The 56,384-nt window shown below is 63.1% G+C and carries 52 protein-coding genes (1 of these 52 running past the window's edge); 22 read left to right on the forward strand and 30 right to left on the reverse strand.

Going from position 1 to position 56,384, the window contains the following annotated elements; all coding sequences use genetic code 11:
• Positions 1-180 precede the first annotated feature (180 nt).
• Positions 181-1,110, reverse strand: a complete 930-nt coding sequence (locus tag U5A67_RS05835) for a hypothetical protein (protein WP_321818248.1) — start codon at positions 1,108-1,110, stop codon at positions 181-183.
• A 141-nt stretch (positions 1,111-1,251) separates the two neighbouring features.
• On the opposite strand from U5A67_RS05835, the gene U5A67_RS05840 reads away from it, so the two are divergent.
• From U5A67_RS05840 to U5A67_RS05855, 4 genes are all read left to right on the forward strand, one after another.
• Complete coding sequence (locus tag U5A67_RS05840; protein WP_321818251.1) at positions 1,252-2,109, forward strand: M15 family metallopeptidase; 858 nt, start codon at positions 1,252-1,254, stop codon at positions 2,107-2,109.
• A 308-nt stretch (positions 2,110-2,417) separates the two neighbouring features.
• Positions 2,418-6,287 carry a type VI secretion system membrane subunit TssM gene (tssM, locus tag U5A67_RS05845; protein WP_321818247.1) on the forward strand — a complete coding sequence of 1,290 codons (3,870 nt, stop codon included), beginning with the start codon at positions 2,418-2,420 and terminating at the stop codon, positions 6,285-6,287.
• Complete coding sequence (tagF, locus tag U5A67_RS05850; RefSeq protein WP_205982591.1) at positions 6,284-7,294, forward strand: type VI secretion system-associated protein TagF; 1,011 nt, start codon at positions 6,284-6,286, stop codon at positions 7,292-7,294. Before tssM ends, tagF begins: the two co-directional genes overlap by 4 nt.
• The gene (locus U5A67_RS05855) at positions 7,278-8,237 is read left to right on the forward strand and encodes an OmpA family protein (protein WP_321818246.1); all 960 of its coding nucleotides are present in this window, start codon (positions 7,278-7,280) and stop codon (positions 8,235-8,237) included. Before tagF ends, U5A67_RS05855 begins: the two co-directional genes overlap by 17 nt.
• Positions 8,238-8,299: 62 nt before the next feature.
• On the opposite strand, the gene tssA is transcribed toward U5A67_RS05855, so the two are convergent.
• From tssA to U5A67_RS05900, 9 genes are all read right to left on the reverse strand, one after another.
• Entirely contained in the window at positions 8,300-9,430 is a 1,131-nt protein-coding gene (tssA, locus tag U5A67_RS05860) for a type VI secretion system protein TssA (RefSeq protein ID WP_321818245.1), read from the reverse strand.
• A 2-nt stretch (positions 9,431-9,432) separates the two neighbouring features.
• On the reverse strand, positions 9,433-12,099 hold the full coding sequence (tssH, locus tag U5A67_RS05865) for a type VI secretion system ATPase TssH (RefSeq protein ID WP_321818244.1): 2,667 nt from the start codon (positions 12,097-12,099) through the stop codon (positions 9,433-9,435).
• A 37-nt stretch (positions 12,100-12,136) separates the two neighbouring features.
• Positions 12,137-13,222 carry a type VI secretion system baseplate subunit TssG gene (gene tssG, locus U5A67_RS05870; protein WP_321818243.1) on the reverse strand — a complete coding sequence of 362 codons (1,086 nt, stop codon included), beginning with the start codon at positions 13,220-13,222 and terminating at the stop codon, positions 12,137-12,139.
• Positions 13,186-15,024 carry a type VI secretion system baseplate subunit TssF gene (tssF, locus tag U5A67_RS05875; protein WP_205982596.1) on the reverse strand — a complete coding sequence of 613 codons (1,839 nt, stop codon included), beginning with the start codon at positions 15,022-15,024 and terminating at the stop codon, positions 13,186-13,188. The genes tssG and tssF overlap by 37 nt, the downstream gene beginning before the upstream one ends.
• 94 nt (positions 15,025-15,118) lie before the next feature.
• Entirely contained in the window at positions 15,119-15,598 is a 480-nt protein-coding gene (gene tssE, locus U5A67_RS05880) for a type VI secretion system baseplate subunit TssE (RefSeq protein WP_205982597.1), read from the reverse strand.
• 96 nt (positions 15,599-15,694) lie between these two features.
• Positions 15,695-16,198, reverse strand: coding sequence for an Hcp family type VI secretion system effector (locus U5A67_RS05885; protein ID WP_027815282.1), 504 nt, complete (start codon positions 16,196-16,198; stop codon positions 15,695-15,697).
• A 228-nt stretch (positions 16,199-16,426) separates the two neighbouring features.
• On the reverse strand, positions 16,427-17,926 hold the full coding sequence (tssC, locus tag U5A67_RS05890; RefSeq protein WP_205982598.1) for a type VI secretion system contractile sheath large subunit: 1,500 nt from the start codon (positions 17,924-17,926) through the stop codon (positions 16,427-16,429).
• 13 nt (positions 17,927-17,939) lie between these two features.
• Positions 17,940-18,485, reverse strand: coding sequence for a type VI secretion system contractile sheath small subunit (gene tssB, locus U5A67_RS05895; protein ID WP_205982599.1), 546 nt, complete (start codon positions 18,483-18,485; stop codon positions 17,940-17,942).
• 63 nt (positions 18,486-18,548) lie between these two features.
• Positions 18,549-19,253, reverse strand: a complete 705-nt coding sequence (locus tag U5A67_RS05900; RefSeq protein WP_205982600.1) for a tetratricopeptide repeat protein — start codon at positions 19,251-19,253, stop codon at positions 18,549-18,551.
• A 370-nt stretch (positions 19,254-19,623) separates the two neighbouring features.
• Here U5A67_RS05900 and tssJ point away from each other — a divergent pair, with 370 nt between their 5' ends.
• The 3 genes from tssJ to icmH all read left to right on the forward strand — a co-directional run bounded on the left by tssJ (position 19,624) and on the right by icmH (position 22,568).
• Positions 19,624-20,250, forward strand: a complete 627-nt coding sequence (tssJ, locus tag U5A67_RS05905) for a type VI secretion system lipoprotein TssJ (protein WP_205982601.1) — start codon at positions 19,624-19,626, stop codon at positions 20,248-20,250.
• Positions 20,251-20,439: 189 nt separating this feature from the next.
• Positions 20,440-21,786 (forward strand): type VI secretion system baseplate subunit TssK, encoded by a 1,347-nt coding sequence (tssK, locus tag U5A67_RS05910; RefSeq protein WP_205982602.1) that lies wholly within the window; start codon positions 20,440-20,442, stop codon positions 21,784-21,786.
• Positions 21,783-22,568 (forward strand): type IVB secretion system protein IcmH/DotU, encoded by a 786-nt coding sequence (gene icmH, locus U5A67_RS05915; RefSeq protein WP_205982603.1) that lies wholly within the window; start codon positions 21,783-21,785, stop codon positions 22,566-22,568. Before tssK ends, icmH begins: the two co-directional genes overlap by 4 nt.
• 86 nt (positions 22,569-22,654) lie before the next feature.
• On the opposite strand, the gene U5A67_RS05920 is transcribed toward icmH, so the two are convergent.
• Entirely contained in the window at positions 22,655-23,704 is a 1,050-nt protein-coding gene (locus tag U5A67_RS05920; RefSeq protein WP_241023340.1) for a diguanylate cyclase, read from the reverse strand.
• A 401-nt stretch (positions 23,705-24,105) separates the two neighbouring features.
• Here U5A67_RS05920 and U5A67_RS05925 point away from each other — a divergent pair, with 401 nt between their 5' ends.
• Positions 24,106-24,660 carry a DUF4142 domain-containing protein gene (locus U5A67_RS05925; RefSeq protein WP_205982604.1) on the forward strand — a complete coding sequence of 185 codons (555 nt, stop codon included), beginning with the start codon at positions 24,106-24,108 and terminating at the stop codon, positions 24,658-24,660.
• A gap of 92 nt (positions 24,661-24,752) precedes the next feature.
• Here the strand turns inward: U5A67_RS05925 and U5A67_RS05930 are convergent, their stop codons facing one another.
• Complete coding sequence (locus U5A67_RS05930; protein WP_205982605.1) at positions 24,753-25,352, reverse strand: TMEM175 family protein; 600 nt, start codon at positions 25,350-25,352, stop codon at positions 24,753-24,755.
• A 112-nt stretch (positions 25,353-25,464) separates the two neighbouring features.
• On the opposite strand from U5A67_RS05930, the gene U5A67_RS05935 reads away from it, so the two are divergent.
• The gene (locus U5A67_RS05935) at positions 25,465-26,163 is read left to right on the forward strand and encodes a cytochrome b/b6 domain-containing protein (RefSeq protein ID WP_321818242.1); all 699 of its coding nucleotides are present in this window, start codon (positions 25,465-25,467) and stop codon (positions 26,161-26,163) included.
• Positions 26,164-26,189: 26 nt separating this feature from the next.
• On the opposite strand, the gene U5A67_RS05940 is transcribed toward U5A67_RS05935, so the two are convergent.
• The gene (locus tag U5A67_RS05940; RefSeq protein ID WP_415767790.1) at positions 26,190-27,266 is read right to left on the reverse strand and encodes a hypothetical protein; all 1,077 of its coding nucleotides are present in this window, start codon (positions 27,264-27,266) and stop codon (positions 26,190-26,192) included.
• Between the two features lie 165 nt (positions 27,267-27,431).
• Here U5A67_RS05940 and U5A67_RS05945 point away from each other — a divergent pair, with 165 nt between their 5' ends.
• Positions 27,432-27,692 carry an H-NS family nucleoid-associated regulatory protein gene (locus tag U5A67_RS05945; protein WP_321818241.1) on the forward strand — a complete coding sequence of 87 codons (261 nt, stop codon included), beginning with the start codon at positions 27,432-27,434 and terminating at the stop codon, positions 27,690-27,692.
• Between the two features lie 126 nt (positions 27,693-27,818).
• Here the strand turns inward: U5A67_RS05945 and kdgD are convergent, their stop codons facing one another.
• The 6 genes from kdgD to U5A67_RS05975 form a co-directional block, all read right to left on the reverse strand.
• Positions 27,819-28,736 carry a 5-dehydro-4-deoxyglucarate dehydratase gene (gene kdgD, locus U5A67_RS05950; RefSeq protein WP_321818240.1) on the reverse strand — a complete coding sequence of 306 codons (918 nt, stop codon included), beginning with the start codon at positions 28,734-28,736 and terminating at the stop codon, positions 27,819-27,821.
• Positions 28,737-28,791: 55 nt separating this feature from the next.
• The gene (gene gudD, locus U5A67_RS05955; RefSeq protein ID WP_205982608.1) at positions 28,792-30,141 is read right to left on the reverse strand and encodes a glucarate dehydratase; all 1,350 of its coding nucleotides are present in this window, start codon (positions 30,139-30,141) and stop codon (positions 28,792-28,794) included.
• Between the two features lie 75 nt (positions 30,142-30,216).
• Positions 30,217-31,293 (reverse strand): lactonase family protein, encoded by a 1,077-nt coding sequence (locus tag U5A67_RS05960; protein ID WP_321818239.1) that lies wholly within the window; start codon positions 31,291-31,293, stop codon positions 30,217-30,219.
• 34 nt (positions 31,294-31,327) lie between these two features.
• Entirely contained in the window at positions 31,328-32,668 is a 1,341-nt protein-coding gene (locus U5A67_RS05965; protein WP_321818238.1) for an MFS transporter, read from the reverse strand.
• A 198-nt stretch (positions 32,669-32,866) separates the two neighbouring features.
• Positions 32,867-34,216, reverse strand: a complete 1,350-nt coding sequence (locus U5A67_RS05970; protein WP_321818237.1) for an MFS transporter — start codon at positions 34,214-34,216, stop codon at positions 32,867-32,869.
• 124 nt (positions 34,217-34,340) lie between these two features.
• Positions 34,341-35,279, reverse strand: coding sequence for a 2-hydroxyacid dehydrogenase (locus U5A67_RS05975; protein WP_321818236.1), 939 nt, complete (start codon positions 35,277-35,279; stop codon positions 34,341-34,343).
• A gap of 163 nt (positions 35,280-35,442) precedes the next feature.
• Here U5A67_RS05975 and U5A67_RS05980 point away from each other — a divergent pair, with 163 nt between their 5' ends.
• On the forward strand, positions 35,443-36,357 hold the full coding sequence (locus tag U5A67_RS05980; protein ID WP_321818235.1) for a LysR family transcriptional regulator: 915 nt from the start codon (positions 35,443-35,445) through the stop codon (positions 36,355-36,357).
• Between the two features lie 161 nt (positions 36,358-36,518).
• Entirely contained in the window at positions 36,519-38,102 is a 1,584-nt protein-coding gene (locus U5A67_RS05985) for an aldehyde dehydrogenase (NADP(+)) (RefSeq protein ID WP_321818234.1), read from the forward strand.
• A 71-nt stretch (positions 38,103-38,173) separates the two neighbouring features.
• Here the strand turns inward: U5A67_RS05985 and U5A67_RS05990 are convergent, their stop codons facing one another.
• A complete protein-coding gene (locus tag U5A67_RS05990; protein ID WP_321818233.1) occupies positions 38,174-38,923 on the reverse strand; it encodes a FadR/GntR family transcriptional regulator in 750 nt (249 codons plus the stop codon).
• 524 nt (positions 38,924-39,447) lie between these two features.
• Here U5A67_RS05990 and U5A67_RS05995 point away from each other — a divergent pair.
• The 8 genes from U5A67_RS05995 to U5A67_RS06030 all read left to right on the forward strand — a co-directional run bounded on the left by U5A67_RS05995 (position 39,448) and on the right by U5A67_RS06030 (position 45,688).
• Positions 39,448-40,119, forward strand: coding sequence for a c-type cytochrome (locus tag U5A67_RS05995; protein WP_321818250.1), 672 nt, complete (start codon positions 39,448-39,450; stop codon positions 40,117-40,119).
• Positions 40,120-40,183: 64 nt separating this feature from the next.
• Positions 40,184-41,464 (forward strand): c-type cytochrome, encoded by a 1,281-nt coding sequence (locus U5A67_RS06000; protein WP_415767791.1) that lies wholly within the window; start codon positions 40,184-40,186, stop codon positions 41,462-41,464.
• Between the two features lie 22 nt (positions 41,465-41,486).
• A complete protein-coding gene (locus tag U5A67_RS06005; RefSeq protein WP_199126471.1) occupies positions 41,487-41,669 on the forward strand; it encodes a hypothetical protein in 183 nt (60 codons plus the stop codon).
• 29 nt (positions 41,670-41,698) lie between these two features.
• Positions 41,699-42,277, forward strand: a complete 579-nt coding sequence (locus U5A67_RS06010; RefSeq protein WP_321818232.1) for a cytochrome C oxidase subunit II — start codon at positions 41,699-41,701, stop codon at positions 42,275-42,277.
• Positions 42,267-43,892, forward strand: coding sequence for a b(o/a)3-type cytochrome-c oxidase subunit 1 (locus U5A67_RS06015; protein ID WP_321818231.1), 1,626 nt, complete (start codon positions 42,267-42,269; stop codon positions 43,890-43,892). The genes U5A67_RS06010 and U5A67_RS06015 overlap by 11 nt, the downstream gene beginning before the upstream one ends.
• Positions 43,889-44,677 (forward strand): c-type cytochrome, encoded by a 789-nt coding sequence (locus U5A67_RS06020; RefSeq protein WP_321818230.1) that lies wholly within the window; start codon positions 43,889-43,891, stop codon positions 44,675-44,677. Before U5A67_RS06015 ends, U5A67_RS06020 begins: the two co-directional genes overlap by 4 nt.
• A gap of 132 nt (positions 44,678-44,809) precedes the next feature.
• Positions 44,810-45,241: an OsmC family protein gene (locus tag U5A67_RS06025; RefSeq protein WP_321818229.1), complete on the forward strand. Its 432-nt coding sequence runs from the start codon at positions 44,810-44,812 to the stop codon at positions 45,239-45,241.
• Between the two features lie 108 nt (positions 45,242-45,349).
• Positions 45,350-45,688, forward strand: coding sequence for a cupin domain-containing protein (locus tag U5A67_RS06030; protein WP_321818228.1), 339 nt, complete (start codon positions 45,350-45,352; stop codon positions 45,686-45,688).
• Positions 45,689-45,701: 13 nt separating this feature from the next.
• Here the strand turns inward: U5A67_RS06030 and U5A67_RS06035 are convergent, their stop codons facing one another.
• From U5A67_RS06035 to U5A67_RS06050, 4 genes are all read right to left on the reverse strand, one after another.
• Complete coding sequence (locus U5A67_RS06035) at positions 45,702-46,163, reverse strand: DUF805 domain-containing protein (protein ID WP_241023344.1); 462 nt, start codon at positions 46,161-46,163, stop codon at positions 45,702-45,704.
• Positions 46,164-46,588: 425 nt separating this feature from the next.
• On the reverse strand, positions 46,589-47,083 hold the full coding sequence (locus U5A67_RS06040) for a lytic transglycosylase domain-containing protein (RefSeq protein WP_205982620.1): 495 nt from the start codon (positions 47,081-47,083) through the stop codon (positions 46,589-46,591).
• Between the two features lie 16 nt (positions 47,084-47,099).
• Positions 47,100-47,438: a hypothetical protein gene (locus U5A67_RS06045; protein ID WP_321818227.1), complete on the reverse strand. Its 339-nt coding sequence runs from the start codon at positions 47,436-47,438 to the stop codon at positions 47,100-47,102.
• A 10-nt stretch (positions 47,439-47,448) separates the two neighbouring features.
• A complete protein-coding gene (locus U5A67_RS06050; protein ID WP_321818226.1) occupies positions 47,449-47,826 on the reverse strand; it encodes a hypothetical protein in 378 nt (125 codons plus the stop codon).
• A 381-nt stretch (positions 47,827-48,207) separates the two neighbouring features.
• On the opposite strand from U5A67_RS06050, the gene U5A67_RS06055 reads away from it, so the two are divergent.
• Positions 48,208-49,197: an alpha/beta hydrolase gene (locus U5A67_RS06055; RefSeq protein ID WP_321818225.1), complete on the forward strand. Its 990-nt coding sequence runs from the start codon at positions 48,208-48,210 to the stop codon at positions 49,195-49,197.
• 55 nt (positions 49,198-49,252) lie between these two features.
• Here U5A67_RS06055 and U5A67_RS06060 read toward each other — a convergent pair whose 3' ends face one another.
• Together U5A67_RS06060 and U5A67_RS06065 are read right to left on the reverse strand one after the other, a co-directional pair.
• The gene (locus tag U5A67_RS06060; RefSeq protein ID WP_205982624.1) at positions 49,253-50,680 is read right to left on the reverse strand and encodes a cytochrome-c peroxidase; all 1,428 of its coding nucleotides are present in this window, start codon (positions 50,678-50,680) and stop codon (positions 49,253-49,255) included.
• A 228-nt stretch (positions 50,681-50,908) separates the two neighbouring features.
• Positions 50,909-52,594: a phospholipase C gene (locus tag U5A67_RS06065; RefSeq protein WP_205982625.1), complete on the reverse strand. Its 1,686-nt coding sequence runs from the start codon at positions 52,592-52,594 to the stop codon at positions 50,909-50,911.
• 534 nt (positions 52,595-53,128) lie between these two features.
• On the opposite strand from U5A67_RS06065, the gene U5A67_RS06070 reads away from it, so the two are divergent.
• Positions 53,129-53,386 (forward strand): hypothetical protein, encoded by a 258-nt coding sequence (locus tag U5A67_RS06070; protein ID WP_321818224.1) that lies wholly within the window; start codon positions 53,129-53,131, stop codon positions 53,384-53,386.
• 184 nt (positions 53,387-53,570) lie between these two features.
• On the opposite strand, the gene U5A67_RS06075 is transcribed toward U5A67_RS06070, so the two are convergent.
• From U5A67_RS06075 to U5A67_RS06090, 4 genes are all read right to left on the reverse strand, one after another.
• Positions 53,571-53,978: a DUF302 domain-containing protein gene (locus U5A67_RS06075; protein ID WP_321818223.1), complete on the reverse strand. Its 408-nt coding sequence runs from the start codon at positions 53,976-53,978 to the stop codon at positions 53,571-53,573.
• A 140-nt stretch (positions 53,979-54,118) separates the two neighbouring features.
• On the reverse strand, positions 54,119-55,327 hold the full coding sequence (locus U5A67_RS06080) for a 3-hydroxybenzoate 6-monooxygenase (protein WP_321818222.1): 1,209 nt from the start codon (positions 55,325-55,327) through the stop codon (positions 54,119-54,121).
• A 23-nt stretch (positions 55,328-55,350) separates the two neighbouring features.
• Complete coding sequence (gene maiA, locus U5A67_RS06085) at positions 55,351-56,004, reverse strand: maleylacetoacetate isomerase (protein ID WP_321818221.1); 654 nt, start codon at positions 56,002-56,004, stop codon at positions 55,351-55,353.
• A 19-nt stretch (positions 56,005-56,023) separates the two neighbouring features.
• A protein-coding gene (locus U5A67_RS06090; protein ID WP_321818220.1) for a fumarylacetoacetate hydrolase family protein crosses the window boundary here: on the reverse strand, positions 56,024-56,384 show its 3' portion. It continues 338 nt past the right edge of the window; 361 of the gene's 699 nt are visible here — the last part of the coding sequence; its start codon lies beyond the right edge, outside the window; it ends in the stop codon at positions 56,024-56,026.

The raw sequence follows: 56,384 nt of genomic DNA on the forward strand, positions 1-56,384 counted from the left end.
AGCCACAGCTTTACGAAATTGCGATAATTTGCATTATGTCAAATCACATAGAACGTTCGGAAAACCCTGCCGGTCCTGATTTGACTGCTGTGCATCGCGCCCGCGAATTTACCTGGCATGCCGAAGAATCGACAGATTCTTCGGCAATCGTCATGACGGCACGTTCGTACCGTCACGGCTTCAATGCTCGTTGCTGGCTTTCGCAGCCTGCGGGCAAGCCGGATCTTTGCCCCAGTGACCGTCGCAGACGCGCCAGCGGCAAAGCTGATCCTCGAAGAAACCGCGCTCGCTGCAAGCCTTGACCTGCTGCGCCAACGACGCGTTAGCCTCACTGCCTTTCGCCGAACCCTTCGATGCATGCGAACCGGTCTTCGCATCCGTCGGCTTGGAGCGCGCGAACAGCACGGCCAGCAGATCCGCATCGGAATCGTCTTTTTTACCGTTGGCGTGCGCCTTCTTCGACTGGGCGAGCGCCGTCTTGCTATCGGCCTTGCTGTCGTTCTTATGCGCGTTGGCCGTTTGATGCTTGGTATCGGCGCTATCGTGTTGATGCTTTGCGGCGCTTTTTTCCGGCGCGGCCTGTGCTGTTTGCGCAACCGGCGCCGCGGGTGCAGCGGGCGCGGTCGCGCCGCTGGCCGAGCCATCTGCGAGCACGCGCGCGAGGCGTTCGTTCTCGCCTCCTGCAGATGCCGAGTCGTCGTCGGCGACGATGGTGGCCGCGTGCGAAGCCGATGCCTCCTCGGGCGCATTTTTCTGTGCGCTCGCAACGACTGCATGCGACGCGGGCGTAGCCGACGCTGCAGCCACGGCAACCGCGCTGGCCGCCGTCGATGCCGCGTTCGACGTACTCGACGGCGTGCGCGACATCCAGTGCCATGCACCGAATGCGCCCGCACCGATTACGAGCAGCGCCACAAGGCCGGCCGCTTTCGAGGAACGCTGCGGCGTCTTGCCCGCAGGCATGGGCTGCGGCACCACGCGCCCTTCGAGGTTAGCGAGAATGCGTGAGCCAGCGGGCGTGCCGCTGGCAGGTGCGCCGGCCGGCCTGGCGGGTGTATCTGCCAGCAGGCTGGGTGGAGCTTTGGGTCGGGAATTGTCCGGCACACTCATTACTTTAGAGTCTCATTCGGATCGTGCACATTGAATCGGGCCTGTTTCGCCGTAATAATACGTGTCGGCCCGAGTTCGGGCAGGCCTGATTCTAAAATCAAGCATTACAAAAAACAATTGCCTCAGTTCACGGGGTCGCTTTTGGTTGCCATTGCACTCGTAGTCTATTTCGCCATTACCGTACCGATAGCCGCAATTCTGCTGTTACCGGGCGTTCGAGCGTCCTTTTTCGATGCTTTATTCAGCCTGCATAATGTGATCACGCGGCGTATTTCCGCGAGTTCTACACATGCGCGCAAGCATATTTCTAAATCGGCAAAATATTCCCAATCGACAATGGTCGATATGCAAAATTTGCTGATTAAGCGGCGCTTGCTGATTTTGTCGACGACAGGTATTCTTGCGACGCCGCCGCTGATTGCTATTGCGCTTCGCGGTCGCCAGTTATTCCAATACGATGACACGGCTCGTGTGCCCGATGAAAAAATCGCGGCACTGCTCAATGGCGAGCAGCTGGTTCCGCCGCCGCCTTTGCCGCCTGAAGTGTTCGCCACGCGTGAGGTTGAACAGATTCGTCCGGCACTGGTGGATGCGAGTCGCGACTGGAATCTGCTCGATGCGGATTTCCGTACGCGTTTGCTGCTCGTTTATAAAATCATGCACGAGCAATACGGTTACGACATGGCTTTGCTTGAAGGTTATCGCAGCCCCGATCGGCAGGACCGGCTGGCAAGAATGGGGGGCAGCGTGACTAATGCCGCGGCGTTTCAGAGCTATCACCAATACGGACTCGCAGCGGATAACGCATTCCTGCGCGACGGCAAGCTCATCATTTCAGAAAAAGATCCGTGGGCCATGCGCGGCTATCAGTTATATGGACAGGTTGCCGAACAGGTTGGCCTCACATGGGGCGGACGCTGGAAAATGATGGACCTCGGGCACGTCGAATATCACAAGCCCGGTTTCGTGCTGGGACGCAGGCCGGCAGATGCAAAATGACATGCGCAATGACACGTGCATGTCACCGGCAGCAGATAAGCACGCATGCGTATATGCAGATTGGGCCGAAGCAAAACGCAATGCGAACAATAAAGAGGATGGATATGGGGCGTTCTTTCAATACCTTGAGCGATATGCCGCGCAAGCCGCGCAATTCCTTTCCTGATCTCTCACAGTTTTCACATCGTTCGCCGATCCTGTCCTGCACATGATCGGCTGCACGCGCGCGCCCTGCCCGTTGCGCGTCTCGCCACCGTCACGCATGAATCACCAGAACAGCACTCAAAGCATCAGGATCTGACCGGCATATGCAACGCTTTCTCAACGTGTTGACTCACAAGCGCACGCTTTCCATCATCGGCATCATTGCGCTGGCAGCCGTGCTCTATATTGCAGCCGACACGCTGCAGATCGGGCTCGTCTGGGTCGCGGCCGTGCTCGGCGTGCTGTTCGCGCTCTGGCTGATCGTGTGGATCGTGCGCCGCATTCGCGTGCGCCGCGCCAATCGCAAGCTCGGCGACATGCTCGAACAGCAGGCCCAGGTCGAAACGCCGGCCGCCGTCGCCGCGCGCGGCACGCAGGCCGAACTCGACGCGCTGCGCACGCGCCTGACCGACGCGGTCAAGACCATCAAGAGCTCGAAGATCGGCCAGCTTTCCGGCGGCTCCGCGCTTTACGAATTGCCGTGGTACATCGTGATCGGCAATCCGGCGGCGGGCAAAAGCAGCGCGGTCATCAATTCCGGCCTGCAATTCCCGTTCGCCGATAAAAAAGACGCCATCGTGCACGGCATCGGCGGTACGCGTAACTGCGACTGGTTCTTCACGACCGAAGGCATTCTGCTCGATACCGCAGGCCGCTATTCGGTTCACGAAGAAGACCGTGGCGAATGGCTCGGCTTTCTGGGCCTGCTCAAGCGCTTCCGTCCCAAGGCGCCGATCAACGGCATCATCGTGACGGCGAGCATTGCGGAACTCACCGGCAATCGCCCGGAATTCGCCATCGATCTGGCGAAGAACCTGCGCCAGCGCGTGCAGGAACTCACGGAAAAACTCGAAGTCTTCGCGCCCGTCTATGTGATGTTCACGAAGGTGGACCTGATCACGGGCTTTACCGAATTCTTTAGCGCGAACGATCGCCACGAATACGATCGCGTCTGGGGCGCCACCCTGCCCTACGAGCCCGATGAAAAGCGCGACGTGGTCGCGCAGTTCGACGAACGCTTCGAAGAACTCTATGACGGCCTGAAGGAAATCAGCATCGCGCAGATGTCGATCAGCCGCGGCAATGCGCTCACGCCGGGCCAGTTGAGCTTCCCGCTCGAATTCTCGACGATCAAGCCCGCCTTGCGCGCGTTCCTCGCCACGCTGTTCGAGAACAACCCATTCCAGTACAAGCCGATTTTCCGCGGCTTCTATTTCACGAGCGCGCTGCAGGAAGGCGAAACCAATAGCGCCGCCGCGCAGCGCATCGCCAACCGTTTCGCCTTGTCGGCCGATGGCATTCCCAAGGCGCAAGCGGCCTTCTCGAAGAACGGCTTCTTCCTGAAAGACCTGTTTTCCAAGGTGATTTTCGCGGACAAGCAGACCGTGCGCCAGTTCGCGAGCCCGGCAAAAACGCGTCTGCGTTACGCCACGTTCTTTGGCGTGGTGGCGGCGCTCGCGCTCGCGCTGGGCGGCTGGACGTGGTCGGCGGTCAATAACCAGCAACTGGTGGCGAATGTGCAGGCCGATCTCGACAACGTCGAGAAGCTGCAACAGAACCGCAACGACCTGCAGTCGCGTCTGCAGGCAATGGACATTCTGGAAGACCGCATCGACCAGCTCGAACAGTTCCGTCGCGACAAGCCGCTCGCGGTGTCGCTGGGCCTGTATCAGGGCGATCGCATCGAACAGCATCTGCTCGAAGAGTATTACAACGGCGTGCGCCAGATCATGCTCACGCCGGTCTCGCAGAATCTCGCTTCCTTCCTCAAGGATGTCGATGCCCACCCGGACCAGCTCGCGCCGATGACGCACGCGCCCGACTCCGGCGCCGTGCCGGTTTCCGCGCACGCAGCGATGGCGAACACGAGCCAGGGCGGCCTCTACAGCGATGCCTCGCCCTCGAGCGTGGAAGACGCGTACAACGCGCTCAAGACTTACCTGATGCTTTCGGATAAGCGTCACGTCGAAACCGCTCACCTCACCGACCAGATCGCCCGCTTCTGGCGCGGCTGGCTCGAACAGAATCGCGGCAACATGCCTCGCGACGAGATGATCCGCAGCGCCGAGCGCATGATCACGTTCTATCTCGCACGCGTGAACGACGACGACTGGCCGATGGTCGACGCGAATCTCTCGCTGATCGACCAGACGCGCGAAAACCTGCGTCATGTGGTGCGCGGCATGCCAGCACGCCAGCGCGTGTATGAAGAGATCAAGGCGCGCGCCTCCACGCGTTTCGCGCCGATGACCGTCGCGCGCATCGTCGGTGACAGCAACACGGCGCTGGTCGCGGGCAGCTACGCGATTCCCGGCACCTTCACGCGCGAAGCGTGGTTCCAGTACGTGCAGCCCGCGATCCGCGATGCGGCCACCAAGGAACTGCAGGCCAAGGACTGGGTGCTCAACACCTCGGCGTCCGACGACCTCACGCTCGAAGGCAGCCCGGAGCAGATCCAGAAAACCCTCGTGGGCATGTACAAGGCCGAATACGCGCAGCACTGGCAGAAGTTCATGCAGGGCATCGCCGTGCAGGACTTCGGCAGCTTCGGTCAGGCCGTGGATGCGATGAACCGCCTGGGCGACCCGCAGGATTCGCCGATCCGCAAGATCCTCGAAACCGCGTATGACCAGACGTCGTGGGATAACCCGTCGCTCGTCAACACCACCATCAAGCAGGCGCAAAGCGGCATCAAGGGCTGGTTCAAGAACCTGTTCTCGCGCGCGACCAGCGGCACGGTGGAAGCGAATATCGACATCAACGGCAATCCGGTCGAAATCCCGATGGGTCCGATCGGCCAGGCGTTCGCGGGTCTCGGCCGCATTGTCGTCACGCACGACAATGGCTCGATGCTCAAGGGCTATATGGATTCGCTGTCGAAGGTGCGCACGCGCTTCAACACGATCAAGAACCAGGGCGATCCGGGACCGGGCGCGCGTCAGCTGATGCAGCAGACGCTCGACGGCAACGGCTCGGAACTGTCCGATTCCCTGAAGTTCGTCGACGAGCAGATGCTCACGGGTCTCACCGACGATCAGCGCAAGGCGTTGCGTCCCCTGCTCGTGCGTCCGCTGATGCAGGCTTACGCCGTGGTCATTCAACCGGCCAGCGTCGAAGTGAACAAGGTGTGGAACGCGCAGGTGTATCAGCCGTTCCAGGCGTCGCTCGCCAACAAGTATCCGTTCGCGGGTACGGCGAAGGTCGAAGCCGGTTCGAGCGAAATCGGCCAGATGTTCGGCCCGGATGGCGCGATCTCGAAGTTCGTCAGCACCACGCTCGGGCCGCTCGCCGTGCGTCGCGGCGACACGCTGACCGCACGCACGTGGGGCGATATGGGTCTGGCACTCACGCCTGACTTCACCGGCGGCTTCGCGCGCTGGGTCGCACCGCTGGGCGGTGGCGCAGCAGGCGCGAACGGTGGTGCGAGCGAACCGCAGACCGTGTTCCAGATCCTGCCACAGCCTTCGACCGGCACGACCGAGTACACGATTGCGATCGACGGCCAGCAACTGCGTTATCGCAACACGCCGCCGCAGTGGACCAACTTCGTGTGGCCGAACCCGAACGGCGCGCCTGGCGCGACGCTGTCGGCGACCACCTTCGACGGCCGCACGATCCAGCTCGTCAACGAGCCGGGCCGCTACGGTCTGGAGAAGCTGATCAATTCGGCGCAACGTAGCCGCCGCCCGGACGGCACCTTCGACCTCACCTGGACGCAAGGCAGCGTGACAGTGTCGCTGAGCATGCGCATCATCAGCACCTCGCAGCCCACGGCTTCGAGCGGCGATGCGCCGCAGCAGCAAGGTCTGAAGGGCGTGCAACTGCCGTCGTCGATTGCGAACGTCGGCGCGGCGGGCGGCGCGCAGAACGCACAGAATCCGCAAGGCGCCAGCGCGGCCGCTGGCCCGCAGGCCGCAATGGGCGCACCGGCGACCGTTGCTGGCACAACCAACTCGCAGGGAGTCGCGCAATGACGCAGACCGTTCAGGCGCAGATCGCCTATTTCGGCAAAATTCCCTCGCGCGGCGATTTCGTCAAAAGCGCGAACAATCCGCAGTTGTTGCAGACGCTGGACAACTGGATCGCCGAAGCCATGAACATGCTGACCGACGATCCGCGCTGGAAGATCGTCTACGAGGAAGCGCAGCCGATGCACTTCGCGTTTCTCGGTTCGCATAGCCGCCTCGCGATCGCGGGCCATATGGTCGCGAGCCACGACCAGTCGTCGCGGCGCTTTCCGTTCCTCGCCGCCACGGCGCTCGAAGTCGAGCAGCCGCTGGCGTTTCTCGCGCGCAGCCCGCTGGCATTTGCGCGTTTGTGGTCGCGGGTGGCCTCGCAGATGCAGCCGCTGCTAGGCCCGAGCGAGCCTTCGGGCGCGCTGCAGGCGCTGGGCGAAACGCACGTGCCGGTCGATGTGGGCGGCACGGGCAATCCGCACGACGGCACCTTCGCGGATTTCATCGAACACCAGACGCTCTCCGGCCTCGAACAGATGCTGCTGGGCAGCGGCCATCCCGTGCGCCTCAAAGGCGCGATGCTCGCGCTCGGTTCGCTGCTGCGCCCGGTGATGCAAAGCGGCGCCGCGCATCTCGAACGCGGCCTCACGCTGCCGCTGCCGACCGACCCGTTCTATCGCAGCCTCGTCGGCGCGTTCTGGCTCGAACTGATCGCGCCGTTCGTCTCGAAGGCCGATTTCGAACTGGCCATTTTCCTTGGCACCATCGCGCAGCGCGAACGGCTCATCATCGGCTTCAACGGCGCGTCCGCGAAGACCCTGCATAGCGTGGTCGATCCGCAAACCTATTCAGCTCATAACATCGACATCGACGATCCCGAGTGGATCGACGATCATGCACAAAGCGACCATGGCATCAGCAAACTCGTCAGCTACCTCGATCAACCGCAACTCTCGCTGCGCGTCGCCATCGACACGTTCCGCGAAGCGTTCATCGGAGAGCCGGTCAATGGCCGACGTGGTTAAACGCAGCGGCCTGGCCGCGGCGGTAGCGCTGAGCTTCGGCGCGCTGGCCTCGTTTGCAACAACGGCATCGGCCGACGATGCCAGCCCCGCGCGCGTCACGCCCATCATGACGAACGGCGCGACGGTGAGCGGCACGATTCCCGCCGCTTCGGGCCCGGCGAATGTCGCCGCTACGTCGACGCCGTCGGTCGCTTCCGCTTCGGCGCCGCGCAGCACCGTCACGTCGACGCCCGCGCCGGTCGATGCTACGCCAGGCCAGGTCGTGGCCGGCGGCAAGGTGCCTGACGAAGCCACCCACGCCGCCGTGCTGCAACGCCTGCGCGATACCTATGGCGCGGGCAATGTGGTCGATCAGATCGAAGTGGGCGACGTGGCGACGCCGCCGAACTGGTCGTCGAATGTGCAGAAGCTGCTGGGCGCGCAGCTCAAGCAGATCCACAAAGGACAACTGAAGATCGACGGCACGCAGATCGACGTGCGCGGCGAAGTGGGCAACGAAGCGCAGCGTCAGCAGATCGCCAGCGATATGGCGAACGCGCTCAATCCCACCTACACGATCCGCAACGGCCTGCGCGTGAGCGCTTCGGAACAGGGTCTGCTCGACCAGACGCTCGCGAACCGCACGATCGAATTCGAAACGGGCAGCGCCACGCTCGCGCCGGAAGGTCGCGCGATCCTCGACCAGATGGCGGCCGTGCTCGCGAAGATGAATACGCGCACCGTGGAAATCATCGGCCACACCGACAACTCCGGTAACCGTACCTCGAACATCGCGCTGAGCCAGGCGCGCGCCGATGCGGTGAAGGGGTATCTCGTCGCCAAGGGGATTTCGCCGCAGCAACTGACGACCAACGGCGTGGGCCCGGATCAACCGGTGGCGTCGAACGACACCACGGACGGACGCGCACGCAATCGCCGTATCGAATTCCGCGCGGGTCTCTAAGCAAGCGCAGCATGAAAAAAGCCCTGCAAATGCAGGGCTTTTTTATCGCCTAGAACTTCAGCTTAGTTTTCCGATTTCACACCCAGCATCTCGCGGATATGCGAGAGCGTGCCGTCGTCCTTCACCACCGTGGCGAGCCATTCGTGCAGCGGCATGCCAGCCCACTCCGCGGCCTTATCGGCGAGATAAGCCACGGGGCTATGCGGTTCGGTCGCGCGGAAGTAATCCGCCACGGCACGCAGTTGCGCGACCGCGTCTGCGCGGCTCTGGATGCCGCCATGCGCGCGGCTGGGAACGCGGGTTTGAGTCTGCACATAGTCCTCGTGAGGCAATGGCGTCTTGAAGCTCGGCTCCGAACGCCCTGACGTATTCGACGCATCGCTCTGCCCGTCTTCCGTTTGCTGCGCGTTGTCCTGCTTCGCGCGCGCGTCCGGGTCGACACCCACGTCGCGCGCGAAGCGCTCCAGAAGCCGATAAACCGTGTCGAAAGCTTCGCGCGTCTGACGAAAGCTCGGCGCGGAATCGCCGGCCTTCTGCTCCAGCGCCTGATCGAGCGCGGCCAGCGCGGCCTCGAACGTCTTGAACTGCGCCAGCAGCGCCTCGTAGAACGCCGGTGACGTTGCGCGCCGCGACGCGTCGATCTGTTCGACCGAAGGCTTGCCGCGCGCGATATCGTGAGCGTTGTCGGGATCGCGCTTCACCGCCTGCGCAACGTGCTGCGCCACATCCCAATCGAGCGTGCTGAACGCGATACCCGACTGCGTGAGCGGCACGGCGCGCAGCAATTCCGCCGAACGGCCCGCGAGCCACGCCACATTGCCCAGACGCGATTCGACATCGTCGCCTTCGGGCTGCGGATGCATCTGTTCCCAGAAGCGCTCGACCAGCCCGGTCAGCACCGCATAGCCTTGCGTGAGGCCCGGCACGCCTTCCTGAATCGCCAGCGCTTCGGTCAGCCACACGGCCACGCGCAGATCTTTGGTCTGCGTGGCGAGCAGCGCCGAACAACGCTCGGCGACAAACGGCCAGTCGGCTTCCTTGATTTCCGTGACCCATTCGCCCTGATCGAGCGAGGGATCGTCGAAGCGGCGCGCGTAGGCGATCGCATCGAAATCGGCGGAAAACAGCAGGTCCTCGCCGCACGGCGAGCTTTCGTTGATAGGCGCCAGCAGCGCGGTGTAATCAGTCGACATGGTCATTCCACGGTGTATTCGAACTCACCGGACTCGTTCGCGCGCACATTCACGCTTTGCAGCGCCGTGCCTTCCGCGATGCGTTCGAGTACCTGTTGCGCGAGTTCGGGCAGCAGCGTGCCGTTCAGAATGTGATCGACGTTGCGCGCGCCCGAATCCACTTCGGTGCAGCGGGCCAGCACGGCGTCCACGAGCGATTCGTCCCACTCGAAAGTCGCGCCATGATTGGCTTCGATGCGCCGGCGAATGCGTTCGAGCTTGAGTTCGATGATCTCGGCGAGCACATCGTCCGAGATCGGGTAATACGGCACGACCTTCATGCGCCCGAGAAACGCGGGCTTGAAGGTCTTGTACAGTTGCGGACGCAACAATTCGGCGAGCGCGTCGGCGTCCGGCAGTTCTTCGGCCGGTTTGTTCAGACAGGCCTGCATCACGGCCTGCGAACCTACGTTCGAAGTCAGGATGATCAGCGTATTGCGGAAGTCGATCGGACGGCCTTCGGCATCGTCCATCGTGCCCTTGTCGAAGATCTGGAAGAACATTTCCAGCACGTCGGGGTGCGCCTTTTCGACTTCATCGAGCAGCACGACCGAATACGGATTGCGGCGCACCGCTTCGGTCAGCACGCCGCCTTCGCCATAACCCACATAACCCGGCGGCGAGCCCTTGAGACCGGACACGCTATGCGCTTCCTGGTACTCGCTCATATTGATGGTGACGAGCTTGCGTTCGCCGCCATAGAGAATATCGGCGAGCGCCAGCGCGGTTTCGGTTTTGCCGACACCCGACGGTCCCACGAACATAAACACACCGCGCGGCTTGTTCGGATCTTCGAGGCTCGCGTTGGCCGTGCGCACACGCTGCGCGATCGCATCGAGCGCATGGTCCTGACCGATCACGCGCTCGCCAAGCAGCGGGCTCAGATTGAGCACCGTCTTGATCTCGTCCTTGACCATGCGGCCGAGCGGAATGCCGGTCCACGACGCCACCACTTCGGCCACCACATGCGCGTCCACCTGCAACGGCACCATCGGGCCATCGCCTTGCAATGCGTGCAGTTGCGCGACCAGCGCGGGCAGCGCTTCGCGCGCGGCGTCCGCGTCGCGAGCGAGATCGGCCGATCCACCCTCTTCGCGCGCCGCGTCGATACGTTCGCGCAGCGCCGCGATCTGCGTCACCAGTTCGCGCTCCTGCGCGTAACGGGCTTCGTCTTCGGCTACTTCCGCGGCGGCCTGCGCACGCTCTTCGCGCAGTTGCGCGAGGCGTTCGTCGTGCGCCGTACCGTTGGCGGCTTCGCGTTCGAGCGAAGCGATTTCGGCATCGACACGTTCGATATAGCGCTTGCCGTCGTCGATCGCGCCCGGCGTCGAACTATGTGCGAGCGCAACCTTCGCGCAAGCCGTATCGAGCACGCTCACGGCCTTGTCCGGCAACTGGCGCGCGCTGATATAGCGATGCGAAAGACGCACCGCCTCGGTAATCGCTTCGTCGAGAATGCGCACGTTGAAGTGACGCTCCATCAACGCGGTCATGCCGCGCAGCATGGCAGCCGCGAGCGTTTCGCCCGGCTCCTCGATCTTCACCACCTGGAAACGCCGCGCCAGCGCCGCGTCTTTCTCGAAGTACTTTTTGTACTCGCTCCACGTGGTAGCCGCGATCGTGCGCAACTCGCCACGCGCGAGCGCCGGCTTGAGCAGATTGGCCGCATCGTTCTGCCCGGCCTGACCGCCCGCACCGATGATCGTATGCGCTTCGTCGATAAACAGAATGATGGGCTGCGGACTCTTCTTGACTTCGTCGATCACGCTTTTCAGGCGGTTTTCGAACTCGCCCTTCACGCTCGCACCGGCCTGCAGCAGCCCCATATCGAGCACACGCAGCGCCACGTTGCGCAGCGGTTCGGGCACGTCGCCCTCGGCGATACGCAGCGCGAGCCCTTCCACCACGGCCGTTTTGCCCACGCCCGGCTCGCCCGTGAGAATGGGATTGTTCTGGCGGCGACGCATCAGAATGTCGATGGCCTGGCGAATTTCGCCTTCACGGCCGATGACCGGGTCCACCTTGCCTTCGCGCGCGCGTTGCGTGAGATCGGTCGTATAGGTGTCGAGCGCCGGCGTTTTCGACGGACCCGCAGCGGTTTGCGTTTGCGCCTGCGACTCCTGAGCCGCGCCCTGTTCTGCTTCGCGCGGCACCGCTTCCACCGAACCCTCGGTCAATTCATCGAAACGATGCTTGAGTTCGGACACCGCGACTTCGGCCAGACGCGGCGACATACGCTGCGCAAACTGCGCAAGATCGGGCGCGCTCAGCAGCGCGAGCAGCAGATGCCCCGAACGGATGCGGCCAATCTGCGTATCGAGCGATGCAATCAACCAGGCCTGCTCGAACAGCGCAATCAGATGCGGCGAGAACACCGGCGTGCGCGTATTGCCGGTCTTGAGGTTCTGCAATTCGCGTTCGAGATCGGCGCGCACTGCATGCGCATCGATACGCGAGGCGCGCAACGCGCACACCAGATCGCTGGCCGGTTCTTCGATCAGCGCGAGAAACAGATGTTCGAGATCGACTTCGTAATGCCCGCGCGACAGGCACGAGCTGGCCGCCCGTTCGGCCGCGAGGCGGCAGGTCGTGTTGAGCTTGGTGATCAGGGTCTTGAGAGGCGTGCTCATGTCGTGATGGCGTTCCGGGCGAAGTTCGGTTCAGTCGTCAATGGGTGACATGCAATTCGTAGTGCGCGTCGGCGCGATCGCTTTCGGCGGCATGGGTGCAGAGGAAGGCGTCCCAGCCCAGGCGCGAACCGCCGCCCAGCTGGCTAGGCCCGACTTCCGTGCGGCGCAGCACGAGGCGCACTTCGTATTCGAGCGTCACGCGGCCCAGCAGCGTGAGCATGCGTTCGAGCGCGACCGCGCGTTCGCCGCCGGGTAAAAATGCTTCGTAGTCCTGTTTCGATAGCGGACCGATCACGAGTCGCGCACGCATATCGCGCTGCCAGACCCGCTGCCCCGCGAGCGCCGTCGCGCCCAGCGCGACATTGCGCTGCCCGAGCATCGAAAGCTGGTCGGGCGGCACGTCATACCATTTGCCGATGAACTGCTCGATACGCACCGGCACGTTGAAATACTCGGACAGCGTGTTCTGCAGATAAGCCGCGGAAACCGGTCGATGGCGCGCGGCCACGGCGTGGCCCGCAATCGCTTCGTCGAACAGACCGCCCGCGCCGCCATGCAGACCATCGCGCGATTCGTCGTTGGCGACGCCCGCAAGCGCGAGCAACAAGGGCAAATAGCGCTCGTCGCGATCGAGTTCGTAATGAAACGGCAGGCGGTACTTTTTCCACGCGTTATAGAACAGCGCGGTCGCGCGATTCGAAAACACGTCGAAGAATTCGCGCGCGGCGCGATCGCGTTTCAACTGCTCGCGCGCAATCAACTGCTCCGTATAGTGCAGCGGCAGCGCGCCCTGCCCGCCCAGCAAACCAAAAAACGCCGGCGTGATCTCCACCTGGGCAAGCCGCCCTTCGTCGATGGCGGCATCGCGCTTGCTTTTTTCGGCGAGCGACGCGCCGGCTTCGTCGTAAGACCTGGCCTGTTCGATTTCGCTCGGCGGAAAGCCCAGCGACAAGGTATTGCGAAATGACACGCGCTGCGCGAGTACGTCGCGCTGACGGTCCTCGGTCTTATCGACGAACCAGCGTTCGAGCAGGCGCACCGCCTGGAAAAACTCGAAGCGGTGCGGCTCGTCGAGCAGACGCTCGATTACACCAGGATCGATTCGCCGCTGCGGGGCTTGCATCGCAGGATCTCCTCGCCGGTGAGTTCGGACATCACCACCAGTTGAACAAAGCTGTTGATATGAACGTAAAGACCGAAGAACACATCGAGCACGCGCACGAAGGTGCCGAGGCTCGTGCCCACGAAATGGTCTTCGTCGACGGTCACGCGAATCTCCACGCCGCGCACGAAGGTGGCGAACGGCTTGCCGGGCAGCCATTGCACGGCCGAGCGCTGCTCCACGTTGACGATGCCGTCGATATGCCGCGACGACACTGCCGAGCGGCGCATATCGTAGAGCGCGAGCATTTCCTTGAGCGTGCCCGCGCCGCCGCCCGTGAGCGAAACGTGGCTCAGCGACAGATGCGAAATCAGACGCCAGTGCGAAGCCTGGCGGCGCTCGAAACGTACCGAAGGCGTCGGGCGCGCGAGCAGCGAAATCTGGTTGGTGAGCGAACCGCCCTCCAGAAACAGATCGCCGCCCTCCAGACCCACAGCAAGGCCGGCCGGAAGATCGCGATTCGTGCAGGAGAGTTCGAGGCTGAGCGTATCGGTTTGCTCGGAGGCCGGATCGAAGTCGATATCGACGATCGAAATTTCCGTTTCGTAGCCCGGACTCTTTTGCGCGACCCATTCGTCGCGGCGCGCAAACCAGTAGTGCCCCGCGCGCGCGGCTTCGCCGTGACGCAACGAATAGAAAGGCCGGAATTCCACCACCGATTCTTCATTCGCGCGCTGCTGCACCAGATGCACGGAATCGATCGAATAGACTTCGTAGGCAAATGCGCGGCGCGCCTCGGCAATCACCGGATACGCAACCGACTGATGATTGAGACGAATAGGCTCGCCGTGCTGCTTGAAAAGATTCACCACCGGCGTACAGAAAAGTCGCAGATGATGCGCTGCCAGCGTATCGAGCAGACGCGCCTCGTGCGAATCGCCGCGCACTTCTTTCAGCACGATATGCAGCGTGAGACGATGGCAACGCCCGGTTGCCGCGCTCATCGCCTTCAGATCGAAATCGACGAAATCGAATTTGGCGGGAAACGCGAAATACTCGGTCAGCAGGCGATAAGCGGGATGCGATTTCGCAGGGAAATCGATCAGCGCTTCGTCTTCGCCAAAACCGGCCTGGGCGAACGGCAATTCGCGCAGCGCCGTCCAGCGGCCATTACGTTCCGGTTCGACCCACGCGCCAATCGCATTGACGAAAAGACAATCGCCAAGCGCCGCGATAAACGATTGCTCGCCACTCAGATACGCGCGCAATTGCGGCACCTTGAGCGCGGCAATATCGAGTTGCGGCGAAGTCGATTCGAAAGTGATCGAAATCACGCCCGTGGCATCGCCTGGCAGCACGATCGAACTGGGCGCCATCGCCACCGGCATATAGCGCGCTTCGGCAATGCGAATGGGCGCGAGCGTGACGTCGTAGGCGGTGCGAAAACGGCATTGCACGCCACGCAGCGGACGCGACTTCAATTCCGTGCCGCGCGCGATCAACGCAGGCGCAGTGAGATGATTGAACGCCGCCGCGCTGCCAAGCTGCGCCACCGAACAGGAAGGAAACGGCCGCAGATAATGCGGATAGAGAACTTCGAGCAGCGCCTCGGTGAATTCGGGGTAATCGTCGTCGAGCCGCTTGTTGATGCGCGCGCCTAGCAGCGCGAACGACTCGATCATGCGCTCGACATGCGGATCTTCGCATTGCTCGCCCGACATCGCGAGCCGGGCCGCGATCTTCGGATAGCGCTCGGCGAATTCGCGCGAATAGCGTCGCAGGAACGACAATTCGCGCTCGTAATACGGCAACAACTCTTCCATCGCGATTCCCCGCCCCCCAGAAACTGCCTTGTGCCGCGCCTCGACGAAAACGCTTCGCAGCCGCGTCGTCACGCGGCGCCATGCGCGGCCTTGCTTATGTCTTCGCGCGTGCGCGCGTGACCGAATACTGCAGCGTCGACGGCTGCAGCAATGCGTCGAAGTTTACCGGCTCTTCGGCCGGATGGACCACCAATAAAGCCTGAATAGCGAAATTCAATACGCTGGTCGAGCGCGAATTCAATTCGAGCGAAACATTGACCCGTTGCAGACGCGGCTCGTGCCGCTCGATCGCCTGCTGGATCGACTTGCAGATAAACGCGCGATCGTAATGACTCGCGAGACTCAGCCCCGCGAAATCGCTCAACCCATAGGTGAGCAGCGATTTGCGGCACTCCGGCAATTGCGCGAGCGTCTCTTCCGAAAACGCAATGCGCGTATTCAAAATCGACTCCAGGTCGCGCGCAACCGTCGCTTTCAGTTCTTCCATCGACAATTGCCGCATCGCGGCGGGTGCCGGCGAGTGCGGTTCGTCGTCGAACAACTTGTCGAAAAAACTAGGCTCGAATCGCTTCATCGAACAATCTGGCGACGCCACATGGCGTCAATCTGTGCAAAAGCCCAAACGCTGCGCGCGGGTTGATGCGCGCGCAACGTTCAGGCAATGACGACCTTAGACCGCGTAGGTCTTGTCGTTCTTCGTCAGGCTCCATGCACCCTGAGCGTTACCGCCCTGGTTGCCGCCGATCTTCTGCTGCGTGTACTTCCACTGCACGGCAGCGTACTTGAGCGAGAACTCTTCGCTCGGCAGACCTTCGCCCACCACGGACGGCGTGATGCTCGAAATGATCACGTACTTGAGCTTGACCTCGAGGTACTTGATGCGATTGCCTTCACCGTCCGAGCGCATGAAGTCGATGGTGACTTCGTCGAACGTCGTACCGCCCGAAGCGTGCTGATACAGCAGCGGGCTGACCACGTCGATGTCCTTGGTGAAACGCATATCGGCGTGCTCGCAACGCTCGGACGTGTGACCGCCGGCCGTCGAAGCCGTTGCCGAACGCGGCTGGAGAATCGAGTGATTCCACGAATCGATTTCGATCCAGTTTGCGTGGTCCTTGTCCTGCGACTCGCCCTTGATCGCAGGATTGCCGAATTTTAGGTAGATGTCCTTCATAACGTATCGCTCCCCATAAAGGTGGTGTGTACGGCGGTGACAGGCGCGATGACTGCCCGCCCGATGGACCGCAACTCAAGCACAAAGCCCGAATACCGTCGGAGCCTGCGCCGGATGCGTCAGGCGGCGCGAGTCACGACGGTTGACTCACGCGGCCTGCTGTGCAGCTTCAAGACGTCGCGCACCCCAAAATTGCGCACGCTACGCCTCGCTGCAACGATGATTGTTTTACGAATTGGCCGGCTTCGGCAGATCCGCCACGAGACGCAGCGAGATCGACAGTTCGTCGAGCTGGAAGTGCGGACGCAGGAATGCAACCGAACGGTACGCGCCCGGACGGCCCGGAATTTCCGCAACCTGGATCGACGCTTCGCGCAGCGGGAACTGTGCCTTCTGTTCCTGCGTGGCGTTGTCGTCGAGCAGCACGTACTGCGAAATCCAGCGGTTCAGGAACACTTCGACGTTCTGCGCCGATGCAAAACTGCCGATCTTGTCGCGCATCATCGCCTTCAGGTAATGCGCCACGCGCGAAACCGAGAAGATGTACTGCAGCTGCGCGGAAAGCACGGCGTTCGCATTGGCGCTGTCGGTGCTGTACTTTTTGGCCTTTTGCACCGATTGCGCTGCGAAGAACGCGGCGTAATCCGAGTTCTTGCAATGCACGAGCGGAATGAAACCGAGGTCGCTCAGTTCCTTTTCGCGGCGATCGGTAATGGCGATTTCGGTCGGGCACTTGAGCGCGATTTCGCCGTCGTCGGTCTTGAAGGTGTGGGTCGGCAGATCTTCTACCAGACCGCCGCCTTCCACGCCGCGAATCGCCGCGCACCAGCCGAAGTCGTCGAATGCCGCCGTGAGACGCGCCGCGAAAGCCCAGGCCGCATTGCACCAAAGGTACTTGCTGTGATCCGTGCCGTCGACGTCTTCGACGAAATTAAAGCTTTCCGCCGTTGCGCCATCCTTCGGATTGAACGGCAGACGGCCGAGAACGCGCGGCAGCGTGAGACCGACATAGCGCGAGTCTTCCGAGTCGCGGAACGACTTCCACTTCGCGTATTCGACCGTATCGAACACCTTGCCCAGATCGCGCGGCTTGCCCAGATCGGCGAACGATTCGAGGCCCATCAGTTCAGGCGCCGCCGACGTAATGAACGGCGCGTGCGCGGCCGCGGCGACATGCGACATCTGCTCGATGAAGTACATGTCTTCGGGCTGGCGCGTGAGTTCGTAATCGCCGATCAGCGTGCCGAACGGCGCGCCGCCGAAGGTGCCGAACTCTTCTTCATAGACCTTCTTGAAGAGCGCGCTCTGATCGAATTCGACGGCGTTCTTGAAGTCGCGCACGATGTCGCGCTTCGGGGCGTGCAGCGCCTTGATCTTGATGGTCTGACCGGTATTGCTTTCCTTGCACAGGTAATCGAGCCCGCGCCACGTGGCTTCGAGGCGCTGGAATTCCGGTGCGTGCATCACGGCGCTCAATTGCGCCGAGATCAGGCGATCGAGCTCGGCCACGCGCGCGTCGATCGTTGCGGAAAGATTGTTCGAGACGACCACGGTGCCGTCGAGCACCTGATGCACGAGTTCGCCGATCAGATCCTTGGCGCGCGCGTGCTCCGAATCGGACTTCGCGACCTTGCTCTTTTCGACGATATCGTCGAGCAGCGAGGTCGCAGCGTCCGCTTGCGTGTCGTCGAATGCCGCGCCTTGCGCGGCAGCAGTTTGCTGGTTCATGTCGTGCTCCGCCTCAATCGCCCTTGGACTCATCGTCAGCCGGATGCTCCGGCGACGATTCCGTGCGCGTGCCGCCGGCAAGCGCCTGCAAGTGCTGCGTGTTCGAGAGCACTTCGCTCAGCAGGTCTTCGAGCTTGTCGTTGCCGGCGAGCTTGTTGCGCAGGTCGGCGAGCTTCGAGCGCGCTTCCAGCAGACGGCGCAGCGGCTCGACCTGAGCGACCACTTCGTCCGGGCTGAAATCGGCCAGCGACGTGAAGCGCAGATCGACGGCGAACTTGCCGCCTTCCGGGCTCAGGCGGTTTTCCACCTGAAACGCGGCGCGCGGCTCGATGCCTTTCATGACGTCGTCGAAGTTGTCGCGATCGATATTGACGAACTTGCGGTCGCGCAGCTTGGGCTGCTCGATTTCCGATTGACCGGCCAGGTCGCCCATGACCCCGACGACGAACGGCAGTTCTTTCACTTCGATCGCATCGCCGCGCTCGACCTCGTAGGTCAATTGCACGCGCGGCGGCCGCACTTTCTGCAAGCGCTTCTGGATGCTTTCTTTCTTGGCCATCGTCGGCTCCCTGCTTTTTGTTATCGACTGGTGCTACGTAGCGGTGTGGTCCGGCGCGGCCGCTTAACGCAGCGCGCTAAACGGGTCCGCTGCGCTGCCTGCTGCCTTGCCGGCTGCCGCGCCCGCGGCGGACGTTGCTGCATTCGTCGCTGCATTCGTGGCCGCATTCGTTGCGGCGCTGGTGGCTGCAGACGTCGCGGCGCCCGGCGCCGGATCTGCCGCTTCCTGAACCTTCGGCGCAGACTTCGTCACGTGCCTCACATAGCGCGGCTTCTTCGCCTTCGCCTTCGGCTCGGGCGGGAACAGCGAATCTTCGCCGAGCGTGTCGCGCAACTGCTTCGCGAGCGCCTGGGCGTCCGACTTCGCATCGCCTTGCAGCGAAGCGTCCTGACGCAGTTCGCCGAGCGATTCCGTCGCTACGCGCAGACCGGCGACCGCGAGCACGCTCTTGGCGCTGCGATCGGTCTGGTCGCGCTGCAGCGCTTCCTGCGCCGCCACGATGGCCTGACCATAGTGTTGCTGCTGGAACTGGATCTGCGCGATGCGCGACCACGGTTCTTCGCGCGTCGGATCGGCGGCTGCGAGTTTCTGATAGGCCTGGATAGCCTGGTCCTGGTTACCTGCCTTCGATTGGGCGTCCGCGTCGGCAAGCGCCTTATTGAAGGCTTCGGGCGAGGAGGAAAGCGTGTTTGCCGGAGTGGTACAACCTGCCATAACGCCGCAAGCGATCACTGCCCCCGTGAGCATCGAAAAGACCCGCTTTTTCATCGTTCTTTCACCGCCGTTTGATTTTTAATTCAAGGAGAGAAGCCAGAGTTTTACTTATCCCCCAGCGCGCGGGTATAGTACAGGCCAATTTTCTATAATTCAACTGGCTTTGAAAAGGTAAAGAAAGAAAAAAGGTGGCTGTGTGGAAGCCTTGATGTGCTTGACGATGCATTGAGAAGCACGAACGCCGGTAAAAAGGAAAGTATTTCCGAACCACCAGATTGGACTCGCTTTGAGGCAAGCAATCTTTTCCGAATTTTATTAAAAACGATCATCACGGGGATAATGTTCTTCCAATGCGCTTTGCATTACTCGTGACCCTGCGTATTTAACGAAGCTGGAGAGTTCGGGCTTGAGGCCCGCGATAAAAATGACTGCGCGCATTATTCAAATTGCATCGACCACCGCCATGATCTGCACCGCTGCCACTTTGCTTGGCGGATGTGCAGCGGCAGTGCCCGCAATCGGCAGCGCGGCATCCGCGGCCCTGCAAATCGTGGGTATCGGCAAGCCCGACGTACCGGACGCACAGAAACCGCCTCGCGATCTGGGCGTCACGCTTTACGCGGCGCGTAATCTCAATGCTGCCACCGATAACAAGCCGCTCGCACTAGTGGTACGCCTCTATTCGCTCAAGGATCCCACTTCGTTCGAGCAGGCGCCGTTCGATACTTTTACCGATCCGGCGAAAGAAAAAAGCACCTTGGGCGCTGATTTGCTGAGCGTGCGCGAAATCACGCTGATCCCTGGCCAACGCTATAACGCAACTGAAAAAGTCTCGCGCGAAGCGCAGGCTTTCGGTATCGTCGCGCTGTTTAGAGACCCGGCAATGCAACGCTGGAAATTCGCTTTCGATCCTGCGAAATCGGAGAAATCCGGCATAATGGTTGGACTGCACAACTGCGCGATGACGGTGACGAGCGGTACGGTAATTCCGGCCGATGCCGCCCAATCCTCGCAACCGCTGAATCTGCTTTCATCGGTAACTTGTGGATGAATCGGCGGGCCGCAATCGAATTATGCAAATTTAAGCGGGCCAGAAGAATCGCAATACCGCTGCAATAGATGCACAGTAATTGAAGCAAAAAGTGAAGCAGAATCGGCAGCAAAACCGGACCTCTTCAACCAACAATCCAGTCCGCCGGCAGGCATGGCGAGACAAGATCGACGCATAAGCTGAATCATCATGAGCTATTCCTCGAAAGTGCTTTGGGGGGAAGGCCTGTTTCTCAGGCCTCAGCACTTCCAGCGGCAGGACGCCTATCACGAAGCCCGGCTCTTCGAATCGATCCAGGCGATCCAGCCATACAACTGGGGCGTGCGCTCGATCCGCATCGATCACGACTCGCTCGGCAGCAATATCCTGCGCCTGAGCGAGTTGTCGCTGGTGTTTCCCGACGGCACGCTCTACTCCGCGCCGCAGGCCGACGACCTGCCGCCGCCGGTCGCACTCGACGCGCTGCCCGAAGGCATCAACGAATTCACCTTCTATCTCGCGCTGCATCAGGTGCGCGAAAACGGCTCGAATTACACGGGCGACCGTAACGAAGGCTTTATCGCGCGCTATGTGAGCGAACAGGCCAGTGTGGCCGATCACTACACGGACGCCACGCAAGCCGACATCACGTTCCTCAAGAACAATGTGAAGCTCGTCGCGCACACCGAGCCGCGCGATCAACTGCTTTCGGTGCCGGTCGTGCGCGTGCGCCGCACGGCGTCGTCGGGTTTCGAAGCCGATGAATCGTTCGTGCCGCCGAGCCTCGCGATCGAAGCGTCGCCGCTATTGCATCAGCGTTTGCGCCGCCTGATCGACGCCTTGCAGGCCAAGGTCAATGCGCTCTACGGTTTCCATCGCGAGCCGACCAAGAACATCATTGAATTCCGCTCGGGCGATATCGCTTCGTTCTGGCTGCTGCATACGGCCAGCGGCGCATTCGCGACGCTCGCGCATCTCTATCAGCATTCGGCGCTGCATCCCGAACGTCTGTATCAGGAACTGCTGCGTCTCGCCGGCCAGTTGCTGACGTTCTCGAAGAATCACACGCTGGCCGATCTGCCCGCTTATCGTCACGACGATCCGGGCCCGGGCTTCGCGCGACTCGACGCAATTCTGCGCGACCTGCTGGAAACGGTGATCTCCACACAGTACTTCTCGATTGCGCTGGAAGAAGTGCGTGCGTCGTTCCATATCGGCCGTCTCGACTCCGGCAAGATCGACGACAAGACCACCTTCTATCTGGCCGTTTCCGCCGATATGCAGGCCGTCGATCTGGTCGATGCCGTGCCCGCGCGTTTCAAGGTGGGCGCGCCCGACGACGTGGACAAGCTCGTGCTCTCGGCCATGCCGGGCGTGCGCCTCGTCTACACGCCGCAAGTGCCGCCGGCGATTCCCGTGCGGCCCGGCGCGTGCTATTTCGCGCTGGAATCGCGCAGCGCGCTGTATGAACGCATGATTCAGGCGCAGTCGGCCATGGTGTACACGCCTTCGGGCATCAACGATCTCAAACTCGAACTGATTGCGGTGACGTCATGAGCAACGCGCCCTCCCTTTTCGGCGACGCCCCGCCGCCCACCCTCGCGCCGCAGATGCCGGCGAGCGATCCCGCCTATCAGGTGCGCTCGCTGCTCGATCTGCTGTACGACGGCTTCTTCATGCTGTTCCTGCTGAAGAACGGCCGCGAGCCTGGCGATGCGGCGGAATTCACTTCGCGTGTGCAGCAGTTTCTCGGCGATTTCGAACGCGGCGCGAAGAAACTGAATGTGTCGGCCGAAGACGTCTATGCCGCGAAGTTCGCGTTCTGCGCCGCCATCGACGAATCGGTGCTGTGTTCGCAGTTCAAGATCCGTTCGGACTGGGAGCGCCGGCCGCTGCAACTCGCGCTGTTCGGCGAGCAACTGGCAGGCGAAAAGTTCTTCCAGTATCTGGAGGAATGCCGTGCGCGCGGTCCCGCGCGTCTGCAGTCGCTCGAAGTCTTTCATATGTGCCTGCTGCTGGGCTTCCAGGGCAAGTACATGCTCGAAGGCCCGGAAAAGCTCGCGTATCTCACGGCACGCGTGGGCGACGAAATCGCGCATATCAAGGGCAAACGTGCGCCGTTCGCGCCGCACTGGCCGCTGCCCGATCAGGTCGCGCACCGTTTGAAGCGCGAAGTGCCGCTCTGGACGATAGGCGCCGTGTTCGCGCTGGTTGGCATTCTCGCGTGGACGGGACTCAATACCTGGCTGCGCGACAGCACGCTGCGCACGCTTGCGCCGTATACGAATATCGTCAAGCTCGGACCGCAATCGGCCAATCTCACGATTTCGCTGCCTTGAATCTGTTTGCGTGAATCCCGCAGATAGTTCGGAAAGCTAATCGATACAACCAACGCGCTCTCGGGCGCGTTTGTCTTTTCTAGCGCTCACGCAGCCGTCACTACCCGATCGCGGCCCGTCATCTTCGCGCGATAAAGGCTGGCATCGGCCTGCTTGAGCCACGCGGCGTGATCCATCATCGACTCGTCGCATTGCGCGACGCCCACGCTCACCGTGCACGGGCATTGCCCGCCCTCTTCCTTGTTCTTTTCCCGCACGGCGGCCACGAAACGCTCGGCCACCGACCGCGCCTCGGCGAGCGTCGCGCCGGGCAGCACGACGCCGAACTCCTCGCCGCCATAGCGCCCGATGCTGTCGCTCACGCGAAAATGATCGCGCAGCAAACCCGCAAACGCGCACAGCACGGCGTCGCCGGCCTGGTGACCGCGCGTATCGTTGACGTGCTTGAAGTGATCGAGATCGACGAGCATCAATGACGACGCATAACGCGTCGCGCGGCAACGCTCGAATTCATCGGCGAGCAGGTTTTCCCAGTGACGCCGATTGAGCAGGCCGGTGAGGCCGTCGGTGCGGCTCAGGCCTTCGAGAATGCGCGTCTGCTCCGCGAGCTTGCGGGAAATGCGGTAGGTGCTCCAGCCCAGCGCAATCGGATAGACGATCAAGAACGGCAGGCACGCGACGATGGTGGGCATGCGCGTAACGGGCTCGAACACGAAACCGAGTACCAGCCAGCCGCCAAGCAGCCCGACCAGATGCGCGAGCACGCCGCGCAGAAATAGCGTGAGGCCGCCCGCCGCGATGTTGTCCATGCTGAGCATCACGAGGAGCAGCACGCTCGGCAGCAGATTGAAGCGCATCGCGACCACCCACAGACCGCCCAGCGCCGAATCGATCATCAGATTAAAGCGCTCGCCGCGATACGGCACGACACAGGCATGCGCGGCCCGGCGCGCGACGTGCGGCCAGATGAAACCGTGAAAAACCAGCAGCGACCACAGCACCGCGCCGCGCCCCTGCTGCGCGAACACCGCCGCCACGCAGAAGAAGCCGAGCGCGAGGCCCACCATACGCAGGCGCCAGGTGCGCTCGACGAAACGCCTGCCCTTGCCGGCCATGGGATGCTTGCTCGGTTTCATGCTCGAATCGAATCCTGACCTGTTGTTGTGCTGCTTTTTAGTCCTGCGTCCTGTCTCGCTACCCGGCCCCGCTAACGCGCGCGCAACCCCGCGCGCGCACCGGAATGCGGCCATTGTGCCATTGCATGCGCCATGCGTAACGGGCTTTTGAGGGGCTTTTCGATGCATGCGCGCGGCCGATGTGACAGCGCGATGAAAGTGGCAATCAAACGGCCGACCCACGGCCCCAACCTTCCGCTTCTTACCAACCGTTACAGAAGCGACGCGATCGTTGCACCTGTACGCGCTCTGCCTTCCTAGAATTCTTCAGACCGTTGCGCGGCAAACCCGCCGAACGGTCGTACAGCCAAACCGGCAAGACATACCCATAGCGTGGAACATCACGCAGACAAGGAGTTCGTATGATTCGCCTCTCGCTTGCTTCTCTCGCCAGTGCTTCCGCAGTCGGCCTTCTCGCGCTCTCCATGAGCGCCCACGCGCAGACCGCGGCGCCCGCAACGACCGCCGCCGCACCGGAACTGCACGCCGCCGACAAAAGCTTTATCGCCGATGGCACACAAACGGTCGCCACCCAGCGCGACGCCGCGCGCATCGCCGATTCGCGCTCGACCGACCGCGAAGTGAAGGCCTTCGCGGAACAGCTCGTCGCCGATTATTCGAAGCTTTCGGATTCGATGCGCGCCGCCAGCCCGCGCGGCGTCGACGTGCCGCGTAACGATCCCGACACCGCCGTGATCGACGGCATCAAGAACCTGCGCGGCGCCGATTTCGACAAGGCGTATATCGAACAGGTGGCGCTGGGCGGCCAGCAGAAGACGCTTTCGGCCTTCCAGGCGGAGATCGCCTCGGGCCGCGATGCGGGCCTCAAAAAGGCCGCCAGCGAAGGACTGCCCGTGATCCAGGCCGATATCGCCAAGGCGAAGGAACTGGCTCAACGCAAGCATCTGGCGGGCTGAACGCCGCCGTGGCGGCACGCCTGAGCGCGTGCCGGTCAATCTAAAGGGCGCGGCGCCCGAACGGCCCGCGCCCTTCGCATCCGAAACGTCGACTACTCTTCGCTATGTTCGCTTGCCGCCGTCACGAGCCGCTCCATGCGGCGGTCCGGCACGAGCCACAGCAGCGCCACGGCCACGAAGAACAGCGCGCCGATATGCGGCCAGTCCAACGCCGCCAGCACGATTCCCAGCAGATAACCCGCCACCGACGCCTTGCCCTTGAAGTCGCGTCCGAGTGCGCGCGCGAGCGGGCTTTGCATGCCGTGATAATGAACCAGCGTCGCCTGCAGCACGACGTACGCGATCGCACAGAGCAGCAGGTTGAAGCCGTACAGCATGGTAGGCCAGCGCGCGAAATGGTTTTCGCCCATCCAGCCGGTCGTAAACGGCAGCAGCGAAAGCCAGAACAGCAGATGCAGGTTCGCCCACAGCACCGAGCCGTTCACGCTGCGCGCGGCGTGCATCATGTGATGGTGGTTGTTCCAGTAAATGCCCACATAGAGAAAGCTGAGCACATAGCTCAGGTAAGTCGGCCAGAGCGGTGCGAGCGCCCCGATATCGTCGCCGTGCGGCACCTTGAGTTCCAGCACCATGATGGTGATGATGATGGCGAGCACGCCATCGCTGAATGCTTCGAGTCGGTTTTTATTCATCGGCTTCGCCAGGCACGGGACAGAAATTGCAGGACAAGAAAGGTAGCCGAAAGTATGGCCGAAAGCGCGCGCCGATGCCACGTAGCGCCGGCACACACCTGAGAGGAACGCCATGGCGATGGATTCAGGCGAACGAAGCGAGACCGCTCAATCGGTAGACTGGCGACGCGTGCGGGTCTGGGATCTGCCCACGCGGCTGTTTCACTGGCTCACGGTCGGACTGGTGGCGCTCGCGTGGCTATCGCAGCGCATGAACTGGATGCAGCTGCACGTGCGCGCGGGCGAAACCCTGCTCGCGCTGGTCCTGTTCCGTCTGATGTGGGGCTGTTGCGGCAGCGAAACCGCGCGCTTTACCCGCTTTCTGGCGACGCCCGCAGCGGCGTGGCGCCATCTGCGTCAACTCGGGCGCCGCGAGCCCGATGTGCAGGTGGGACACAACGCGGCAGGCGGCTGGATGGTGATGTTGCTGCTCGCGCTGCTGTTCGCGGAGACGCTCAGCGGCCTCTACGTCAACAACGATATCGCCGATGAAGGCCCGCTTTCGGAGATCGTGCCGGCGGCGATCGCCAATATGATTTCGGCTATTCACGCCTATGGCTGGGATGTGCTGGCCGCGGCCGTCGTGCTGCACGTTTGCGCAATCGGCATGTATGCGCTGCTGAAAGGGCACAACCTCGTCGGGCCGATGGTGACGGGTATCAAGCCGCTACCCGTCACGTCACGCGCGCCACGGCGCACCTCGCTGTGGCTCGCGGTGTTGCTGATGGGATTTGCCGCGCTGGTGACGGCGTTATTGGCGTTTTATCTCTAGGCACACGCCAAACTGCGCCGCGGCGCTCACCCCGCCGGCACCGTCAGGATCGGCGCCTTCTGATCCTGATTCGCCTGGGCCAGCGCGATCAGATTCTGCAGCACCGTCAGCGCGTATTTCGAATCGAAATCGTCGTTGTCGATCCAGTAAGTCGCGCCGTGATAGTCGATGGTGGCATACGCGCCGGCCGGCGCGCGCTCGCCCACATGCACCACGATGGTCGGCCGGGTTTCGCCGCCGATCAGATGCACCGTCGGCATGGTCGCGCCGCGCGAGACATCGCTCTCGGGCACCGAAATCTGCGCGCCCAGATTGCTCAAGATCCCCATCACCGAGCGCGTCACCATATTGATCGTGTGACCGTTGCCGCCCAACGCAGGCGCATTCACCACCTGATACTCGCGCACGACCGGCGACAGATGCAGCAGCTTGCGCACCTCGGCGAGATCGGCGGCCGATTCGGGCGGCGCACCGTCGGCGCCCAGACTCATCGTCACGTGCGCCTGGTGATCGTGCTCGTCCTGCTTGTAGCTGATGGTCAACTGGCCCGCCAGCTGCAGCCGACGCAGCGCACGCAGCAGTTCGAAGAAGCCGGGATTACCGTCGCTGCTCGGTCCGCCCAGCGGCGCGGCATTCTGCAATCCGCCGATCGACTGCACCGACAGCCGCAGCAACAGGTCGATGGGCACGCCGCTATCGGCGAGCGGCAGCACCAGTTCGGTCGGCAAGGGGCGGATATAACCGGTTGCGAGCGCGTCGCCCGTGGTCGGCACGAAGGTGAAGGTCGGGTGATTCGAGTACGTCGCGCCCACGCTCGCCTGGCCGTAGCTCGTGCCCGCGTTGCGCGAACCGCCTTCGGCGAGCGCGCCGGCGTTGGCTTCGAAGGTGTACGACGCGATGATCTGGCTGACCGCCACGAACGACGGCGAATCGCCATAACGCAGCCCGACGATGGTCGCCAGCATCTCGCGTTTCTTGGCGTCGCCGAGCGCGCGTTCGTAATCGACCTGATCGGTGCGCAACATATGCGGACCGAACCAGGCGCAACCGGACATCATCAGGACAGGACAAAAGGCAGCAGCGATCAGACGCCGCCGGGACAGCAGGCGAAATGAAATCATGGAAGGTATCGAGGGAAAGTGCGCACAGCCGTCCTGGGTAGCAAGCGCTATGCCCCGCCGTGCCTGCATCGCCATGCGCGCAAGGACAGCACCCGGCGCATGGCGTAAAATCGGCGCTCCCCTTCACTCGACCGATAGAACGCGCAGATGGCTACCTACCTCGAATTGCTCGCCGAAAAACGCGCCCTCGACGCGCGCATCGAAGCGGCGCGTGCCGAGGCGGCTCAAGAGGCGCTTGTGGCCGCCCGCGCCGCCATCGCCGAATTCGGCTTTACGCCGGACGATCTGTTCGGCAAGCCGCGCGCGCCCAAGGCCACGCGCAAGCGCAAGGCCGCGCCGGGCGCCGCGCCGGGCGCCGCCGCGCAAGCCAATGACGGCAAAGGTAATTTCGACCTGTTCGGCGAATAAGCCCGCGTCGCGAGATTCAACGCGAGATTCAACAACACGTTGTCAATACAACAGGCCCGCGAGCCGTCAAAGCTCGCGGGCCTGTTGTTTTCAGGCGCTTTCAGGCGGGTCAGGAACCGCCCAGCCTTACTGCGCGCCCAGCTTCTTGATCAGCGCGTCGAGCTGTGCGAGTTCTTCCTCGTTCAGATCGGTCAGCGGCGCACGCACCGGGCCTGCGTCGTGGCCCACCAGCTTCGCGCCGGCCTTGACGATGCTCACGGCATAACCGGCGCGACGGTTGCGGATCGCCAGATACGGCAGGAAGAATTCGTCGATCAGCTTGCCAACCGTTGCGTGGTCATCGGCCGCAATCGCGCGGTAAAACTCCATCGCCGTCTTCGGAATGAAGTTGAATACCGCCGACGAGTACACCGGCACGCCCAGCGCCTTGTAGGCGGCGGCATAGACTTCCGCCGTCGGCAGGCCGCCGAGGTACGAGAAGCGATCGCCCAGACGGCGGCGGATCGTCACCATCGACTCGATCTCGCCCACGCCGTCCTTGAAGCCGATCAGGTTCGGGCAACGCTCGGCGAGCTGCTCGAGCATGTCGGCGTTGAGCTTCGAATTGGCGCGGTTATAGATGATCACGCCCATCTTCGGCACGGCCTTGCAGACTTCTTCCGCGTGCTTCGCAATGCCTTCCTGCGAGGCTTCCGTGAGGTAATGCGGCATCAGCAGAATGCCCTGCGCGCCGTTGCGTTCCGCTTCCTGTGCGTACTCGATGGCCACGCGCGTCGCGCCGCCCGCGCCCGCGAGAATCGGCACCTTGCCCTTGCAGGTTTCCGTCGCGGTCTTGATGACCTGCGAGTACTCGCTCTTCGTCAGCGAGAAGAACTCGCCCGTGCCGCCCGCCGCGAACAGCGCGCTCGCGCCGTACGGCGCCAGCCATTCGAGGCGCTCGGCGTAGGTATCGGCGCGGAAGTTGCCCTGTGCGTCGAAGTCGGTGACGGGAAACGAAAGCAGGCCTTCGGAAACGATTTGCTTGAGTTCTTGCGGAGTGGTCATGGTGGCGATCCTTTCAATCTGTCGATGAGTCTGTGAATGTGTTCAGTCGCAACGCTCAGCGCACGAGGCACGGGCGCTTGTTGTCGAATTTCCAGTCGGGAATCAGGTACTGCATGGCGACGGCATCGTCGCGCGCGCCCAGGCCATGCTGCTGGTAAAGCGCATGCGCTTTTTCCAGTTCGTCGAGATCGATCTCGATCCCCAGACCCGGCTTCTGCGGCACCTGCACCTTGCCGCCGACGATCTGCAGCGGATCGCGCGTGAGGCGCTGGCCGTCCTGCCAGATCCAGTGCGTATCGATCGCGGTGATCTTGCCGGGCGCGGCGGCGGCCACGTGGGTGAACATCGCCAGCGAAATATCGAAGTGATTGTTCGAGTGCGAGCCCCACGTGAGGCCCCAGTCGTTACACATCTGCGCCACGCGCACCGAACCCTGCATGGTCCAGAAGTGCGGGTCCGCCAGCGGAATATCGACCGATTGCAACTGGATCGCGTGACCCATCTGGCGCCAGTCGGTGGCGATCATGTTGGTGGCCGTGGGCAGCCCGGTGGCGCGGCGGAATTCGGCCATCACTTCGCGGCCCGAATAGCCGTTTTCCGCGCCGCACGGATCTTCCGCGTAGGCCAGCACATCGTGCTTGTCGCGGCACAGACGGATCGCTTCGGCCAGCGACCACGCGCCGTTCGGGTCCAGCGTCACGCGCGCTTCCGGGAAGCGCTCAGCCAGCGCGGTGGCCGCTTCCATTTCCGCGTCGCCCGACAGCACGCCGCCCTTGAGCTTGAAATCGTTGAAGCCGTAACGCGCCTTCGCGGCTTCGGCCAGACGCACCACGGCTTCGGGCGTCATCGCCACTTCCGTGCGCACGCGCTCCCAGTCGTCGCGGCCATCGGCGCCGCTGGCGTACTCCAGATCCGTCTTGTTGCGATCGCCGATAAAGAACAGGTAACCCAGCATTTCCACTTCGCTGCGCTGCTGGCCTTCGCCGAGCAGTGCCGCCACCGGCACGCCCAGATGCTGGCCGAGCAGATCGAGCAGCGCCGCTTCGAGCGCGGTGACCGCGTGAATCGTCGTGCGCAGATCGAAGGTCTGCAGGCCGCGGCCGCCCGAATCGCGGTCCGCGAACTGCTTGCGCACCGTGTTGAGCACGGCCTGGAGATTGCCGATCGACTGGCCGACCACGAACGCGCGTGCATCGTCGAGCGTCTTGCGGATCGCCTCGCCGCCCGGCACTTCGCCAATGCCCGTGTTGCCCGCGCTGTCGCGCAGCAGCACGACGTTGCGCGTGAAGAACGGGCCATGCGCGCCGGAGAGGTTCATCAGCATGCTGTCGCGGCCCGCGACGGGCACGACGCGCAGTTCGGTCACGACGGGCGTCGCGTTCGAAGAGACGTTTTGTGTGGTCATGAAAGCGTTACCTGTCAAAAATCGGCGCCTGTATGGAGCGGCGCCAGTCGATTAATCAAATCGGTTCATGCGAGGTCAAGCCGGTGCGGCGACGATCTCCACCCAGTTCGCGCCGTGTCCGCCTGCGCAGCGCGCGGCGAGCGTGAGCGCGCCGCTTTGCGCATCGACGCGATACAGCGAGACGTGCGGCGACTTTTCTCCGCAGGCCACCGCAAAGCGGCCCGACGGATCGAGGCGAAAACCGCGCGGCTGGGTTTCGGTATCGACACAACCCGCATACTCGAGCGCGCCATCCGGCTGCACGGCGTACGTCAGCAGACGGCTGGTGGTGCGCTCGGACGCATAGACGAAGCGGCCATCGGGCGCAACGTGGATATCGGCGGCCCAGACCAGCTTCGCGAGTTCGGCGGGATCGGGCTGCACCGGGTCCGAAGAACCGGGCCGCGCGAAGCCGTCGTTCAGGTGCGCAAGGTCGGGCGCGCGCGGCGAAACATGGCTGGCCGTAAGTTCGCCCGTCTGCGCATCGCGCTTGAAGGCGGCCACGGTCGCGCGGAATTCGCTGAGCACGTAGAGCGTGTTTTCATCGGGCGACAGACGCAGATGGCGCGGACCGAAACCCTCGCCGAGATCCACCACGCCGATCTCGCGCAAACGCCCTTCGTCTTCCAGCGCGAAGCCGAACACGCGATTGCTGCCGAGCGACGTGGCGTAAGCAAAACGGCCATCGCCGGACACAATGACGGCGTGCGCGTTCTGGATGCCTTCGACAGTCTGCAGCGGCGCGCCCAGGCCGTTATCGATGTCCTGCGTGCGATACAGACACACGCGATGCTCGCCATACGAAGCGCCCAGCAAAAAGCGGCCCAGCGGATCGGCGCCCAGATACGCGAAGCTCGAATCGAGCGGCGCGCGGCCCAGCGTTTTCAGGTTGCCGGTCTGCGCGTCGATCTCGTAGCGATACAGATGCAGATCGCTGCCGCGCGTGACGGCGTAGAGATGGCGCTGGTCCGGCGCGAGCGCCATCGGCATGACGGTCGGCGCAATGGTGGTGCGGGCGTGCGGCGTGAGCGTGCCGGCGTTGGCATCCAGATGCAGCACGTCGATCTCGCCGTCATTGGCGTTCGAAACGTAGACAAAGTAGCGGTCTTGCATGGGCGATTCCCTCAGTGGTCGTGGGCGAAAGGCATTAGTGTGCGCCACGATGGAGGGAATCCGCTTCGTCGCTGAACGCGCGCCGCGACGGCTTGCTGCGTGCAAGGAACGCGGCGGTGGCCGCAATCAGCGACGTGACGCCCAGACCATAAAGACCGCCCGCGATCGAGCCGGTGTGCTGCTGAAGGTAACCAAAGGTGGCCGGCGCGAAGAAGCCGCCCAGATTGCCGAGCGAGTTGATCAGCGCGATCACGGCAGCCGCCACGCGGGCATCGAGATAACCTTGCGGCAGCGGCCAGAACAGCGAAGACGCCGCCTTGAAACCAATCGCCGAAAAACAGATGGCGACGAACGAGAACACCGGATTCGCGGAAGTCGAGGCAAACAGCCCGCACGCCGCAATCACGAGCGCCAGCGCCAGCCAGCCCTGCTGGAAGCGAAAGCGGGCCGACAGCAGCGCGAAGCAGTACATCGCGACGATGGCGATCATCCACGGAATCGCGTTGTAGAGACCGACCTGGAAATCCGTGAGGCCGCCCATCTTGCGGATGATGGTGGGCAGCCAGAACGTGGCCGCGTAGATCGTCAGCTGGATCGCGAAATAGAGGAAGCAGAACAGCACGATCTGCGGATCGCGCAGCAAACGCGTGACCGGCACGCGTGCGCCGCCGGTGGCCGCTTCACGTTCGGCCTGCTCGCGCGCCATGTAGTTTTCGAGCGCGCCCTGCTCTTCGCGGCTGAGCCAGTGCGCGTCGCTGATACGCGACTTCAGCATCAGCCAGCTTGCCGCACACAGCGCGATGGAAAACGCGCCTTCGATCAGGAACATCCACTGCCAGCCCGCCAGACCCAGACCGCGGACCGACAGCAGCGCGCCCGTCACCGGCCCGGACAGCACCGAAGCAAACGCGGAGCCGGCCAGAAAGATCGCCACGGCCTTGCCGCGTTCCTTCTGCGGCAGCCACTGCGCGAAATAAAACACCACGCCCGGAAAGAAACCCGCCTCGGCGATCCCGAGCAGAAAGCGCAGCACGTAGAACGAGGTATCCGTGCGCACGAACGCCATGCACGCCGCCACCACGCCCCACGTCGCCATGATGCGGGTGAGCCAGGCGCGCGCGCCGAACTTCTGCATCAGCATGTTCGACGGCACTTCGAACAGCGCATAGCCGATGAAGAACAGCCCGCTGCCCAGCCCGTACGCCGCCGCCGACAGACCCAGATCGGTTTCCATATGCGCGCTGGCGAAACCGACGTTCACACGGTCGATGTAATTCGCGATGAACATGATCAGGAACAGCGGCAGGACGTGCCGCTTGACCTTGGCGCTGGCTGAATCCAGCAGCGAGTCGTAGCGGGTAGTGGAAGCGGACATCGGGGTTGTCTCCTGTCGGTGTCGTGCACCGTGGTACGTTGTCTGATGACATCATAACCAAGTCATCGGACAACTCCAACATGAGGTTTACCCTCAAATCGGCCGCCAATCAGCAACGACAAGGGTTTCAGGCTGATGATCGCGCGATCGCTGTCGTTGCACGATCCAATATAAGACATCGTACAACATAAGCGCTTTTCAAGCCGATGGCAGCTCGATCCGCCGGAAACGGCCTGCCAGCAGGCCATACGCGAGCATCGCCACCACGCCGTGCGCCCCGACGAACCAGAGCGCCCGGTCGAACGACCCCGTGGTCGCCACCACGAAGCCGATCACGATGGGCGTAACGATCCCCGCCACGTTGCCGATGCCGTTGAACACCCCGCCGCTCAGGCCGGTCATTTCGCGCGGCGCGACGTCGGCGAGCACGGCCCAGCCGATCGCCCCCAGTCCCTTGCCGAAGAACGCCAGCGAAACCAGCACGACGACGGCCGTATCGGTCGTGGCGAACGGCGCGCCGATCAGCGCCGTGGCCAGCACCATGCCGATCATGAACGGCGTCTTGCGCGCCGCCGACATCGGCACACCGCGCCGTATCAGCCAGTCCGACAGCGCGCCGCCCAGCACGCCGCCCGAAAACCCGCAGATGGCCGGCAGCGCCGCAACCAGGCCCACCGTCATGATGTTCATGCCGCGCTCTTTCACCAGATAGATCGGGAACCACGTGATGAAAAAGTACGTGAGCGCCGTGATGCAGTACTGGCCGATATAGAGCGCCCACAGCATGCGGCTCTTGAACAGCACGGCAATCTCACGCCGCGTAAAGCGGCCGCGCCCGCCGAGATGGCTGTCGAGATGGACAAGCGCGCCGCGTTCGGCGATGTAATCGAGTTCGGCGCGACTCATGCGCGGATGATCGGCGGGCTCGCGCATCGTCGCGAACCAGATGCACGCCGCCACGATACCCAGCGCGCCCATGAAGAAAAACACCTGATGCCAGCCGAACCGATGCGTGAGCCAGGCCATCAGCGGCGTGAAGATCACCACGGCGAGATATTGCGCGGAATTGAACAGCGCACTGGCGGTGCCGCGCTCGGCGGTCGGGAACCAGGCAGCGACGACACGCGCGTTGCCGGGAAAGGCCGGCGACTCCACCAGCCCCAGCATGAAACGCATGACGAAGAGCGCCGTGGTGGCCGCCGCCACCGAACCGAACACCGACACCGCGCCCTGCGCCATCGTGAAGCACGACCACAGCACGATACTCGCGCCATAGACGCGCCGGGCGCCGAAGCGGTCCAGCAGCCAGCCGCCGGGAATCTGGCCGATCGCATAAGCCCAGCCGAACGCGGAAAACACCACGCCGAGCGCAGCGGGCGTGAGCCCCAGATCGCGGGCGACGAAGGTGCCGGCAATCGAGAGCGTCGCGCGATCCGCGTAATTGAGGACCGTGATGCAGAAAATCAGACCGAGGATGGCATAACGGAAATGGCCGATGCGGGCCTGCTGCGCCGCTGGCTTCGCAGCGGTCATATCGAAGGCTTTCATGTGTCTCCTCCCTGTCTCGGGATGATTTTTTGTGGCGCGCGTGTCTACTGCCGCTGTGGCCACCTGAAGCGCCGCGCGCGCCGTAGTGCCGCGCGCCGCAGCGCCAATCGTTGCGCGCGCAAGCTCACGTCACGCTGGTTTCGGGGCGCTGCCCCGCAAAACTCGCCGCGAGGCTATCCAGCACGATCTTTCCCATGGCCTCGCGCGTCTGCACCGTGGCGCTCGCACGATGCGGTTGCAGCACGACGTTCTGCAGCGCGAGCAGTTCGGCGGGCACCCTCGGTTCGTCGACGAAAACATCGAGACCCGCGCCCGCGATGCGCTGCTCCACCAGCGCGCGCACCAGATCGGCTTCGTTGACGAGCTTGCCGCGCGCCACGTTGACGAGCCAGCCGTCGCGACCCAGCGCGTCGAGAATGCGCGCATCGACGATACCCTCCGCATCGTCGGCGGATGCGGCCAGCACCAGCGCGTCGCTTTCGCTTGCGAGCGCATGCAGGTCGCTCACGTAGCGATACGGCACATCGCTCATGGCCCGCAGATCGGTGTACGCAATCGCGCAATTGAACGCGGCGGCACGCGTGGCAATCGCACGGCCCACGCGACCCAGCCCGACGATGCCCAGCTTCATGTCGCTGAACTTGCGCGCCAGCGGCAGCGGCGCTTTCGCGAGCCACTGGCCGTCGCGCACGTAGCGGTCGCCCACGCACAGGCCGCGGCAGGCCGCCAGCAGCAGGCCGATGGCGAGATCGGCGACATCGTCGGTGAGCACGCCCGGCGTCGTCGATACATGAATGCCGCGCTCGCGGGCGTAGGCCAGATCGACCGCATCGGTGCCAATGCCGCTGATCGCGACGATGCGCAGCTTCGGCAACTGCTCCATCGTCGCGTTGCTAATACCCGAGGCGCCGCCCGTCACCACACCGTCGATGCGCGCGCCGATCTCGCGCAGCCAGCCTTGCGCGTCGGCGTGCTCGTAGAGGCGGTGCACCGTGTAACGGGCGCGCAGCGCCTCGTCGAGCGCGGCAATTACGGGATTGATGAGAAGGACTTCGAAGGACATGCGCGGGTTTCCTCGTCGCGATCGTGCTGCGTGATTCGGGGTAATGGCGAGGCGGCTCGCCGTGGCGGCGGACCGCATCGTGGGGTGAAATCGCAATCGAGTATAGGCAGGCGATCGATCGAGGTCTAAGCTATATTCAGCATCGATCGATACACAAATTGAAATGAACGTCGACCTCAATCATCTGCGCTGTTTCGTGGCCGTCGCCGAGGAATTGCACTTCGGGCGCGCCGCGGCGCGCCTGTTCATGACGCAGCCGCCGCTCAGCCGGCAGATCCATCTGCTCGAAGAAGCGCTGGGGCTCGTGCTGTTCGAGCGCAATAGCCGCAGCGTGAAATTGACCGAGGCGGGCCGCGTCTATTACGACGACGCACTGCGCATCCTGCGACTGGCGGATCAGGCCGCCGATTCGGCGCGGCGTGTGGCGCGCGGCGACGCGGGCCAGGTGACGGTTGGCTTCACCGCGGTCTCGGGTTATCAGATGGTGCCCGCGCTGCTGTCGGCGGCCAGCGAGGCGCTGCCCGGCATCACCGTGGTGCTGCGCGAAATGGTGTCGCTCGCGCAGACGCGCTCGCTGGAAACCCGTGCGATCGACCTGGGCATCATGCGCGCCCAGTTCGCCAGCCCTGGTATCGCCTGCCGGCTGCTGCGGCGCGAACCGTTGATGGCCGCCATTCCCGCCACGCACCGGCTGGCGAAGCGCCGCACGATTGCCGCGCGCGATCTGGAGGACGAAGCCTTCGTCATGTACTCGCCCGACGGCGGCAAATACTTTCATGACCGCATCGCCGGGCTGTTCAACGCGGCGGGCGTGCGCGTGCGCCACGTGCAGTTTATCGACCAGACGCATAGCATCGTCGCGCTGGTGCGCGCGGGGCTGGGCGTGGCGATCGTGCCCGCCTCCGCGCAGGAACTGGGTTTTCGCGATGTCCAGTTCCACCCGCTCTGGACCGCCGACGCCCACGCCGACCTCGATCTGGCCTGGAGCGAAGAGCAGAACACGCCCGCTGTCGAACGCTTCCGGGATTTCGCGCTCGACTATTTTTCGCAGCATGCGAAAACCCGCCACAGCGCCTAGTTGTACGATGTCACACGAAATTTTTCGACTTGATTTGTGACACTTTTCCGACAAAATTTTCTTTTACATCGAGATATCCGCCCTGATCCGCAAAAGTTGTTTCCCGCACGGCTTATGTTGTACGATGACATAACTCATCGCTTTGCTCACCAGGAGACACCATGCAGATCACCGGCGACATGCTTATCGGAGGCCGCGCCGTGCGCGGCTCGGACCAACCGCTACTGGCCTTCAACCCCGCCACCGGCGAAGACATTCCCGCGCCGGCGTTCGGCAGCGGCACGGCCGCCGACGTCAAGCTCGCCTGCGAACTGGCCGGCGCCGCGTTCGACACCTACCGCAATCTGCCGCTCGCCACGCGCGCGGCCTTTCTCGAACGCATCGCCGACGGCATCGCCGCGCTCGGCGACACGCTGACCGAACGCGCCCACGCCGAAAGCGGTTTGCCGAAGGCCCGTCTCGAAGGCGAGCGCGGCCGCACCGTGGGCCAGTTGCGCCTGTTCGCGCAGGAAGTGCGTCAGGGCGTGTGGCTTGGCGCGACGCTCGATTCCGCCCTGCCCGAGCGCAAGCCGCTGCCGCGCGCCGATCTGCGTCTGCAGAAGATCGCCGTCGGCCCGGTGGCGGTGTTCGGCGCGAGCAACTTCCCGCTGGCGTTTTCGGTCGCGGGCGGCGATACGGCTGCGGCGCTCGCAGCCGGTTGCCCGGTCGTCGTGAAGGCGCATGGCGCGCATCTGGGAACGTCGGAGATGGTCGGCCGCGTGATCCAGCAGGCCGTCAAGGACATGGGCTTGCCCGAAGGCGTGTTCTCGCTGATCGTCGGCGCGGGCCGCACGGTGGGCGAGGCGCTGGTTGCGCATCCGGCCATCAAGGCGGTGGGCTTCACCGGTTCGCGCGCGGGCGGCACGGCGCTGATGCGTATCGCCGCGCAACGCCCGGAGCCGATTCCCGTCTACGCGGAAATGAGCAGCATCAACCCGGTGTTCCTGCTGCCGCAGGCGCTGGCCGCGCGCGGTGCGTCGATCGCGCAGGGTTTCGTCGATTCGCTGGTGCTGGGCGCCGGTCAGTTCTGCACGAATCCGGGCCTGGCGATTGCCGTGGAAAGCCCGGCGCTTGCGCAGTTTGCCGATGCCGCCTCGGCGGCGTTGGCCGGCAAGCCTGCACAGACCATGCTGACGGCCGGCATCCACACGGCGTATGAGCAAGGCGCGCAACGCCTGTCGCAGACGCCTGGCGTCAACGCACTCGCGCAAGGTCAGCCGGAAAGCGGCCCGAACCAGGCCTGCGCCGCCCTCTTCGTCACCGACGCCCGGACCTTCCTCGCGCAGCCCGCGCTGGAGGACGAAGTGTTCGGCCCGGCCTCGACGCTGGTGCGCTGCAAGGACGAAGCCGAACTGCTGGCGGTTGCGGAACACTTCGCGGGCCAGTTGACCGCCACGCTCCAGATGGACGCCGACGACCTTCCCGCCGCTAGACGCCTCCTGCCGATTCTCGAACGCAAGGCTGGCCGCCTGCTGGTCAACGGCTTCCCGACCGGCGCGGAAGTCTCGCACGCGATGGTGCACGGCGGCCCGTTCCCGGCGACGTCCGATAGCCGCGCGACGTCGGTGGGCACGAGCGCGATCGACCGCTTCCTGCGTCCGGTCTGCTATCAGGATTTCCCGGCAGGTCTGCTGCCCGAAGCGCTGGCGGATGGCAACCCGCTGGAACTGTGGCGCCGCAAGGATGGCGACATCGTGCGCGGCTGAACGAGCGTGTGAATGAAAAACGGCGGCCAGATCGATCTGGCCGCCGTTTTTTTATGCCGGGTTGCTGCGCTTCAGGCGGTTTCGCCCGCAGCTGCCGCCGCGCGACGCAGCCGTTCGCGGCTGCTCGACAGATGCATGCGCATGGCCGCGCGCGCGCCTTCGGGATCATGGCGCGCGATCGCTTCGAAAATACTTTCGTGCTCGCGATTCACCAGCTCGGCATAGGCTTTGGGATCGCTGTGCGCGATACCCGCCGAATCGATGCGATGACGCGGAATCAGCGCCGCGCCCATCTGCGTGAGGATATCGACGAAATAACGGTTGCCGGTGGCGCGCGCCACGGAAACGTGAAACTGCAGATCCGCGCCGGGGCTGTCGCCGCCCGCGCGCGTGGCCGCCGAAATCGCGTCGAGCGCCGTGCGGATAGCCGCGAGATCGCGCTCGCTCGCACGCTGGGCGGCAAGGCCCGCGCATTCGGTTTCGAGGCTGATGCGCAATTCCAGCACGGACAGCAGATCGTTGAGCGTGCTCGCGGGCACGACATCGAGATCGAGCGGCTCGCGGCGCGGCTCCAGCACGAAGCTGCCGATGCCATGACGCGTCTCGATCACGGACATCGCCTGCAGACGGGAAATGGCTTCGCGCACCACGGTGCGGCTCACGCCGAGCAGCGTCATGAGACTGCTTTCGGTCGGCAGCTTGTCGCCGGGTTTGAGTGCGCGCGAGGCAATCTGCTCGTTGACGTAGGTGACCACGTGTTCGGCGAGATTGCGATTGCGGGGCGGACGGTTGAGTGTGGGCGCGGCGAGCGGATCGGCCATCGTCCCCTCCTTGGTGTTCGGATTTCGCACCATTATACGTCGTCGGACAACTGCGCGAGCGAGGCGCGGGCGCTTTTATCCCTGCGAACAGGCTATCGGGGCACGCTCTCGCCCAGGACATCGGACAACCTGCTCACGCGCCGGCAAGCCTTCGTGCCATATTTTTTCGATCACTCAAAATTAATATGGAATCCATAACAAACGATACCAGTCATCTCTTGCGAAAATTCGTCGCCGTGTTAGCAAACCTGCTATTTCAAGGGATAAACGTAAAGAAACCGTGCTACGGCAGGTGTACACATTGCTCTCGACAGCCGGGTTTTTTGTCCATAATCTCTCGCAAAGGATGCACACCGGCCTGACATACCCCAGTCACCGGAAAGCGCCTCAACTGATACCGGATCGCATCGCGTTTGTGCTGTCGCTTGTGTTGACCAGCACCCCCACAATTCGCAACGAGGGAATCATTGAGCCATCGCATCGTCCGCGTTGTTAGCGCGTTTGCTGCGGCCCTGGTCGGCGCGATGGCGCTCTCGCTGCCCGGCGCACGGCTGCACGCCGCGCCGCCCGCCGAACGCGCACCCGACACCCTGCAGGCGCGCGTGATGGGCTGCGCCGCGTGCCACGGCGCGCATGGCGAAGGCACCGAAAACGACTACTTCCCGCGCCTTGCGGGCAAGCCCGAGGGCTATCTCTACAACCAGTTGATCGCGTTTCGCGACGGCGGCCGCAGTTATCCGCCGATGAACTATCTGCTGGCCTATCTGCCCGACGCCTACCTCAAGCAGATCGCCGCCTTCTTCGCCCAGCAGCATCCGCCCTATCCGGCGCCCGCCACGCCCAGGGTCGATGCCGCCATGCTGGCGCTGGGCAAATCGCTCGTGACCAACGGCGCGCCCGAGCGCAAGGTGCCCGCCTGCGCGGCCTGCCACGGCGCCTCGCTCACGGGCATGCAGCCCGCGATTCCGGGCTTGCTGGGCCTGCACGCGGATTACATCAGCGCGCAGCTGGGCGCGTTCCGCTACGGCACGCGCCGCGCCGCCAGCCCGGACTGCATGCACGACATCGCCTCACATCTGGCCGAGCGCGACATCACGGCGATTGCCGCCTGGCTGGCCGCCCAGCCCGCCCCGGCCGATCCGATGCCAGCCGCGCCCGCGCCGCTGCCGCTCGCGTGCGGCAGCGTCCCCCACTAGCCGAGGCCTCGACGTGCGCAGACTTCGATCCCTCATCGCCGTGACTGGCTGGCTCCTTGCAGCGCTGACGCTCAACGCGCTCGCGCAAAGCGCCGCGCCCACTGTCAACGCCGCAGACGCCGCGAGCGCAGCGGCAGCAGCGGCCACTGCCAACGCCAAACCCATGGCCGCCAACGCCGTGCAGATCGCGCGCGGCGAATACCTCGCGCGCGCAGGCGACTGCATTGCCTGCCACACCGTGCCGTCGCAACAGATGTTCGGCGGCGGGCGGCCGATGGAAACGCCGTTCGGCACGCTTTACACGCCGAATATCTCCTCCGATAAAACCTATGGCATTGGCGCATGGAGCGCCGACGAGTTCTATCGCATGCTGCACGAAGGCAAATCGCGCGACGGCACGCTGCTTTATCCGGCGATGCCCTTCGCCTCCTACACCCGGGTGACGCGCGCCGACTCCGACTCGATCTACGCCTATCTGATGTCCACGCAAGCCGTGCATCAGCCCAATCGCGCCCACACGCTGCGATTTCCGTATAACCAGCGCTCGCTATTGCTTGGCTGGCGCGCGCTGTTCTTTCGTGCGGGCGAATTCAAGCCCGATCCGAAACAGTCGGTCGAATGGAATCGCGGCGCGTATCTGGTGCAGGGACTCGGCCATTGCACGATGTGCCATACGGAAATCAATGCATTGGGCGGCAATTCCGCCTCGAAGGAATTTCAGGGTGGTTTGATTCCCCTGCAGAACTGGTATGCGCCTTCGCTTACGTCCAACAAGGAAGCGGGGCTCGGCGACTGGAGCATCGACGATATCGTCGATCTGCTGCACGCCGGTGTGTCTAATCGCGGCGCCGTCTATGGGCCAATGGCGGAAGTCGTCTACGACAGCTTCCAGTACCTCACCGAAGACGACGTGCGCGCCGTAGCCGTCTATCTGAAGTCGCTGCCTGGCCATTCGAACGAAGTCGATCAATCGCCCAGGAGCCAGGTCGTCACGGAAGAATCGAATCGTCTCGCGCCACTCGGGCAGAAGATTTACGAGGCGCAATGCGCCGTGTGTCACGCCACGCAGGGACAAGGAAAACTGCCACATTTCCCGCCGCTCGCGAACAATCAGTCGATCCAGATGAATTCGGCGGTGAACCCTATTCGCATGGTCCTCAATGGCGGTTACGCGCCGGGCACCATAAAGAATCCGATGCCCTATGGCATGCCGCCTTTCGCGCAATCGCTTTCGGATGAAGAAGTGGCCGCTGTGGTGACCTATATCCGCACGGCGTGGGGAAATCACGGCGCGCCGGTATCGGTGAAAGAAGTCAACGCACTACGCTCCGCGCCGCTTTTCTAGCAACGTTTATCACGAGGCCGCGATGATCGAAACACCCGTTCCCGAGCAGCCAGGCGAGCGAGCGCAACACGAACAGGTCGACGAGATCGTTCGCCAGGGGCCGGGCGGTGCGCTGGCGCTGGCCAGCATCGCCACGGCGATCGTGGCGGCAATCTGGTTCGCCTTCTACTTTCTGGTGTTCCTGCCTCGCGGCGTGATCCAGTGAAACACTCCTGACCTGCGCGAACCGCTCCCATGTCCACGCATCCAACCGATCCCCATGCCAGCGCCGAAGTCGCCGCACGCGTGGAGCGCCGCTGGGCCATGTTCATGGTCGCGCTCGCTCTCGTGCTGGTGGCGATGGTGGTTTTCACCGGTCTGCACTGGGCCATGATGCCGCCTTCGCGCGTCGAAACCATCAATCCGGAAACGCTGCACGTATCCGGCGAGTTCGTCGAAACCAATCTGGGCAGCGCACTCGAACCCAATGGCTCCGTGACGGTGCGCGTGCTGGCGCAGCAGTATTCGTTCACGCCGCAATGCATCGTCGTGCCAGCGGGCGTGCCGATCACCTTTCGCGCCACCAGCGCCGACGTCGTGCACGGTTTTCTCGTCACCGACACCAACCTCAATTCGATGGTCGAGCCGGGCTACGTCTCCACTTTCCGCACGACCTTTGCCCAACCCGGCGATCACCTGATGCCCTGCCACGAATATTGCGGCACCGGTCATCAAGGCATGTGGGCCCACGTCAAAGTAGTCGATCGCGACGCCTTCATGCAGATGGCCGCGCTGCCGGAGAATCATTCGGGGAGACTGAGCTGTGTTAAATAACAAGCGCCTCGTGCTCGCCCATTTCTGGCTCGGGTTCGTGCTGTTCGGCGTGGCGCTATTGCTGGGCGCCTGGCAGATGCTCGTACGCAGCCCGCTCCACCCATGGCTTAAGGACCCCGAAATATATTATCGATCCGTGACGGAACACGGCACGGTGATGGGCTATGCGTTCCCCACGCTGATCGCCATGGGTTTTGGATACGCAGTGAGCGAGCTTGCGCTCAAGCGCCCGCTCGTAGGGGTGCGCTTCGCGTGGCTTGGCTTCATTCTGCTCACGCTCGGTGCGGTGACGGCTTCGGTGCCGGTTGCGCTCGGCCGTGCATCGGTGCTCTACACCTTCTATCCGCCGATGATCGGCAATGTGTTCTATTACATCGGCGTGGTGCTGGTGGTGGTCGGCTCGTGGATCTGGGTTGCGCTGATGAGCGTGAATCTCGCGGCATGGAAGCGCGAGAATCGCGGCAAACCCGTGCCGCTGGCGATGTTCGCAACCACGGCAGGCGCGTATCTGTGGGGCTGGACCGCCGTGGGCGCGGCGATCGAGGTGCTGTTCCAGATCCTGCCCGTCGCGCTGGGCTGGCGCCACACCATCGATGCCGGACTCGCCCGCGTGTTCTTCTCCTGGACCTTGCATGCCATCGTCTACTTCTGGCTGATGCCCGCCTATATCGCCTATTACACGATCATTCCGCGTGCAATTGGCGGGCGCCTTTATAGCGATTCAATGGCGCGCATCTCATTCATTTTATTTCTGGTCGTGGCGATGCCCATCGGCCTGCATCACCTTTTTACCGATCCGCAGGTGGGCGCGGGCTTCAAGTTCCTGCAATCGGTCTTTACCGCGCTGGTGGCCGTGCCCACGCTGCTCACGGTATTCACGATCTGCGCTTCGGTTGAAATTGCGGGACGGCTGCGCGGCGGCAAAGGCGTATTCGGCTGGATCGCAAAGCTGCCCTGGCATAACCCGCAAATGCTCGCACTCGCATTTTCCTTTGTGATGCTGGGATTCGGCGGCGCGGGCGGCCTCATCAATATGAGCTACCAGCTCGATCAGCCGATCCACAACACGCAATGGGTCACGGGGCATTTCCACCTGATTTACGGCGGCGCAATCGTCATCATGTATTTCGCCATTGCCTACGATCTATGGCCGCAACTCACCGGGCGCACGCTCGCCAACTGGCGCCTGATGCGCTGGCAATTGTGGCTGTGGTTTATCGGCATGATCGTGACGACGTTTCCCTGGCATCTGGTCGGCCTGCTCGGCATGCCGCGCCGCATGGCCTATTTCGATTACAGCGATCCCGCGCTGGCGGCGCAGGCCAGTCTCGTGACGATATCGGCGATTGGCGGATTGATTCTCGTGATGTCCGCCGTGCTGTTTTTTGTGGTGCTGCTGCAAGGCCATCGCAGCGCCACGCAGCCCGCCGAGGAATACCGCTTCAGCGCGCCGGTGCACGAATCGCCGAGACTGCCGGTGGCGCTCAACAGCTTCGCGCTGTGGATCGTGCTGATGGTCGCGCTGACGATCGCCAATTACGGCTACCCCATCGCGCAACTGCTCGCGACGCCGGACACCACCGTGCCCGCCATCCCGATCGGAGCGCCGCGATGAACGACGAACGCCTGTTCTCGTTACGCAATGTCTGGTTTCGCGCGAGCGTTGGCGCGACCATTCTGGTGCTCGTCGTATCCGCGCTGATCGGTTTTGTCTGGCTGCCGTCCGCGCAAAGCGACCCGCAATTTCGGGGGCTCTGGAACGCGATCTGCAGCGCGGCGGGCGTGCCGCGTCAGTGGGGTCAGGCAAGCGCCACCGTCACGCCCGGCTACAAGGTCAGCACGGTCGAACTCGCGCCGCACATACTCGACGACGCCACTTCGCTATCGATCGGACGCGGCGCCACCCTCTCGCTGCGTTGCACCATGTGCCACGGTCCGCGCGGCATGAGCGAAGCAAATTCGCCGAATCTCACCGGCCAATACGCGAGCGTGGTCTACAAGGAATTGCTCGACTTCCAGAGCGGCGCGCGCCAGAGCGCCGTGATGTCGCCGATGGCGCAGAATCTTTCCGATCAGGACATGCGCGATCTGGCTGCGTATTACGCTTCGCTCGCCCCCGTTGCGCGCCTGAGTGGCGATATGCCCGCGATCGTCGCGCACGGCGCGCCGATGCGCAACATTCCCGCTTGCGCGGCCTGCCACGGCGGTATCGACAGCAAGGTGGGCAGCCCGTGGCTCGACGGCCTGCCCGCCGCTTATACGAAAGCGCAGCTCATGGCATTCGCAAACGGCACGCGCCACAACGATATTTCCGAACAGATGCGCAACATCGCGCGCAATATGACGCCCGAGGAAATCGACACGGCCGCCGCGTGGTATGCGGGCAGCGCGAGTCCTTGACCCGAGCTTGACCCGAGCGCGATGCGTGACCCGTGACGCGACGCCGTAGCGAATGCGCCGCGGCACGCCGTTTGCGCGCCTGCTCGATCCCCGCTGTAACCTCTTCGACCACTTCCCTCACGGAGAAACATCATGCAAAAGATGGCAAGCGCCAAATGGCATGGCGGCATCAAGGACGGCCAGGGCACGATTTCGACCCAGACCGGCGTGCTGCGCGACGCGCCCTATGGCTTCGCCTCGCGTTTCGAAGGCGGTCCCGGCACCAATCCCGAAGAGTTGATCGGCGCCGCGCATGCAGGCTGTTTCACCATGGCGTTCTCGCTTTTCCTGACCGAAGCGGGCTTCAAGGCCGACAACATCGAGACGAAATCGACGGTCACGCTGGAAAAAGTGGGCGAAGGCTTTTCGATCACGGCCTGCCAGCTCGACATGACCGCGACGATTCCCGGTATCGATCAGGCGACGTTTGAAAAACTCGCGACGGGCGCGAAAGAAAACTGCCCAGTGTCAAAGCTGTTCGCAAACAACGCGAAGATCACCTTGAACGCGAAGCTGGCGGGTTAAGTGCTATTCAGCGACGTACTTCAGCAACATGCGGCGGCCCGGCCACGCCGATTCACGCCGGGTCCGCTGCCGTGGTGGAGTTTGCTGGACTTTGATGGAGAAACCGTCATGGCCATTCCCCATGCCGCGCCCGGCGAGGTCTTCGACGTCCGCCCGCTTGGCGCCGCGCTCAAGAACGCGAACACGATCACCCTGATTCGTGCGGCGCAACTGGAAGTCATCCGCATGGTGCTGCCCGCGGGCAAACGCGTGCCGGAGCATCGCGCGCCCGGCGAAATCACCGTGCTATGCGTCGAAGGCGTGATCCGCTTTGCCATCAACGGCGAACCCCGCACCATGCACGCCGGCGACATGCTGCTGCTGAACAAGGGCGAGGCGCACGCGCTGGAAGCACTCGACGACGCCTCGATCATCGTGACGATTCATCTCGCGCACGACGCGCATTGAGTGCGCTGGCAAATCAGACCGACTTGGGATCGTCGCCGTATTTATTGGGCCCCGAATCGCCATCCTGCGCCCAGAAAATCAGGTTCACGATAGGCAGCAGATACCACCAGCCGCTGCGGCCCGTGTCATGCAGACGACGCACACCAACGGCAACGGTGGGCAGAAATACAGCGAGGTTGTAAAGGCTGTTCAAGGCGCTCTCGACATTCAGCATCCAGCCGATGATCAATAAGCCAATTGAAATTAGCGTGCTGAACAGCGTGAAATACCAGAACTCTTTGCGGCGCGCGCGACCGCTAAACGTGACGTATTTCTTGAGCGGCCCGATATACCAGTTCTGCGGCGCTTCTTCTCCCGTCCCAACACTCGCAGCGGCCAGCGCGACCGTGCCCTGCTGGATTGCCCCGCAACCCGGACACGTCTGGGCCGTCTTGTGAAGCTGCTTGCCGCAGCCGTAGCAGAACATCATATCCATCGATTCGCTCCTTTATTCACTGTCGTTATTTGTGCGGATTGAATACGCCGATGCGAAGACAACTTCGGACATTATTATGCGAACTACATGACACCGAATACGCACCCCGCGCACCCCGTCCAACGGATTATCGACATCTTCATATGAAAAATTGAAGAACTTTTAGAATCGAACCTTTCTATTATTCATAGCGGATCGATTCGCCGATATTTAAATCGCGCGTAATGATGCCTCAAATAGTCGATTTTCCATAATCGATTCAATTCGCATGCATTCAATGCTTGCGGCATATCAATTCGAATAGGGAATAAAGGGAACCGCAGACTGGAACTGGTTGCACGCGCAACCTTGACGATCGCAGTGCGAGGCGCAAGAGAAAGGCCTCAAAAACAGTGACGAGGCGCGCTCGCCCCGTCACCGCTCATTCAACGCGTGGGCTGCAATTGGCCCCAGCTCACCAGAATGGCCTGAATGCTGCGCGCGTAGGCATCGCGCTCGCCCGGCGATTCCGAGTGATACGCGCCAATCGCACGCCACGTGTTGCCGTATCGCACCATCTTTTGCTTGAGCAACCACGCGGCCACAAAGATATTCACGCACGGGTCCGTGAGCGCGCGATGCGGAATGCCCTGGCGCGCCAGTTCGGAAAAATGAATCGAATTGATCTGCGCCTGGCCAACGTCGATCGAACCGTTGGTATTGTGGTTCACGGCCGAGGCATCGCCTTTCGATTCGCGCCATGCCACGGCGCGCAGCACGAGCGGATTCACGCCTTGATAGGCGCCGGCTTTTTCGAAGCAGTCGTTATCGGTCGTCGAAGCTTGCGCGGCGGGCGTGCCCAATGCAGCGGCCGCACAGGCCAGCACACCGAAAACGCCGAGGCGCGTGCGGCGTAGCGCACGCAATAGATTGACAGACATCCCCGTGATCTCCTGATTAGCGCGCCAATGCAACATCGAGTTGATGCTCGATGTCCTTCAGATAGGTGCGCGAAGAATCGGACACCACGAGCCGCGCCGTCGGCCCAACCGGGCGGACATCATGCTGGCGCTGCTTCTTTTTGCGTGACGACGTGCGTGGCGCAGGCAGATCGTCGTCATCGCTGCTGGCTGCGGGCGGCAGCATCGCGAGCGTGGGCAGCGGCGGATACACCTTGTCGCTGGAAGGCGAAGCGGAAAATCCCGCCGACGCCTGCAGGCTCGCGCCCGAAGCATCCGGCTGGCCCGCCCAGGCGGCGGTGGACAGCAGCATCGCGCCGAGCGCGGAAGCAATCATGCGCATCTCGTCAGCCTCCCGATTGCAGCGGCTCGATCGACACGCTGTACGTCTGGTTCGCGCCGGCCGTGAGGTTTTCGAGCACCGGCTTGTTGGTCTGGTGCACCGGCACGCCGTGCCAGATCGCCTCGTTGATGTATCGCAGATCCTGACCGAGCGCGGTCACGCGAATCAAGGTCGGGCGCTTTTGCGCAGCGGCCAGCGCGCCCGCCTTGGCGAGCACGGCGCTCAGTTGCGGATCGCGTGCGCCGAGCGCATCGGCGGGAATATCGAAGCGCAGGATCGCGCCCGACAAGGCCGGCTTGCCAGCCTGCGCCGAATCGACCGGATGCAATTGCGCGCAGCCTGTCACGGCAAGTACGGCGAGTAAGAAGACAACGCGCTTCACGTCCCAATCTCCAGAGTTACAGGTCTACATGCGCGTTTTCGGCTTTTTTTACGTGGACTTGATAGTCGGACGGCAAACGTTTGCCAAAAAGGAAAAACTCGCTCGCGATGTGCGGCCTTGGGGAACATTGCCGCCAGAGGAATCGCAGTCTGTGTAGAGAATTGCTTCGTCAATCGGCGAACCATGACATTTGCTTACTCGTCATATGCCCATTTTTAGTGCATTCGTCTAACGAAATAGGCAGTCACCAGTCATTTTCACCTGTTCGATTTCTTCGAACATCTTCGTCGTTCTGCTCGCACGGCAACGGGCGTGATGCGGTCCATCATCGGTTCCAACGTGTCGAACATTCATTCGGCCACTTCTCAAGGAACCGCTCACATGAAGCTCTCATCCACACTCAAGCGCGCCGCGGCCGCGCTCGCCAGCGCCGCCGCGCTAGTCGCAACGGCCCACGCTGCGGCGCCCGCTATCTCCGCGCACGATATCGAAGCGAATGGCCTGCGCCTGCACTATCTCCAGGCCGGCGCCGGTGCCGGTGACGGGTCTGGTTCCGGATCCAGCTCCGCAGATGGCAACGACGCCACGCCCGTCGTGCTCCTGCACGGCTACACGGAAACCAGCCATATGTGGCGCCCGCTGATGACGCGCCTCGCCGCGAACGGCCCGATGATCGCGCCCGACCTGCCCGGCGCGGGCGATTCGGGCATCCCCGCGAACGGTTACGACAAGAAGGCGCTCGCGCAGGACATTCACGCCATGGTCCATGCGCTCGGCTATCGCAAGGTGAAGATCGTCGGTCACGATATCGGCCTGATGGTGGCCTATGCTTATGCCGCACAATATCCCGACGAAGTGCAAAGCATCGTGCTGATGGATGCATTCCTGCCCGGCGTCGGCGACTGGCAAAAGGTTTTCCTGCTGCGCGACAAATGGCATTTCAACTTTTATGGCGCCACGCCGCTTGCGCTCGTGCAAGGCCGCGAACGCGTCTACTTCGAGCACTTCTGGAATGACTTCGCCGCCAACGGCAATCATTCGTTATCCGAAGCAGATCGCCGATACTATTCCGCCGCGTATGCACGCCCCGGCCGTATGCAAGCCGGCTTCGAGTATTTCCACGCATTCGGACAAGACGCCGACGATTTCGCCGCCTTCGCGCAAAAGCCCTTGACGATGCCGATGCTCGTGGTCGCGGGAGAAAAAGCCTCCGGCACTTTCCTGATCGATCAGGCCAGGCAGGTCGATACCCACGTGGAAGGCGTCATCGTGCCGGGTTCGGGACACTGGCTGATGGAAGAAGCGCCCGAGCCGACCATGGCCGCCATCGAACGCTTCATTGAAACACCGCAACCGCTCGCCGCGAAGTGATTGCGTGCGCAACGTCCCGCATCGCAATCGACGCGGGACGTTGCATCAAACCCACTCAGTTCGCCGCAACCGGATCGTCATTCAGCGTCTTGAGGAAGGCCTCGATATCGCGAATCTCATCGGCGGTCATTGCCGGTTTTTCGCCGAACTTGCGATCGAACGGCGCATCGGTCACATCGACATTCTTCTGGAATTGCGCCGGAATATCGTCGTATTTGTCGATCTTGCCGTTGGCGCCATGCGGATAGAACTTGCCCGGATCGGTATTGCGCTCGTTATAGAACGCCATCACCTGATCGAGGTTGTGATAAATGCCGTTGTGGAAGAACACCGACCGCGTGCTGGTATTACGCAGCGTGGGCGTGAGGAACATGCCGCAATATTGCGTCTGGTCCTTGAAGTCGGAGCGGAACGGCCCGCACACGCCAAGATCGAAGAATTTCGCATCCTGATTCTGCGCGAGCTTGCGATTGCGCGGCACGCCCAGCGCTTCGTACTGGTAGTCGGTGAACATCGGCGGCAGACCGTCTTTGGCGGGCTTCGACAAATGGCAGCCCGCGCAATTGGCCTTGTCAGGATCGTTGAACAGACGCAGGCCATGCAGTTCGGCCTGGCTCAGATGCGCGCGGCCTTCGAGCCAGCGGTCGTACTTGCTGTTATACGGATGGAACGACTGATCCTCCACCTGATAGCGCGAGATCGCAAACATCGCTTCGGCAACGGCCAGGCGGTGATCGTCGAAAACACGCGCACCAAAGAGCGCATTGAATTCCTTCGCGTACGGCGTGTTCTTGAGCTTTTCGGCAACCGTGTCGATGCTCGTATTCGCCATTTCGACCGGATTCATCAACGGCCCGTACGCCTGCTGCTGGAGCGTGTCGGCGCGGCCGTCCCAGAACAGACCGCCCTGCGGCACCATTTCCACCGAGGTCGATGCGCCGCCCGCGGTCTTCTGCGACTTCACCACATTGGCGGCCGCCGTGGCCTGCTGCGCGACGGTGGGCGCGTCGTCGTTTTCGCCGGCATCGGGGCCGATGCTGAAATTCGGCTGGCGATACAGATACATCAGCGAAGGCGGCGGACGATAGCCCTGCTGCGTCATCGCGAGGCCGCCCTTTTGCACATCGAGGCTATTGGGCGGGCCATAAGCGTGGTCGGGGCTATGACACGACGCGCACGACTGCTGGCCCGAAGCCGACAGCGACGGATCGAAAAAGAGCTTTTTGCCGAGCTGCGCCATCGCCGAAAGCGGCGCGACGGGCGGCCGCTGCAGCACGACCGGATGCGGATTCGCGCCGGTCAGGTTCTCGACGATATCGCCCACCTGCTCGGGCACGTTGGCGGGAAACGCCACGGCATAGGCACAAAAACCCAGCGCGGCAATCGCCACGGCGGCAGCGGCGCGCAGCACGAGGCGCGCGGGCCTGGCCGGCGCACGCGGCGTGGGAGAGGACGGAGTGGGCGATGCGGAAAGCTCGGACATGAAGCGTTCTTCCTGGCGGGACAAAAATGCCGAAAGCCGTGGGCGCCCGGCGGTTGACCGGTGGCGCTCGACACGGCGTCGGGCTCTACCTGCGCCGGTTCGGTTTATCTGAACCGGGCTGAAAAAACGGCGAAAACCCGGCGCGAGGTCCGGGTTTGCCCACCCATCGGATCAACCAGAATCAGGCCGATCGATGCGTGCGCAACCCGATCTCGCGCCGGGCAGCGATCACATCGCCGGTGCGGAGCTCAGTTGCGTGCCGAGCGTGGTGTCGAGGTACAGCGGCGTCGTGTTGGCCGTGCCCGTCAGGTTCAGCATGCCGCGCAGATCGCCGGCTGCCGCATCGAACGAACCGCCACCCAGACGCGCGCTGCCGAGCCAGTTGTCTTCGATGAAGCGCACGACCGAAGCCTGATCGATGAACGTATGGTCGACGTAGTTGGCCTTCGCATACGGCGAGATCACGAGGAACGGAATACGCGTGCCCGGACCGCAGCGGCCGTTGACCGGCGCGCCCGCCACACCCGTCGGCTGCGTGCCCGTACCGCACACGGAGCTGCCGTTGAGCTGGTCGGCTGCGGCCATCGACGAATGCACCGGCGCCATGTACTGGTGGTCGTACCAGCCGTCCGAATCGTCATAGGTCACAACGACGAGCGTGTTCTTCCAGTCCGGCTGCTGCATCAGGAAGTTCACGACCTTCGTGACGAAAGCCTGTTCGTCGAGCGGGTCCGAGTAGCCAGCGTGCGCGTCCTGTGCAGCCGGAGCCTTCAGGAAGTTCACCGACGGATAGTTGCCGGCCTTCACAGCGGCAAAGAAGTCATCCGTGTCGTACTGGTGGTTGGCCGGCTCGGCCGTCTTGCCGTCCGATTCGAGGCTCGAACCGATCGCGGCCGTCGAGCTCGGACGCGTGTGCAGCGGGTTCGACGTCGACTTGAAGTACTGGAACCAGTTGTGGTGCGGGATGTAGTCGTTCGTTGCAGCGTTCACGGCCGTTGCGATCGTGCTGCGCTTGCAGCCCGTCGTGCCGTTCGAGTTCACGGTCTGCAGGTTGAAGCCGCCCATGAAGCCGCCCCAGCTGACCTTCTGCGCGTTCAGCAGGTCGCCGATATTGAGCGCGTTGATCATGCCCGAATCGGTCGTGCTCGAACACGTGTCGTAGCCCGGATCGACGTCGTTGATCATCGTGAGGCCGCCCGCGCCGTCAGCGATGTAGTACGACGAGGTCGTCGCCGTGGCCGGCTGCTTCGACGTGTTCACGAGTTCGAGGCCGTTGGTCTGGCCCGACACCACTTCGAGTGCGCCCGGCGTCGACGGACCGTACGTCGTGGTCCATGCGTTGTCGCTCATCGCGTACTTCTGCGCGTAGTTCCACAGGGCCGTGACGGTGTTGCCGTCGTAGTAGCCCATCACCTGGCCCTTCGTGCCGAAGGCGTCCGCGCCGCCGCTCGTGCCGTTACCCGTGTACTTCGGGAACAGGTCGAGCGCGCCGTTGTCGCCGGCTTGCTGCTCGGCCGTGTAGGCGTGGTTCTGGTCGGCCGTGGCGGCCTGCGAACGGTCCAGACGGAAGGGGTTGGCGGCGCCCGTGCCGTTAGCCGTGTTGGTGAAGTTCGGGTTCGAGGTGAGCAGCGAACCGGACAGACCGTTCACGCTCGGCGTGCCCGTAGCGGCCGAGAAAGCCGGCTCGCCCGTGGGGTTCGTCGAGCTCGGATAGGTCGCGAAGTAGTGGTCGAACGAGACGTTCTCGCCATAGATCACCACGAGATGCTTGATCGGCGTGGCGGTCGTAAGAGCGTCTTGCGCGGACACCGCCGCGGTCGCCGACGATCCATTGTTCGAGTTGCTGCTTCCGCACGCGAACAGTGCGGCGGCCAGACCGGCGCACGGTAGGGCGAGTAATGCTCGGCGATACATGTTGTTGGGCTCCATCGATTCTTCGAGTTGGTTTTAGAGTCCTGCGGGCGCGTCAAAAAGACGTGTGGGCCTGCCTTTCGTATTTCAGCGCCTTCCAGGTACTTACACAGGTAATGCGCCAGACATCAGGGCGTGCGAATTACAACACCGGAACATGACTACACGGCGACCGTTCGATTTCTTTAAGCTTTCGCTACATTTCAATCTGGAAAGGATTGCGGGCAAATCGCAACATTTGGGAAGGCGCGGTTTTGCACATGCAAGGGGCGCGATCTATAACTGAAGCAGCAGCGTGGACGTTCTCTGCGCGCCCGCTTTTGTCCCTCTTCTTGCGCCGCGCCACGCTGCGCCGCCTCCCGATCCGGCGGAGGCGCGTCCACTGTGGAAGCATCAGCTAACACGTTCGGCAGCCTGGCGCCCATGCGCCGGCATTCCGGCCTTCCTCTCGAGTGCGCACGGCACGGCAGCGTGTGCCGTGCGCGCGCGCCGGGACGTCGCCTGTTGCGGCCCCGGCGTTCAAGAAGGAGTGTGGAAATGAAGATCCGATTGGCGTTTATCGCCGCCATCTTGACGGTGGCGGCCGCGACGGCGCCTGGCACGGCGCAGTCGCAAAGCGAGCCCATTTCGCAGGAACGCGCGCATCAGACGATGACCAACGATGCGAATGCGAGCGCCCAGGCGAACACCGATATGTCGTACGGCGGCATGCCCGATACGCGGAGCGCGACGGGGTCGCGCCGCAGCAAGGCGTGCTGGCCTCGTTCGGACTGCGATATATATTTCGGGCAGTGATCGATCAGGCGCGAAGGCACGCCGAACAACTCGCGCGTGCCGTAGACGCCTGATCGGTGGCGCGATGCAGAACCTTGCAACGCGCTTTCTGACGCTTGACCCAAGGCAAGCGCTGGCTTAACACGTGCGTGTCAATGCCTTAAACGCGCAGCGAAATGAAAGGCGGCAGCCTCACTGCACGGCCTCACTGCACGGCGGTCTGCAACAACCCCACCACGCGTTGCAGCGGCACGAGCAGATCGGGCGCGATGGCGTAGAGCGGGCCGAGTGTCTGCGAAACGTCGCGATAGTCCATATGCGCGTGGCCCGTGTCGTCTTCCCAGACCACGAGGCGCAGCGGCAACTCCAGCGCCGCGTGCGGATTGGCCGCCATGACCGGCGTGCCCGCCTTGGGATTGCCGAACAGGATCAGCCGCGTGCGGCGTAAATCGAGGCCGGCGAGCGCGGCGGCCTCGCGCTGGTCCACGTCTGCGAACACGACGGCGCCCGCGCCCTCCAGCGCGGTCTTGATGTGGGCGATCGTCGTGTCGAAGTCGTGGGCGCTCTTGAGCGTCACGACGGATGAGGGGTGTTGCCCGTGCCCGGTCGTCATGGCTGGTGCTCCTTGGTGGACGCACGCGCGTGCGTGTACGAATTCGCACTGTAGTCGATAAAGACGACAGCCTGAAGGCGAATCCATCTCACGACGCTTGGGCGCGCCTGAAACCGCCGGAGCACGAAGCCGCTACTCCCTTAAATGGCACCCTGCAGGCAGGTCTTTTCGCTCCAGCCATAGAGCCACTGCACCGCGTCGTAGAACTGCTCCTGGGTTCGTCCGACCCACAACGAGTTGCGCACGAGCCGCTCGACGCCCTTCGCGTGATAGATGCGGCCCATTTCGCGCGCCGAATACAGCACGCGCGCAGCGCGCGGAATGCGGGCCTTCTCGTAGATCGAGAACGTCTTTTCGAAGTCGCCGTTTGCCGCCTCGTAAGCCGCGCCCAGCGCGACCGCGTCTTCGAGCGCCTGGCAGGCGCCCTGGGCGATATATTGCGTCATCGGATGCGCGGCGTCGCCCAGCAGCGTGGCGCGGCCGAAGCTCCAGCGCTCGACCGGATCACGATCGGCGGTTGCCCAGCGCCGCCACGAAGTCGGACGATCGAGCATCTGGCGCGGCTTCGCATGCACGCCTTTGAAATACGACAGCACTTCTTCCTTGCTGCCGTCGCGCACGCCCCACGCTTCCTGCTCGCGGCTATGGAAGGTGACGACGAGGTTGTACTGACGCCCGCCGCGCAGCGGATAGTGCACCAGATGGCAATGCGGGCCGGCCCACACCACCGGCGCGTTGATGCGCAGATCCTCGGGCATATTGTCCGTTTCCACCACGGCGCGATAGACCACGTGGCCCGTCACGCGCGCATCGTCGCCGATCAGCTTCGCGCGGATCGCCGATTTCACGCCATCGCAGCCAATCACAGCATCGGCGCGATAACGCTCGCCGTGCTGGTCGGTCAACGTCACGCCGCTTTCGTCCTGTTCCAGCGTCTGCACCTGCGTGCTGGTGCGGAACTGGATCAGCGGATTGCCCTGCACCGCTTCGAGAATCGACAAATGGATATCCGCGCGATGAATCACCGCATACGGATTGCCGAATCGCTCGCGAAAGCGCTCGCCGGTTTCCACGCGCGCGACTTCGCTCGCATCGGTGGCGTCCATCAGATTGAGCCAGTCGGTGTAGACCGCGCGCGTGCGCGCCGCTTCGCCCGCGCCCAGTGCATCGAGCGCATGGAAGGCGTTAGGCCCGAGCTGAATGCCCGCGCCGATTTCGCCGATCTTCTCGGCCTGTTCCAGCAGCAACACCCGCACGTTGCGGCGAGCCAGCGCAAGCGCCGCTGCCAGTCCGCCAATGCCGCCGCCAACCACGATCACGCGCGGTCCGGTTTGATTCGTTGTACTCATGGTAGATGTCTCCTCTGACCGGATCACGCAATATAGTCGGGTTGCCGTTGCGGCTGTGCCTGCATAAAGGCCGCATGCGTCTGCGCATGCTCATACACCGCCATCGCACGCGGATACGCCGCGAGATCGCAGCCGAACCGCAAGGCGTTGCCGATCTGCGGAATCAGGCAGCAATCGGCCAGTGTCGGCTGCGCGCCGAAGCACCACGGTCCTTCGCTGCGCGCACGCACGAGCAGACGCTCGACGCCCGCCATGCCCTCGGCGATCCAGTGGCGATACCACGCGTCCTTTTGCGCAGGCGTAACTTTCAGCACATCCTGCAGATAACGCAGCACACGCAGATTGTTGACCGGGTGAATATCGCAGGCGATCAGATCGGCGAATTCGAGCACGCGTGCGCGCTGTTGCGCATCGGCGGGAATCAGACGCGGCTCGGGATGCTGCGCGTCGAGCCAGTCGACAATCGCCAGCGACTGCCCGAGCGGGCCGCCTTCGAGCGCCGCATCGGCCAGAGCCGGCACGGCCGCCGAGGCATTCACTTCGTTCACGTACTGCGACTCGCGATGCGCGAGCGTGCGGATATTCACCGGCAGCGTGGCGTAGTCGAGGCCCTTGAGCGCGAGGGCAATGCGCACGCGCCAGGACGTCGAGCTATTGAAAAAACTGTAAAGCTCCACGATCGACACTCCTGCTGCTTCAGACCACGCGCACGCTGAGTTCGCCCAGACGCTCGACGCCCACCTTCATCGTCTCGCCGGCCTTCACCGGGCCCACGCCTTCGGGCGTACCCGTGAAAATCACATCGCCCGGTTCGAGGCGGAAGAACTTCGACAGATACGCCACCGTTTCCGCCACCGACCAGATCAGATGCGACACATCGCTTTTCTGTTTCGTTGCGCCATCGACGCTCAGCCAGAGACCGGCTTGCTCGAAGTGACCGGTTTCGCTCGCGCGATGGATCGGACCCATCGGCGCGGAGCGGTCGAAGGCCTTGCCGATTTCCCACGGACGGCCCATCTCGCGCATTTTCATCTGCAGATCGCGGCGCGTCATATCG

The sequence above is a fragment of the Paraburkholderia sp. J69-1 genome, assembly GCF_905220255.1.
Taxonomy (GTDB): domain Bacteria; phylum Pseudomonadota; class Gammaproteobacteria; order Burkholderiales; family Burkholderiaceae; genus Paraburkholderia.

What these genes read in the sequence shown, in the direction of transcription:
- U5A67_RS05835 (WP_321818248.1), bottom strand. Translation starts at nt 1,110, where the DNA reads ATGAGTGTGCCGGACAATTCCCGACCCAAAGCTCCACCCAGCCTGCTG.
- tssM (WP_321818247.1), top strand. Translation starts at nt 2,418, where the DNA reads ATGCAACGCTTTCTCAACGTGTTGACTCACAAGCGCACGCTTTCCATC.
- tagF (WP_205982591.1), top strand. Translation starts at nt 6,284, where the DNA reads ATGACGCAGACCGTTCAGGCGCAGATCGCCTATTTCGGCAAAATTCCC.
- U5A67_RS05855 (WP_321818246.1), top strand. Translation starts at nt 7,278, where the DNA reads ATGGCCGACGTGGTTAAACGCAGCGGCCTGGCCGCGGCGGTAGCGCTG.
- tssA (WP_321818245.1), bottom strand. Translation starts at nt 9,430, where the DNA reads ATGTCGACTGATTACACCGCGCTGCTGGCGCCTATCAACGAAAGCTCG.
- tssH (WP_321818244.1), bottom strand. Translation starts at nt 12,099, where the DNA reads ATGAGCACGCCTCTCAAGACCCTGATCACCAAGCTCAACACGACCTGC.
- tssG (WP_321818243.1), bottom strand. Translation starts at nt 13,222, where the DNA reads ATGCAAGCCCCGCAGCGGCGAATCGATCCTGGTGTAATCGAGCGTCTG.
- tssF (WP_205982596.1), bottom strand. Translation starts at nt 15,024, where the DNA reads ATGGAAGAGTTGTTGCCGTATTACGAGCGCGAATTGTCGTTCCTGCGA.
- tssE (WP_205982597.1), bottom strand. Translation starts at nt 15,598, where the DNA reads ATGAAGCGATTCGAGCCTAGTTTTTTCGACAAGTTGTTCGACGACGAA.
- U5A67_RS05885 (WP_027815282.1), bottom strand. Translation starts at nt 16,198, where the DNA reads ATGAAGGACATCTACCTAAAATTCGGCAATCCTGCGATCAAGGGCGAG.
- tssC (WP_205982598.1), bottom strand. Translation starts at nt 17,926, where the DNA reads ATGAACCAGCAAACTGCTGCCGCGCAAGGCGCGGCATTCGACGACACG.
- tssB (WP_205982599.1), bottom strand. Translation starts at nt 18,485, where the DNA reads ATGGCCAAGAAAGAAAGCATCCAGAAGCGCTTGCAGAAAGTGCGGCCG.
- U5A67_RS05900 (WP_205982600.1), bottom strand. Translation starts at nt 19,253, where the DNA reads ATGAAAAAGCGGGTCTTTTCGATGCTCACGGGGGCAGTGATCGCTTGC.
- tssJ (WP_205982601.1), top strand. Translation starts at nt 19,624, where the DNA reads ATGACTGCGCGCATTATTCAAATTGCATCGACCACCGCCATGATCTGC.
- tssK (WP_205982602.1), top strand. Translation starts at nt 20,440, where the DNA reads ATGAGCTATTCCTCGAAAGTGCTTTGGGGGGAAGGCCTGTTTCTCAGG.
- icmH (WP_205982603.1), top strand. Translation starts at nt 21,783, where the DNA reads ATGAGCAACGCGCCCTCCCTTTTCGGCGACGCCCCGCCGCCCACCCTC.
- U5A67_RS05920 (WP_241023340.1), bottom strand. Translation starts at nt 23,704, where the DNA reads ATGAAACCGAGCAAGCATCCCATGGCCGGCAAGGGCAGGCGTTTCGTC.
- U5A67_RS05925 (WP_205982604.1), top strand. Translation starts at nt 24,106, where the DNA reads ATGATTCGCCTCTCGCTTGCTTCTCTCGCCAGTGCTTCCGCAGTCGGC.
- U5A67_RS05930 (WP_205982605.1), bottom strand. Translation starts at nt 25,352, where the DNA reads ATGAATAAAAACCGACTCGAAGCATTCAGCGATGGCGTGCTCGCCATC.
- U5A67_RS05935 (WP_321818242.1), top strand. Translation starts at nt 25,465, where the DNA reads ATGGCGATGGATTCAGGCGAACGAAGCGAGACCGCTCAATCGGTAGAC.
- U5A67_RS05945 (WP_321818241.1), top strand. Translation starts at nt 27,432, where the DNA reads ATGGCTACCTACCTCGAATTGCTCGCCGAAAAACGCGCCCTCGACGCG.
- kdgD (WP_321818240.1), bottom strand. Translation starts at nt 28,736, where the DNA reads ATGACCACTCCGCAAGAACTCAAGCAAATCGTTTCCGAAGGCCTGCTT.
- gudD (WP_205982608.1), bottom strand. Translation starts at nt 30,141, where the DNA reads ATGACCACACAAAACGTCTCTTCGAACGCGACGCCCGTCGTGACCGAA.
- U5A67_RS05960 (WP_321818239.1), bottom strand. Translation starts at nt 31,293, where the DNA reads ATGCAAGACCGCTACTTTGTCTACGTTTCGAACGCCAATGACGGCGAG.
- U5A67_RS05965 (WP_321818238.1), bottom strand. Translation starts at nt 32,668, where the DNA reads ATGTCCGCTTCCACTACCCGCTACGACTCGCTGCTGGATTCAGCCAGC.
- U5A67_RS05970 (WP_321818237.1), bottom strand. Translation starts at nt 34,216, where the DNA reads ATGAAAGCCTTCGATATGACCGCTGCGAAGCCAGCGGCGCAGCAGGCC.
- U5A67_RS05975 (WP_321818236.1), bottom strand. Translation starts at nt 35,279, where the DNA reads ATGTCCTTCGAAGTCCTTCTCATCAATCCCGTAATTGCCGCGCTCGAC.
- U5A67_RS05980 (WP_321818235.1), top strand. Translation starts at nt 35,443, where the DNA reads ATGAACGTCGACCTCAATCATCTGCGCTGTTTCGTGGCCGTCGCCGAG.
- U5A67_RS05985 (WP_321818234.1), top strand. Translation starts at nt 36,519, where the DNA reads ATGCAGATCACCGGCGACATGCTTATCGGAGGCCGCGCCGTGCGCGGC.
- U5A67_RS05990 (WP_321818233.1), bottom strand. Translation starts at nt 38,923, where the DNA reads ATGGCCGATCCGCTCGCCGCGCCCACACTCAACCGTCCGCCCCGCAAT.
- U5A67_RS05995 (WP_321818250.1), top strand. Translation starts at nt 39,448, where the DNA reads ATGGCGCTCTCGCTGCCCGGCGCACGGCTGCACGCCGCGCCGCCCGCC.
- U5A67_RS06005 (WP_199126471.1), top strand. Translation starts at nt 41,487, where the DNA reads ATGATCGAAACACCCGTTCCCGAGCAGCCAGGCGAGCGAGCGCAACAC.
- U5A67_RS06010 (WP_321818232.1), top strand. Translation starts at nt 41,699, where the DNA reads ATGTCCACGCATCCAACCGATCCCCATGCCAGCGCCGAAGTCGCCGCA.
- U5A67_RS06020 (WP_321818230.1), top strand. Translation starts at nt 43,889, where the DNA reads ATGAACGACGAACGCCTGTTCTCGTTACGCAATGTCTGGTTTCGCGCG.
- U5A67_RS06025 (WP_321818229.1), top strand. Translation starts at nt 44,810, where the DNA reads ATGCAAAAGATGGCAAGCGCCAAATGGCATGGCGGCATCAAGGACGGC.
- U5A67_RS06030 (WP_321818228.1), top strand. Translation starts at nt 45,350, where the DNA reads ATGGCCATTCCCCATGCCGCGCCCGGCGAGGTCTTCGACGTCCGCCCG.
- U5A67_RS06035 (WP_241023344.1), bottom strand. Translation starts at nt 46,163, where the DNA reads ATGGATATGATGTTCTGCTACGGCTGCGGCAAGCAGCTTCACAAGACG.
- U5A67_RS06040 (WP_205982620.1), bottom strand. Translation starts at nt 47,083, where the DNA reads ATGTCTGTCAATCTATTGCGTGCGCTACGCCGCACGCGCCTCGGCGTT.
- U5A67_RS06045 (WP_321818227.1), bottom strand. Translation starts at nt 47,438, where the DNA reads ATGATTGCTTCCGCGCTCGGCGCGATGCTGCTGTCCACCGCCGCCTGG.
- U5A67_RS06055 (WP_321818225.1), top strand. Translation starts at nt 48,208, where the DNA reads ATGAAGCTCTCATCCACACTCAAGCGCGCCGCGGCCGCGCTCGCCAGC.
- U5A67_RS06060 (WP_205982624.1), bottom strand. Translation starts at nt 50,680, where the DNA reads ATGTCCGAGCTTTCCGCATCGCCCACTCCGTCCTCTCCCACGCCGCGT.
- U5A67_RS06065 (WP_205982625.1), bottom strand. Translation starts at nt 52,594, where the DNA reads ATGTATCGCCGAGCATTACTCGCCCTACCGTGCGCCGGTCTGGCCGCC.
- U5A67_RS06070 (WP_321818224.1), top strand. Translation starts at nt 53,129, where the DNA reads ATGAAGATCCGATTGGCGTTTATCGCCGCCATCTTGACGGTGGCGGCC.
- U5A67_RS06075 (WP_321818223.1), bottom strand. Translation starts at nt 53,978, where the DNA reads ATGACGACCGGGCACGGGCAACACCCCTCATCCGTCGTGACGCTCAAG.
- U5A67_RS06080 (WP_321818222.1), bottom strand. Translation starts at nt 55,327, where the DNA reads ATGAGTACAACGAATCAAACCGGACCGCGCGTGATCGTGGTTGGCGGC.